Source organism: Kitasatospora sp. NPDC042419 (genome assembly GCF_056437345.1).
In genome coordinates this window covers 1-55,708 of sequence record NZ_JBWKAW010000011.1, presented here as the reverse complement: position 1 = coordinate 55,708, position 55,708 = coordinate 1, and the positions used below count along the sequence as shown (strand labels likewise).

Annotated in this window: 50 protein-coding genes, 1 pseudogene and 1 riboswitch (1 of these 52 cut by a window edge); of the genes and pseudogenes, 24 read left to right on the top strand and 27 right to left on the bottom strand. The window is 74.1% G+C overall.

Going from position 1 to position 55,708, the window contains the following annotated elements:
• Window positions 1-56, bottom strand: the 5' end (the start) of a protein-coding gene (thpR, locus tag AC067J_RS21565; RefSeq protein ID WP_478301501.1) for an RNA 2',3'-cyclic phosphodiesterase. It extends 532 nt beyond the left edge of the window; the window shows 56 of its 588 coding nt (coding positions 1-56); it begins with the start codon at window positions 54-56; the stop codon falls past the left edge of the window.
• Window positions 57-102: 46 nt separating this feature from the next.
• Here thpR and AC067J_RS21560 point away from each other — a divergent pair, with 46 nt between their 5' ends.
• Complete coding sequence (locus tag AC067J_RS21560; RefSeq protein WP_478301500.1) at window positions 103-651, top strand: GNAT family N-acetyltransferase; 549 nt, start codon at window positions 103-105, stop codon at window positions 649-651.
• Window positions 652-793: 142 nt separating this feature from the next.
• On the opposite strand, the gene AC067J_RS21555 is transcribed toward AC067J_RS21560, so the two are convergent.
• Window positions 794-2,464, bottom strand: a complete 1,671-nt coding sequence (locus AC067J_RS21555) for an MFS transporter (RefSeq protein ID WP_478301498.1) — start codon at window positions 2,462-2,464, stop codon at window positions 794-796.
• Between the two features lie 86 nt (window positions 2,465-2,550).
• The gene (locus AC067J_RS21550) at window positions 2,551-2,985 is read right to left on the bottom strand and encodes a MarR family winged helix-turn-helix transcriptional regulator (RefSeq protein WP_478301496.1); all 435 of its coding nucleotides are present in this window, start codon (window positions 2,983-2,985) and stop codon (window positions 2,551-2,553) included.
• Between the two features lie 190 nt (window positions 2,986-3,175).
• Between AC067J_RS21550 and AC067J_RS21545 the strand changes: the two genes are divergently transcribed.
• Window positions 3,176-3,574 carry a VOC family protein gene (locus AC067J_RS21545; RefSeq protein WP_327679900.1) on the top strand — a complete coding sequence of 133 codons (399 nt, stop codon included), beginning with the start codon at window positions 3,176-3,178 and terminating at the stop codon, window positions 3,572-3,574.
• An 81-nt stretch (window positions 3,575-3,655) separates the two neighbouring features.
• Here AC067J_RS21545 and AC067J_RS21540 read toward each other — a convergent pair whose 3' ends face one another.
• On the bottom strand, window positions 3,656-4,579 hold the full coding sequence (locus AC067J_RS21540; protein ID WP_478301494.1) for a DUF4231 domain-containing protein: 924 nt from the start codon (window positions 4,577-4,579) through the stop codon (window positions 3,656-3,658).
• A 132-nt stretch (window positions 4,580-4,711) separates the two neighbouring features.
• On the opposite strand from AC067J_RS21540, the gene AC067J_RS21535 reads away from it, so the two are divergent.
• On the top strand, window positions 4,712-5,161 hold the full coding sequence (locus tag AC067J_RS21535; protein WP_478301492.1) for a VOC family protein: 450 nt from the start codon (window positions 4,712-4,714) through the stop codon (window positions 5,159-5,161).
• A gap of 125 nt (window positions 5,162-5,286) precedes the next feature.
• On the opposite strand, the gene AC067J_RS21530 is transcribed toward AC067J_RS21535, so the two are convergent.
• Window positions 5,287-6,747, bottom strand: a complete 1,461-nt coding sequence (locus AC067J_RS21530) for an NCS2 family permease (protein WP_478301490.1) — start codon at window positions 6,745-6,747, stop codon at window positions 5,287-5,289.
• A gap of 245 nt (window positions 6,748-6,992) precedes the next feature.
• Here AC067J_RS21530 and AC067J_RS21525 point away from each other — a divergent pair, with 245 nt between their 5' ends.
• Genes AC067J_RS21525 through AC067J_RS21515 form a run of 3 tightly spaced genes read left to right on the top strand, consistent with a single transcriptional unit; the run spans window position 6,993 to window position 10,222 of the window.
• Entirely contained in the window at window positions 6,993-7,322 is a 330-nt protein-coding gene (locus AC067J_RS21525; protein ID WP_478301488.1) for a DUF2530 domain-containing protein, read from the top strand.
• A gap of 52 nt (window positions 7,323-7,374) precedes the next feature.
• Window positions 7,375-9,948, top strand: a complete 2,574-nt coding sequence (locus tag AC067J_RS21520; protein WP_478301486.1) for an HAD-IC family P-type ATPase — start codon at window positions 7,375-7,377, stop codon at window positions 9,946-9,948.
• A 37-nt stretch (window positions 9,949-9,985) separates the two neighbouring features.
• Entirely contained in the window at window positions 9,986-10,222 is a 237-nt protein-coding gene (locus tag AC067J_RS21515; RefSeq protein ID WP_478301484.1) for a hypothetical protein, read from the top strand.
• Between the two features lie 31 nt (window positions 10,223-10,253).
• Here the strand turns inward: AC067J_RS21515 and AC067J_RS21510 are convergent, their stop codons facing one another.
• Window positions 10,254-13,568 (bottom strand): sacsin N-terminal ATP-binding-like domain-containing protein, encoded by a 3,315-nt coding sequence (locus AC067J_RS21510; RefSeq protein WP_478301483.1) that lies wholly within the window; start codon window positions 13,566-13,568, stop codon window positions 10,254-10,256.
• Window positions 13,569-14,129: 561 nt separating this feature from the next.
• Window positions 14,130-15,011, bottom strand: coding sequence for a DUF3027 domain-containing protein (locus tag AC067J_RS21505; RefSeq protein WP_478301802.1), 882 nt, complete (start codon window positions 15,009-15,011; stop codon window positions 14,130-14,132).
• Window positions 15,012-15,782: 771 nt separating this feature from the next.
• Here AC067J_RS21505 and AC067J_RS21500 point away from each other — a divergent pair.
• The 4 genes from AC067J_RS21500 to AC067J_RS21485 all read left to right on the top strand — a co-directional run bounded on the left by AC067J_RS21500 (window position 15,783) and on the right by AC067J_RS21485 (window position 19,595).
• Entirely contained in the window at window positions 15,783-17,198 is a 1,416-nt protein-coding gene (locus tag AC067J_RS21500) for an MFS transporter (RefSeq protein WP_478301800.1), read from the top strand.
• Between the two features lie 130 nt (window positions 17,199-17,328).
• A complete protein-coding gene (locus tag AC067J_RS21495) occupies window positions 17,329-17,862 on the top strand; it encodes a hypothetical protein (RefSeq protein WP_478301481.1) in 534 nt (177 codons plus the stop codon).
• A 10-nt stretch (window positions 17,863-17,872) separates the two neighbouring features.
• Complete coding sequence (mqnB, locus tag AC067J_RS21490; protein WP_478301480.1) at window positions 17,873-18,757, top strand: futalosine hydrolase; 885 nt, start codon at window positions 17,873-17,875, stop codon at window positions 18,755-18,757.
• Entirely contained in the window at window positions 18,750-19,595 is an 846-nt protein-coding gene (locus AC067J_RS21485; RefSeq protein WP_478301478.1) for a 1,4-dihydroxy-6-naphthoate synthase, read from the top strand. Before mqnB ends, AC067J_RS21485 begins: the two co-directional genes overlap by 8 nt.
• Window positions 19,596-19,658: 63 nt before the next feature.
• Here the strand turns inward: AC067J_RS21485 and AC067J_RS21480 are convergent, their stop codons facing one another.
• Complete coding sequence (locus tag AC067J_RS21480; RefSeq protein ID WP_478301477.1) at window positions 19,659-20,042, bottom strand: cold-shock protein; 384 nt, start codon at window positions 20,040-20,042, stop codon at window positions 19,659-19,661.
• A 472-nt stretch (window positions 20,043-20,514) separates the two neighbouring features.
• On the opposite strand from AC067J_RS21480, the gene AC067J_RS21475 reads away from it, so the two are divergent.
• Entirely contained in the window at window positions 20,515-20,751 is a 237-nt protein-coding gene (locus AC067J_RS21475; RefSeq protein WP_478301475.1) for a hypothetical protein, read from the top strand.
• A gap of 85 nt (window positions 20,752-20,836) precedes the next feature.
• Here the strand turns inward: AC067J_RS21475 and AC067J_RS21470 are convergent, their stop codons facing one another.
• Complete coding sequence (locus AC067J_RS21470; protein ID WP_478301473.1) at window positions 20,837-21,466, bottom strand: HAD family hydrolase; 630 nt, start codon at window positions 21,464-21,466, stop codon at window positions 20,837-20,839.
• 101 nt (window positions 21,467-21,567) lie between these two features.
• On the opposite strand from AC067J_RS21470, the gene AC067J_RS21465 reads away from it, so the two are divergent.
• The 4 genes from AC067J_RS21465 (at window position 21,568) to AC067J_RS21450 (ending at window position 25,745) form a co-directional block, all read left to right on the top strand.
• Entirely contained in the window at window positions 21,568-22,596 is a 1,029-nt protein-coding gene (locus AC067J_RS21465; RefSeq protein WP_478301471.1) for a FecCD family ABC transporter permease, read from the top strand.
• A gap of 141 nt (window positions 22,597-22,737) precedes the next feature.
• The gene (locus AC067J_RS21460) at window positions 22,738-23,790 is read left to right on the top strand and encodes a FecCD family ABC transporter permease (RefSeq protein ID WP_478301469.1); all 1,053 of its coding nucleotides are present in this window, start codon (window positions 22,738-22,740) and stop codon (window positions 23,788-23,790) included.
• Complete coding sequence (locus AC067J_RS21455) at window positions 23,790-24,686, top strand: ABC transporter ATP-binding protein (RefSeq protein ID WP_478301467.1); 897 nt, start codon at window positions 23,790-23,792, stop codon at window positions 24,684-24,686. Before AC067J_RS21460 ends, AC067J_RS21455 begins: the two co-directional genes overlap by 1 nt.
• A gap of 72 nt (window positions 24,687-24,758) precedes the next feature.
• Window positions 24,759-25,745 (top strand): ABC transporter substrate-binding protein, encoded by a 987-nt coding sequence (locus tag AC067J_RS21450; RefSeq protein WP_478301465.1) that lies wholly within the window; start codon window positions 24,759-24,761, stop codon window positions 25,743-25,745.
• A 33-nt stretch (window positions 25,746-25,778) separates the two neighbouring features.
• On the opposite strand, the gene AC067J_RS21445 is transcribed toward AC067J_RS21450, so the two are convergent.
• Complete coding sequence (locus tag AC067J_RS21445) at window positions 25,779-26,561, bottom strand: hypothetical protein (protein WP_478301464.1); 783 nt, start codon at window positions 26,559-26,561, stop codon at window positions 25,779-25,781.
• A gap of 587 nt (window positions 26,562-27,148) precedes the next feature.
• Here AC067J_RS21445 and AC067J_RS21440 point away from each other — a divergent pair.
• A complete protein-coding gene (locus AC067J_RS21440) occupies window positions 27,149-29,659 on the top strand; it encodes a helicase-associated domain-containing protein (RefSeq protein WP_478301462.1) in 2,511 nt (836 codons plus the stop codon).
• A gap of 106 nt (window positions 29,660-29,765) precedes the next feature.
• Here the strand turns inward: AC067J_RS21440 and AC067J_RS21435 are convergent, their stop codons facing one another.
• Window positions 29,766-30,032, bottom strand: a complete 267-nt coding sequence (locus AC067J_RS21435) for a hypothetical protein (RefSeq protein WP_478301460.1) — start codon at window positions 30,030-30,032, stop codon at window positions 29,766-29,768.
• A gap of 168 nt (window positions 30,033-30,200) precedes the next feature.
• On the opposite strand from AC067J_RS21435, the gene AC067J_RS21430 reads away from it, so the two are divergent.
• Together AC067J_RS21430 and AC067J_RS21425 are read left to right on the top strand one after the other, a co-directional pair.
• On the top strand, window positions 30,201-30,605 hold the full coding sequence (locus AC067J_RS21430) for a hypothetical protein (RefSeq protein ID WP_478301458.1): 405 nt from the start codon (window positions 30,201-30,203) through the stop codon (window positions 30,603-30,605).
• 82 nt (window positions 30,606-30,687) lie between these two features.
• A complete protein-coding gene (locus AC067J_RS21425) occupies window positions 30,688-32,325 on the top strand; it encodes a DNA repair helicase XPB (protein ID WP_478301457.1) in 1,638 nt (545 codons plus the stop codon).
• 4 nt (window positions 32,326-32,329) lie between these two features.
• On the opposite strand, the gene AC067J_RS21420 is transcribed toward AC067J_RS21425, so the two are convergent.
• From AC067J_RS21420 to AC067J_RS21410, 3 genes are all read right to left on the bottom strand, one after another.
• On the bottom strand, window positions 32,330-32,956 hold the full coding sequence (locus AC067J_RS21420) for an RloB family protein (protein WP_478301455.1): 627 nt from the start codon (window positions 32,954-32,956) through the stop codon (window positions 32,330-32,332).
• Complete coding sequence (locus AC067J_RS21415) at window positions 32,904-34,268, bottom strand: AAA family ATPase (protein ID WP_478301453.1); 1,365 nt, start codon at window positions 34,266-34,268, stop codon at window positions 32,904-32,906. The genes AC067J_RS21420 and AC067J_RS21415 overlap by 53 nt, the downstream gene beginning before the upstream one ends.
• A 97-nt stretch (window positions 34,269-34,365) precedes the next feature.
• Window positions 34,366-34,557, bottom strand: a complete 192-nt coding sequence (locus AC067J_RS21410) for a hypothetical protein (RefSeq protein ID WP_478301451.1) — start codon at window positions 34,555-34,557, stop codon at window positions 34,366-34,368.
• Window positions 34,558-34,846: 289 nt separating this feature from the next.
• Here AC067J_RS21410 and AC067J_RS21405 point away from each other — a divergent pair, with 289 nt between their 5' ends.
• Window positions 34,847-36,898: a HelD family protein gene (locus tag AC067J_RS21405; RefSeq protein WP_478301449.1), complete on the top strand. Its 2,052-nt coding sequence runs from the start codon at window positions 34,847-34,849 to the stop codon at window positions 36,896-36,898.
• Window positions 36,899-37,065: 167 nt separating this feature from the next.
• Here AC067J_RS21405 and AC067J_RS21400 read toward each other — a convergent pair whose 3' ends face one another.
• From AC067J_RS21400 to AC067J_RS21390, 3 genes are all read right to left on the bottom strand, one after another.
• Entirely contained in the window at window positions 37,066-37,752 is a 687-nt protein-coding gene (locus tag AC067J_RS21400; protein ID WP_478301447.1) for a copper homeostasis protein CutC, read from the bottom strand.
• Between the two features lie 272 nt (window positions 37,753-38,024).
• Complete coding sequence (locus AC067J_RS21395) at window positions 38,025-38,993, bottom strand: hypothetical protein (RefSeq protein WP_478301446.1); 969 nt, start codon at window positions 38,991-38,993, stop codon at window positions 38,025-38,027.
• A complete protein-coding gene (locus AC067J_RS21390) occupies window positions 38,990-39,379 on the bottom strand; it encodes a PadR family transcriptional regulator (RefSeq protein ID WP_478301444.1) in 390 nt (129 codons plus the stop codon). Before AC067J_RS21390 ends, AC067J_RS21395 begins: the two co-directional genes overlap by 4 nt.
• Window positions 39,380-39,462: 83 nt before the next feature.
• Here AC067J_RS21390 and AC067J_RS21385 point away from each other — a divergent pair, with 83 nt between their 5' ends.
• Complete coding sequence (locus tag AC067J_RS21385; RefSeq protein ID WP_478301442.1) at window positions 39,463-40,101, top strand: HD domain-containing protein; 639 nt, start codon at window positions 39,463-39,465, stop codon at window positions 40,099-40,101.
• Window positions 40,102-40,251: 150 nt separating this feature from the next.
• Here the strand turns inward: AC067J_RS21385 and AC067J_RS21380 are convergent, their stop codons facing one another.
• The 7 genes from AC067J_RS21380 to thrC all read right to left on the bottom strand — a co-directional run bounded on the left by AC067J_RS21380 (window position 40,252) and on the right by thrC (window position 48,980).
• Window positions 40,252-42,990 (bottom strand): FtsX-like permease family protein, encoded by a 2,739-nt coding sequence (locus AC067J_RS21380; protein ID WP_478301441.1) that lies wholly within the window; start codon window positions 42,988-42,990, stop codon window positions 40,252-40,254.
• Complete coding sequence (locus AC067J_RS21375; protein WP_478301439.1) at window positions 42,987-43,739, bottom strand: ABC transporter ATP-binding protein; 753 nt, start codon at window positions 43,737-43,739, stop codon at window positions 42,987-42,989. Before AC067J_RS21375 ends, AC067J_RS21380 begins: the two co-directional genes overlap by 4 nt.
• 314 nt (window positions 43,740-44,053) lie before the next feature.
• Complete coding sequence (locus tag AC067J_RS21370) at window positions 44,054-44,413, bottom strand: hypothetical protein (protein ID WP_478301437.1); 360 nt, start codon at window positions 44,411-44,413, stop codon at window positions 44,054-44,056.
• A gap of 132 nt (window positions 44,414-44,545) precedes the next feature.
• Window positions 44,546-46,165, bottom strand: coding sequence for a chaperonin GroEL (groL, locus tag AC067J_RS21365; RefSeq protein ID WP_327679825.1), 1,620 nt, complete (start codon window positions 46,163-46,165; stop codon window positions 44,546-44,548).
• A gap of 359 nt (window positions 46,166-46,524) precedes the next feature.
• Window positions 46,525-46,728 (bottom strand): cold-shock protein, encoded by a 204-nt coding sequence (locus tag AC067J_RS21360; RefSeq protein ID WP_030289665.1) that lies wholly within the window; start codon window positions 46,726-46,728, stop codon window positions 46,525-46,527.
• Between the two features lie 564 nt (window positions 46,729-47,292).
• Window positions 47,293-47,571, bottom strand: a complete 279-nt coding sequence (locus tag AC067J_RS21355) for a ubiquitin-like small modifier protein 1 (RefSeq protein WP_478301435.1) — start codon at window positions 47,569-47,571, stop codon at window positions 47,293-47,295.
• A gap of 125 nt (window positions 47,572-47,696) precedes the next feature.
• Window positions 47,697-48,980, bottom strand: coding sequence for a threonine synthase (gene thrC / locus AC067J_RS21350; RefSeq protein ID WP_478301433.1), 1,284 nt, complete (start codon window positions 48,978-48,980; stop codon window positions 47,697-47,699).
• Window positions 48,981-48,997: 17 nt separating this feature from the next.
• Window positions 48,998-49,132, bottom strand: a riboswitch (SAM riboswitch).
• Between the two features lie 149 nt (window positions 49,133-49,281).
• On the opposite strand from thrC, the gene AC067J_RS21345 reads away from it, so the two are divergent.
• Together AC067J_RS21345 and AC067J_RS21340 are read left to right on the top strand one after the other, a co-directional pair.
• Entirely contained in the window at window positions 49,282-50,313 is a 1,032-nt protein-coding gene (locus AC067J_RS21345; RefSeq protein ID WP_478301431.1) for a glucosyl-3-phosphoglycerate synthase, read from the top strand.
• Window positions 50,314-50,351: 38 nt separating this feature from the next.
• Window positions 50,352-51,821, top strand: a complete 1,470-nt coding sequence (locus AC067J_RS21340) for an alpha,alpha-trehalose-phosphate synthase (UDP-forming) (protein ID WP_478301429.1) — start codon at window positions 50,352-50,354, stop codon at window positions 51,819-51,821.
• On the opposite strand, the gene otsB is transcribed toward AC067J_RS21340, so the two are convergent.
• From otsB to AC067J_RS21325, 3 genes are all read right to left on the bottom strand, one after another.
• On the bottom strand, window positions 51,805-52,647 hold the full coding sequence (otsB, locus tag AC067J_RS21335; RefSeq protein WP_478301427.1) for a trehalose-phosphatase: 843 nt from the start codon (window positions 52,645-52,647) through the stop codon (window positions 51,805-51,807). The genes AC067J_RS21340 and otsB overlap by 17 nt on opposite strands.
• Window positions 52,648-52,719: 72 nt before the next feature.
• Window positions 52,720-52,953: a DUF3263 domain-containing protein gene (locus tag AC067J_RS21330; RefSeq protein WP_327679814.1), complete on the bottom strand. Its 234-nt coding sequence runs from the start codon at window positions 52,951-52,953 to the stop codon at window positions 52,720-52,722.
• A gap of 10 nt (window positions 52,954-52,963) precedes the next feature.
• Entirely contained in the window at window positions 52,964-54,205 is a 1,242-nt protein-coding gene (locus AC067J_RS21325) for an extracellular solute-binding protein (RefSeq protein WP_478301425.1), read from the bottom strand.
• A 365-nt stretch (window positions 54,206-54,570) separates the two neighbouring features.
• Here AC067J_RS21325 and AC067J_RS21320 point away from each other — a divergent pair, with 365 nt between their 5' ends.
• Both AC067J_RS21320 and AC067J_RS21315 read left to right on the top strand, forming a co-directional pair.
• Window positions 54,571-55,518 carry an ROK family protein gene (locus tag AC067J_RS21320; RefSeq protein WP_478301423.1) on the top strand — a complete coding sequence of 316 codons (948 nt, stop codon included), beginning with the start codon at window positions 54,571-54,573 and terminating at the stop codon, window positions 55,516-55,518.
• Window positions 55,515-55,708, top strand: a pseudogene (locus AC067J_RS21315) (N-acetylglucosamine-6-phosphate deacetylase); the annotation flags it as partial. The gene AC067J_RS21320 and the pseudogene AC067J_RS21315, both read left to right, overlap by 4 nt.

Below are 55,708 nucleotides of genomic sequence, written 5' to 3'. Positions count from 1 at the left end.
TCGACCAGCCCCTGCAACGCCTCCACCGGCGGCAGCACCGCCACAAAGAGCCTCATGGGGCCATCTTCCCGCGCGCGACGGTTTGGGCTAGAACGGTTTTCCATGGAGATCCGCAACGGGGGCCCCGAGGACATCCCCGACATCCTCGCCCTGCTCGACGGCGCGGTGGCCTGGCTGGCCGCCCAGGGCCGGACCCGGCAGTGGGGCAGCCGGTCGTTCAGCGGCACCCCGGCCAGGGTCGAGCACATCACGAGGTACGGCGTCGAACCGTTCCTGATCCGGCTCGCGGTGGCCGACGACGGCCGGACGGTCGGCTCCTGCGTCCTCTCCGAGGAGCGGCCCGACTGCGCCACCGCGGTCGACGAGCCCGAGGTGTACATCCGCAACCTGGTGACCGACCGGTCCCGGAAGGGCTCGGGGATCGGCGCCGCGCTGATCGCCGACGCGGTCGAGGAGACCCGCCGCCGGGGCATCGGCCTGCTCCGGGTGGACTGCTTCGCCGGGGGCGACCGCAAGCTGGTCGGCCGGTACCGCGAGCTCGGCTTCACCGAGACGGAGTCCTTCGAGGTCGAGCAGCCGGACGGCGGCCGCTGGCAGGGGCAGGTCCTGGCGCTCCGGGTCCGACCGCGCCCGACCGGGCCCCCGGCCTGACCTGCCGTGCCCTGACCTGACCTGGTGCGACCCCGGCGTGATCCCGCGTGGTCCGACCCGGCCCGGCACCTGCCGGGCTCCACCGGACGGTCACCCGCCGGCGGCCCGAGCCCCCTCCGCGGGGACCCGGGCCGACCCGGCATCAGCAGGCCGCCGCCAGCTCGGACTTGGCCGGGGCCGCGGTGCGCGGCACGAAGGCCACCACCCGGCCGCCGTGCCCCGGGTGCAGGTCGAAGCGCAGCCGCAGATCGGCGCTGCGGGCCAGCACCAGACCGACCACGCCGGCCGCCAGTGCCGAGACCAGCCCGCAGGCCAGCAGCCCGAGCCGGGGCCCGTACGAGGCGGTGACCCAGCCCACGATCGGCGCGCCGATCGGCGTACCGCCGGTGAAGACCAGCACCAGCAGGCCCATCACCCGGCCCCGCATCGCCGGCTCGGTGGCCAGCTGCAGCGCGGCGTTGACCGAGGTGTTGAAGCTCAGCCCGAACACCCCGATCAGGGTGAGCAGCGCGGCGAAGGTCCAGTAGCCGGGCGCGAACGCGGCCACCACCTCCAGCAGGCCGAAGGCCAGCGCGGCGATCACGAGCCGGCGCAGCCGGGGCGCTCCCCGGCGGGCCGCGATCAGTGCGCCGGTCAGCGAGCCGACCGCCATCGCGGTGTTCAGCAGGCCGTACTGCCCGGCGCCGACGTGGAACGTGTCGGAGGCGAAACCGGAGAGCAGCGTCGGGAAGTTGAAGCCGAAGGTGCCGATGAACCCGGCCAGCACCATCGGCCAGAGCAGCTCCGGCCGCTCCTTCACGTACCGCAGGCCCTCGCGCAGCTGCCCCTTCTCGCGGGCGATCGGCGCGGTCGGGCGCAGTTCGCCCGACCGCATGGCGAGCAGTCCGCCGATCACGGCGGCGAAGGAGAGCGCGTTCACCGCGAACGCCCAGCCGCTGCCGACCGCGGCGATCAGCAGGCCCGCCACGGCGGGGCCGACCAGCCGGGCGGTCTGGAAGTTGGCGGCGTTCAGGCTGACCGCGTTGGCGAGGTCCTTCGGACCGACCATCTCGGAGACGAAGGCCTGCCGGGTCGGGTTGTCCACCACGGTGACCAGGCCGAGCAGCAGCGCGAAGGCGTACACGTAGTAGGGCGTCACGACGCCGCCGATGGTCAGCACGGCGAGGCCGGCGGCGAGCAGGCCCATCGCGCCCTGGGTGTAGATCAGCAGCCGGCGCTTGGGCATCCGGTCGGCGAGCACGCCGCCGAACAGGCCGAGCAGCAGCATCGGCAGGAACTGCATGGCGGTGGTGATGCCGACGGCGAGCGGGCTGCCGGTGAGGCTGAGCACCAGCCAGTCCTGGGCGATCCGCTGCATCCAGGTGCCGGTGTTGGACACCACCTGGCCCGCGAAGTAGTAGCGGTAGTTGCGCACGCGCAGGGAGGAGAACATCCCCCCGGGCCGGGTGAAGCGGGCGCCGGTCGGCGCGTCGGAACCCGCCGTCGGGGCCGCGGCCTTCGCGGGCGCGGCGTCCGGGGCCGGGGCGGTCGCGGCCTCCGGGAGGGGCCGCGCGGGGTGCGCCGCCGAAGGGGTGGCGGCGGGCGACGGACGGGCGTCGCCGGGAGCGGCGGGGTCGTCCGCCGCGGTGCGTTCGTCGGGGTCGTCGTCGCCGCTGCCCGGCAGGCCCGTCGGGGCGGGTGCGCGGGTGTCGGCGGCTGCGGCGCTCGCCGCGGCGGGGCCGGTGGTCGGGTCGTCGGTACGGATGGCGGCGGCGCTGGCTGCGGCCGGCGGTGTCACGGTGGTCTCCCCTCGCGGCGCGACGGCCCGTGGCATGGCCGTCGCGCTCCTGGTTACGGTGGTCGGTGCTGCGGTGATGCGGTTCTCCTTCGTCCTCCGGCGGCTGACCGGAACGGCTGTGCCTAGAGGTGTGCGAGCTTGTAGAGCACGGGCGCGGCCTCGCGGAGGACGGCCCACTCCTCCTCGTCGAGCCCCTGGGCGAGCTCGGCGAGCCAGGCGTTCCGGCGGCTTCGGCTCTCCGCGAGGATCGCCTCGGCCTCTTCGGTACTGCTGACGACCACCTGCCGGCGGTCCTCCGGGTGCGGCTCGCGCCGCACCAGGCCCTTCTCCTCCAGCATCGCGACGATCCTGGTCATCGAGGGCGGCTGTACGTGCTCCTTCCGGGCGAGCTCACCCGGCGTGGCCTTCCCGCACCGTGCGAGGGTGCCCAGCACTCCGATCTCGGTAGGGCTGAGCGACTCCTCGACCCGCTGGTGACGCAGGCGACGGGAGAGGCGCATGGCGGACGACCGCAGCTGACTGATGGCTGCGAGGTCCTGCTCGGACATCTCGGGCATGTTCTTTAGCCTACGTCATTACTCTCGCTAAAGAAAATTGGTTTCCCACCGGCCCCAGGGGCTCGCACCGCCCGCCGTGCACCGCCCGCCGACCGTCCGCCGTCCGCCCGCCGTGCCGCCTGCCGCGCCGAGCGGGATGCTGGAAGCACGGGTTACCCACCCACCCCACAGGAGAAGGGCCGACCAGACCATGTCCGACCTCGCCACCGAGCAGAACGACACCGGCTTCGCCCGCCTCGCCATGGTCACCATCGACTGCGCCGACCCGGTCGCGCTGGCCGCCTTCTACGGCGAGCTGCTCGGATGGGAGACCCGGCACGTGGACGAGCAGTTCGCGATCCTGGACAACCCGGAGGGCGGCAGCCCGCTCGGCTTCGGGCGCGTCAACGGCTACCGTCCGGAGCCCTGGACCGAACCGGACGGCGGCAAGCACTTCCACCTGGACTTCTACGTCGACGACCTGGAGGAGACCACCGCCCGCGCGCTGGCCCTCGGCGCGACCGAACCCACGTACCAGCACGGCCGCACCCTCAAGGTCCTGATCGACCCGGCCGGCCACCCGTTCGGTCTAGCGCCCCTGGAGTCCTGACCCCGCCGGCGGGTTCACCCTGCCCCTCGCGCCCTTCCCGCCCCCGCCCGCCCCTTTCCCGCCCTTCCCGCCCCGCACCGCTCAGCGCGGGAAGGCCCGGCGCGCCCGCCAGGTGGTGTGCTCGCGCGACACCGCGTCCTCCGCCTCGGCCGCCAGCCGGGCCCAGCGCTGCTCGGCGTCCGGGGCCCGCACGTCGAGGTCGGAGAGCTGGTTGCCGACGTTCTCCAGCTCGCGCGCCGCCAGCTGGTACGCGGCCGCCAGCGGCCGGAGCTGCTTCAGCTGGGTCCAGGCGATGATCGCCGCGGCCGCCGCCGAGCTGGCTCCGAAGACGTGCACCTCCAGCGCGCCGGTCGCCTGCGCGATCGCCGCCGCGGCACCGATGATGATCAGCGTCGCTATGCCCAGCCCCCAGGAGACCGCCTGCGACTCGCAGGACTCGGCCCGCGAGCGGTACCAGGTCCGCTGCCCCTCCACCCGGGTGCGCAGGTAGAGCGTCCGCCGGGCGGTCAGCGACTCCGCCCGCACCCGGCGCATCTCCGGCGTGATCTCGGGGATCGTCCCGGCCGGCACGATCTCCGGGTCCTCGAACGCCCGCAGCACGTCCTCCACCTGGAGCAGGTAGCCGTGGTCGACGTCGGCCGAATCCGCGTCACCCTCGAACGGCCTGGCGCGCACCGAGTACTTCCAGGCCAGCGTCTTCACCGACTCGGCCGCCGCCCGCGCCTCGTACCACCGGCCCTGCGGGTTGCTGCGGCGCAGCCGTGACCAGAAATAGCCGGCGATCAGGAACGCCGCCACCGAGAAGAGGGGGATGACGCTGCCCTCACCGGGATCGTCCGGGCCCGGCAGCGACCCGATCGCCGCCGCGATCACCAGCATCCCGATCAGGCCCCGGTACCAGCGCAGTGTCTGCTGCTGCCCCTCCAGGGACGCCCGGTCGGCCGTCCGGAACAGCTCCGGCAGCAACTGTGCCTCGACCCCCGCCGGCGGATCCTCTCGCACCATCAGTCGTTCCCCCTCGACGCTGTCCGTCCAGCGAGTATTCCCTCCATCAACTGCCCTACACGGGCACCTTTTTGACACCGCCCCGCGGTGGGTGATTGCCCGTCGGCCACGATTACCGGTATAACCGGTTACATGTCCCTGCACTGGAAGCTCGTCATCGACTGCGCCGAACCGCACCGCCAGGCCGCCTTCTGGGCCGCCGCACTCGACTACACCGTCGAGGACCACAGTGACCTGATCGACCGCCTGCTCGCCGCCGGGGCCGCGGGCCCCGACCTCGTGACCGAGGTCGACGGCCGCCACGCCTGGCGCACCCTGGCCGCCGTCCGCCACCCCGAGGACCAGCACGACCCGGCCACCGGCACCGGCCTCGGCCGCCGGATCCTCTTCCAGCAGGTCCCCGAAGCGAAGCAGGGCAAGAACCGCCTCCACCTCGACGTCCACAGCGACCCCGGCACCCGCGAGGCCACCGTCGAGCGCCTCCTGCCCCTCGGCGCCACCGTCCTCCACCGCGTGGACCAGCCCGCCGGCTCCTGGGTCGTCATGCAGGACCCCGAGGGCAACGAGTTCTGCGTCCACTGACGCGCCCGGGGACGGCGCCGGATCCGCGCCAGCCTGACGAAAATATCGGCGGCCCGTGCTCCACACCCCGACGACGACGGCCCCGCACCCGGGCGGGTGCGGGGCCGTCGAGGGCTCGGCAGCGGTCAGAGCAGGCCGAGGGCCGGCATCAGGTAGTAGAAGGCGAAGACGGCGGAGACCGCGTAAAGCGCCACCGGGACCTCGCGGCCGCGGCCGGCGGCGGCGCGGAGGATGCAGAAGGTGATGAAGCCGAAGCCGATGCCGTTGGTGATCGAGTAGGTGAACGGCATCATCACGATCGTCAGGAAGGCCGGGATCGCGATGGTGTAGTCGGCCCAGTCGATGTCCTTGATCGAGTTGGCCAGGATCAGGAAGCCGACGGCGACCAGGGCGGGGGTGGCGGCCTGGGCCGGGACCATGGTGGCGAGCGGGGTGAGGAAGAGGGCCACCACGAAGAGGCCGCCGGTGACGATCGAGGCGAAGCCGGTGCGGGCTCCCTCGCCGACGCCCGCGGTCGACTCGACGAAGCAGGTGTTGGCCGAGGACGAGGTGGCGCCGCCGGCGGCGGTGGCGATGCCGTCGATCATCAGGACCTTGTTGATGCCCGGCAGGTCGCCCTTCTCGTCCAGCAGGTGGGCCTCGTCGGCGACGCCGAGGATGGTGCCCATCGCGTCGAAGAAGCAGGACATCAGCACGGTGAAGACGAAGAGGACGCCGGTGAGGACGCCGACCTTCTCGAAGCCGCCGAACAGGCTGACCTCGCCGACGAGGCCGAAGTCGGGGGCGGCGACCGGGTTGCCGGGCCAGGCGGGGACGGTGAGGCCCCAGGCGAGGGCCGGGATGTCGGCGATCTTGTCGATGACGACGGCGAGGACGGTCATCACCGCGATGGAGACCAGGATCGCGCCGGGCACCTTGCGGACGATCAGCACCAGGGTCAGCAGCAGGCCCAGCACGAAGACCAGGACGGGCCAGCCGAGCAGGTGGCCGCCGGTGCCGAGCTGGAGCGGGACGGTGGTGTGGGCGGCGTCCGGGATGCGGCTGACGAAGCCGGAGTCGACCAGGCCGACGAGGCTGATGAAGAGGCCGATGCCGATCGCGATGGCCTTGCGCAGGCCGAGCGGGACGGCGTTCATCACGCGCTCGCGCAGACCGGTGGCGACCAGGAGCATGATCGCGAAGCCGGCCAGCACCACCATGCCCATGGCGTCGGGCCAGGTCATCTTGGGCGCGAGCTGGAGGGCGACGATGGTGTTGACGCCGAGGCCGGCGGCCAGGCCGATCGGTACGTTGCCGATGACGCCCATGAGCAGGGTGGTGAGGCCCGCGGTGAACGCCGTGGCGGTGACCAGCTGGGCGCTGTCCAGGTGGGCGCCGTTCATGTCCGTGGCGCTGGCCAGGATGATCGGGTTCAGCACCAGGATGTACGCCATGGTGAAGAAGGTGGCGATTCCGCCGCGGATCTCGCGCGGCAGGGTGGAGCCGCGCTCGCCGATCCGGAAGTAGCGGTCCAGTGCGCCGGACGGGGACTTCGGCGCGTCGGAGGTGGGCTCGGGCGACTCTGCGGTCGGCTGGGCCACGGGCATGCTGCGTCCTCTGGTGGGGGCTGAGGAGGGGGGACCCACCCGGAGCGACGGTGGCCGGGCGGCCCGGTGGGACGGGCACGAAGCAAGGTGTCCTGAGCATGCCGCGGCCGACCGGAGACATAAGTATGGATTCCTCGATCGCTCGTACGCTATCTTCGCGCGTAGAACGAAGGGGTTCCCGAAAAGAAGGAGACAGCGGCCGCACGGAATCGGACAAGCGCCCGCCGCACCGTACCCTAGGGCCCATGCCGAAGACGCCGCTGCACCCCTCGCCCCCGCCGCTGGAGGCCAACGATGTCGCCATCGTCGGCGGCGGCACGGTGCTGTGGTTCGTCGCCTTCCTGGCCATGCTCCCCTTCTGGGGAACCCTCTCCGACCACGGCCACGGCAACTGGCCGTGGATCTGCCTGGCCGGCAGCGGCCTCGGCCTGATCGGCCTCTGGTACTGCCGCGCCCGCCGGGACGCCATCGCCCGCAGCCGGGCCACCGGAACGGCCGACGCCGCCGGGGCCGCCGCGGCGCGGGAGCAGGCCCCGAACGGCAACGGCACCGACCCGGCCACCCGGTCGGACTGAATAGTCCTTTAGTAGCACGCATCGGACATAAGGCACCCGTAGAGTCGGTGCCATGACGCAGCCCGCCCAGCCTGCCGGGGACCAGCCCACCGAGGAGAAGTCCGAGGGCGCCCACCCGCTCGGGCTGCTGCCCGGCCGGCGCGGCGGGCTGACCGCCGCCGAGGTGGCCGAACGGGTCGCCCGCGGTGAGGTCAACGACGTCCCGGTCCGCTCCAGCCGCTCCGCGAAGGAGATCGTCCGGGCCAACGTCTTCACCCGCTTCAACGCGATCATCGGCGTGATGTTCGGGATCATCCTGGTCGTCGGCCCGCTCCAGGACGGACTCTTCGGCCTGGTCATCGTCGCCAACACGGCGATCGGCATCATCCAGGAGCTGCGTGCCAAGAAGACGCTGGACAGCCTCGCGCTGATCGGCGAGGCGAAGCCCCAGGTACGCCGGGACGGCGCCGTCCAGCAGGTCGCGGTCGGCGCGATCGTGCTGGACGACACCGTGCTGCTCGGCATCGGCGACAAGGTGATCGTCGACGGCGAGGTCACCGAGGCGGACGGCCTGGAGATCGACGAGTCGCTGCTCACCGGCGAGCCGGACCCGGTCCTCAAGCAGCCCGGCGACCAGGTGATGTCCGGCAGCTTCGTGGTGGCCGGCGCGGGCGCCTTCACCGCCACCAAGGTCGGCCGCGAGGCGTACGCGGCGCAGCTGGCCGAGGAGGCGAGCCGGTTCACCCTGGTGAAGTCGGAGCTGCGCAGCGGCATCGACAGCATCCTGCGGTTCATCACCTGGCTGCTGGTGCCCACCGCGATCGGTCTGATCATCAGCCAGCTGGCGGTGGAGGGCCGGGACTGGCAGGAGGCGGTCCGCCGGATGATCGCCGGGATCGTGCCGATGGTGCCCGAGGGGCTGGTGCTGCTGACCTCGGTCGCCTTCGCGATCGGGGTGGTCCGGCTGGGCCGCAAGCAGTGCCTGGTGCAGGAGCTGCCCGCGATCGAGGGGCTGGCCCGGGTGGACACGGTCTGCCTGGACAAGACCGGCACCCTGACCGAGGGCGGCATGGACGTCGTCGACCTTCGCCTGCTCGACACCGCCGAGGACCCGGACGGCGCCCTCCCGGACGGCCCCGCCCCCGACGGCCTCCTCCTCGACGGCCCCGCCCCGGCGGGCGGGCGGCGTCCCACCGGGCCCGGGGACTCCCCCGGCGGCCGGGTCGGGCTGGACGACCGCGGCACCTTCAAGGAGACCGTCAAGCAGGCGCTGGGCATGATGGCCGGCGCCGACGCCCGCCCCAACCCGTCCATGCAGGCCGTGATCGACGCCTACGGCGACGGCAGCGGCGAGCGGAACGGCGGCTGGCGGGTGATCGAGGCGATGCCCTTCTCCTCCGCCCGCAAGTGGAGCGGCGTGCAGCTGCTGGAGCCGCAGGGCGGCGAGGCCACCTGGCTGCTCGGCGCACCGGACGTGCTGCTGCCGGCCGGCCACCCGGCACTGGTCGAGGTGGACGAGCTGGGCGCCCAGGGCCTGCGGGTGCTGCTGCTGGGCCGCACGCCCGTCCCGCTGGACTCCCCGGATCCGGCCGCCGGCCTCCGGCCGCTCGCACTGGTCGTGCTCCAGCAGCGGCTGCGCGACGACGCCGCCGACACCCTGCGCTACTTCGAGAGCCAGCGCGTCCAGGCCAAGGTGATCTCGGGCGACGCCGCCGTCGCGGTCGGCGCGGTCGCCGCCCACCTCGGCCTGCCCGGCGCCGACCACCCGCTGGACGCGCGCACCCTGCCCGCCGATCCGCAGGCCTTCGCCGACACCGCCGAGCGGACCACCGTCTTCGGCCGGGTCACCCCGCAGCAGAAGCGCGAGCTGGTCGGCGCGCTGCAGTCGCGCGGCCACACCGTGGCGATGACCGGCGACGGCGTGAACGACGTGCTGGCGCTCAAGGACGCGGACATCGGCGTGGCGATGGGCACCGGCAGCGACGCCACCAAGGCGGTCGCGCAGATCGTGCTGCTCAACGACTCGTTCGCGACGATGCCCTCGGTGGTCGCCGAAGGCCGTCGGGTGATCGGCAACATCGAGCGGGTCGCCGGGCTCTTCCTGGTGAAGACGGTCTACTCGGTGCTGCTGGCGCTGCTGGTGATCTTCACCCACTCGCCGTACCCGTTCCTGCCCCGGCACTCGACCGTGCTCTCCACCCTCACCATCGGCGTGCCGGCCTTCTTCCTGGCGCTGGCCCCCAACAACGAACGGGCCCGGACGGGCTTCGTCCGGCGGGTGCTGCGGCTGGCGATCCCCGGCGGGATCATCGCCGGTACGGCCACCTTCACCGCGTACGCGCTGGCCCGCGCGGACCACGCGACCGACCTGGAGTCGGACACCAGCGTGGCCACCCTGACGCTCTTCCTGGTCGCCATCTGGGTGCTGGCGATCGTGGCCCGGCCGTACAACTGGTGGCGGCTGCTGCTGATCGGGACGATGTGCGGGGCGTTCACGCTGGTGCTGACCGTGCCGTGGCTCTCCGACTTCTTCCAGCTCTCGCTGTCCGGCACCCGGGACCCGTGGATCGGCGTCGGCATCGCGCTGATCGCCGGGATCCTGCTGGAAGTGACCTGGCGGATCATCCGGCGCAGGGCGGATGATTGACCGCACCGGACGGATCGAGCGCGAACAGGGGTGCCGGATGGCGCGCAGGGGTGGGGAGTTGGAGGCGTTCACCGCCTTCCTGGGCGGACTGCTGGCGACCGGGCTGCTGGCCCTGGCCCTGGTCGGGGTCGGCGTGCTGGGCGGCGTCGACGCCGGGCCTGGGCTGGTGAAGGTGGTCACGGCCGTCCTGGGCGCGGTCTGGGTGCTCGTGACCCTCGGGATCTACCTGCGGCTGATCGCACGCGGCCGGACCCGTTCCGGCACCCGCTCCTGAGACCGCGGGAGCGGGTGCCGGAACGCCCCGATCAGCCCTCGAAGTCCCGGGCGGCGGACAGCTCGTACGCCCGGTCCGGCTCACTGAGCGCGGCCAGCACCTCGAACCGCCGGTGCCACTGGCCGACCGACCAGGCCAGCCCCGCCGCCAGCCCCTCCGGGGTGGCCGCGTGCAGCAGCCCGGGCACCGGCGGCACCTCGAACTCGTCGTCCTCGTCCGCCTCTTCGGCCGCCTCCGGGTCGTAGGGCGCCTCCGGGGCCGGCGCCGCGGTGTCCCAGCGCCAGTCGACGGCGGCCTCGTCGCCGTCCGGGCCGACCACGAGCAGCTCCTCGTGCTCCTCGTAGGCGACCGGACAGCCGGGCAGCAACTCCCGTACCACGGCGGGGACTCGGTGCAGCACACCCTCGGAGAGCACCCGCCCGCCGGCCACCTCGCTGGCCAGCGAGACGTGCAGCCGCTCGGCGAGGTCGGCGGCGAGCGCCGGGGCGACCGGCAACAGCGCGTGGTCGTGCAGGAGTTGGACAAGGTCGGGGGCGTCCGCGACGACCGCGTCGGCGGCGTCCACGACCACCGTGTGCGCCGGACGGCGGCCGGTGGACCGGTCCAGCGGCGGCAACGCCCGCACCACATCCAGCGGTTCGATCCGCTCGACCGGTACGCGCGCCAACGCACTGTGGATACCGTGCAGTTGGCGGTGGCCGACCTCGGCCTCCGGGTCGGTGAGCCGGTCCAGCACCTCGTCCGGCCCGTGCGGCTCGGCGAGGAGCGCGGTCAGCGTGGTGCGCACGCCCAGCGCGTGCAGGAACTGCTCGTCGAGCGTGGTCCGCGCCTCGTCGTAGAGGCCGCGGAGCAGCGGGTCGGCGCCGGCTGCGCGCAGCCCGGCCGGCTCCCGGCCGTCCAGCACCGGGTGGTCGCGCAGCCACCAGGCGGTGTACGGCGGCAGGTCGGCGTACGAGCCGTCGGGCAGCAGGGTGCGGACGGGGTTGACCACGGCGTCCCGGTACGGCGGGCGGGCGAGGGCGGCCAGCGCCTGCGGCCAGGCGTCGTCCTCCACCAGGTCGAGGTCGCGGACGACCAGCAGTTCGGCGGCGACCGGCGGGACGCCGACCGGGTCGCCGGAGTCGGCGTTCAGCACCTCCAGCACCTCCTCGGCCCACTCGGCGAGGCCGTCCGGCGCCTCGTCGATCAGGCCGGTGGCGTGGCCGCCGGCGGCGCGGTCGGCGGGCGCGGTGGGGTCGAGCCGCTCCAGGTCGTCCGGGTCGAGCACCACGTCCTCGGCGCGGGCCAGCACGAAGTCGGCCAGCACACCGACGGCGGTGAGCACCTCGGGGCCCCAGCGCTCCAGCAGTTCGTCGTCCACCCAGCCCGCGTCGTCCTCGCGGACCAGCGCGGCGAACGGGCTGTCCGGCAGCACGAGTTCACCCGCGCGGGCCGGCTCGCCCTCGTCGTCGAGCAGTGCGAGACGGCCCAGCCAGGGGTGCTCGCCGGCGGCCGGGGCGGCGGCCTTGACCAGCGCCAGGACGGCGTCGGCGAGGTCGGCGGCGGCGTCCGGGTCGTCCTCGGCCACGTCGTAGGAACGGGCGACGGCGGCCCGCACCTCGGGGGTGTCCAGCACGCCGGCGGGGGTGGCGGCGCCGGCCCCCAGCTTGGCCAGCAGCGGATGGGCGGCCTCGGCGTGGGCCAGCCGCAGGTCGAGGACGGCCAGCGCACCGGCCAGCGACTCGGGGTAGCCGGGGAACGTCGCCCAGTCGGCGTCGTCCGAGGGCAGCAGGACGCGGCGCGGGCCGGTGACGGTCCGCCCGTCGGCGAGCGGGACGGGCAGCGCGCCGAGCGCCTCGGGGTCGGCCCCGCCGAGCGCCGCGTACAGGTTCCGCCACCAGGCCGGCTCGCGGTCCAGGCCGCCGAGCTGGTCGACCACCTCGGCGAGCGGCACGCGGCGCACGTTCAGCACCCGCAGCTCGGTCCGGCGCTCCAGGCCGGCCGGCAGCAGGCCGGGGAAGATCGGTGCCAGCGCCTCGACCACCGAACCGTCCGCGCCCTCCAGCAGCGTCGCGTCCCGGGGCCGCAGCGCGGGCGTGCCCTGCTCGACCGGAGCGGGGTGCGGCAGGAACGGCGTGCCGGGCAGCCGGGAGAGGATCGCGGCGCGCAGCGCGTTGTCCAGCGCGCCCTGGCCGAGCGGCCCGGGGACGAGACCGAGCGAGCCGAGGTCGCCGCCCCGGGCGCGCAGCAGGTCGGCGTAGCAGTCGGCGGCGCGCTCGGTCAGGAAGTCGGCGAGCGGGCCGGGGGCGACGTGCCGGCGGGTGGAGTCCAGCGGGTAGGAGGCGATCAGCAGCGCGGGCAGTCCGAGCGGCTCGTCGCTGGGCGTCGGCGCGTGCAGCACCGGGTCGATCCCGGGCGCCTGCGGGGCGCCCTGGGCGTCGATCGGGACGGCCCAGGTCACCGTCCAGTACGGGCGGGAGCGCTCCTCGGTGGGGCGGTCGGCCAGCAGTTCGGCGTCCAGGGTGCCGGAGGCGCCGGCGGTCTGCCAGACGGTCCGCCGCAGCCGGCCGCCCGCGTCGTCGGTGACGGTGACCTCGGTGACGCCGTCCGGCCGCGGCTCGGCGGCGCTGCGGGTGAGGATGCGGGTGCCGTCCGGGGTCTCCACCACGATCTCGGAGAGGCCGGCGAGGGTCAGCAGCAGGGCGTCGTCGACGGCGGCCAGCAGACGGCGGGTGAGGTCCTCGGCGGCCGCGTCGCGCAGCGGCAGGGCGACCACCGTGTCGTACCCCTCGGGCGCCGGCCCCTCGGCCGCGAACGGCAGCCGCAGCAGCGGCACATGGCCGTCCCGGCGGCGCAGCTCCTCGGCGAGCGCGGGCTGCGCCTCGGCCAGCGAGCGGGCCTCGCCGAGCGACCAGCGCACACCGCCGGCGGCGCCGAGCACGGCGGGCTCGTCGGTGACGGCGAGGACGGCGGCGAAGCCGACGCCGAAGCGGCCGACGGTGGGCCGGCCCTCGGCCGCGGAGTCGCGCTTGGAGGAGGCGCGCAGGGTGGACAGCGACTCGACGGCGGCGGCGTCCAGCGGCGCGCCGGTGTTGGCCGCGGCCAGCACGCCGTCCGCCAGGGTGAGCCGCAGCCGGCCGGGGGCGCCGCCCGCGCGGGCGGCGGCGTCGGCGGCGTTCTGCGCCAACTCGACCACCAGCCGGTCGCGGTAGCCGCCGAGGGCGAGTTCCTCCTCCGCGTTGGCGTCCTCCCGGAACCGGGCCGGGGAGGCGGCCCAGGCGTCCAGCACCCGGCGGCGCAGCCCGGCGCTGCCGAAGTGGTCCGCGAGGTGCTCGTCCGTTCCGCTGCCGATGATCCGAGGTTCCACTGGACCTGCCGCCTTCCGCCGCCCTGTACTTCGTACGGGGCATTCTCCCCCGCCCGGGGACCCCCGGCGGACCGGGGTGGGCGCGCGCCTGTGCCGTGGCGCCGTACAGGCCCGCTGAGGGGGGATCCGATGCGTCCGACGGTGCATCGGCGGCCGACGGCCGGAGGACGGCCGACGGTGCGGCGGCTCCCGGCCCGGCGGGCGGCTCGAACGGTGCGTGACACGATCGAACGGGACGAGCTGGTCGTCGGCCGCGGGCACTCCGACCACCGGTGCCGGCCGGCCGAGCCGTAGGAGGCCCCCGTTGGGCCGGGAGCAGGCCGTCGCACCGGCCGCGCGGGCGGCCCGTACGTACGTTCCGTCCGACGGCCCGTACCCGTACGGGAAGCCGGCCCGCCCGGCACCGGCGGCCTCGGTGCCGGTGCCTCCGGGCTCGCGAGGGCGGCGGTTCGACCGCCGCTGACGCCGCGACCCCCGGCCTTCCGGGGCGGGGGTCGCGGTGGGACACAGGACTCCGAGGCGGCCGGGCTCAGCAGTAGCCGGGCTCAGCAGTGATCGGGCTCAGGAGTGGCCGAGCTCCTCGGCCGGGGCATCGGGCTCGACGGAGCCGGAGGTGCGGTCGGGGTGCAGCTGCAGCGGCTCGACCACCAACTCGTCCAGGATCAGCTCGGACGGCGCCGGCGGGGCCGGGATGACCGCCGCCTCGGAGTGGCCGCCGCAGCCGTACGCGAAGGAGACGATCTGGCCGTCGGCCGGGCCGAACTCGTTGCCGCAGACACCGAAGGCCTGGCCGAGCGTGCCGCCGATCGGGATCAGGAAGCCGCAGCTGACGCAGGAGGCCGGGGCGGACTGCGCCATCGGGGTCTGCGAGCCGTGGGCCTTCTCCCAGCGGTCGGCGGCGAGGTGCAGGCCGAGCCGCGAGAGGACCCGGCTGCGGCCCAGGCCGAGCTCGTCCGCGACGGCGCTGATCTGGGCGCGGGCCGGGGCGGGCTGGACGTGCGGGTCGCTGACCACCACGTCCTCCTCGGCGACCTGGGCCACCGCGGAGTTCGGCGCGGGCTCGTCGTCGCCGCTCCAGCCGGGTTCGAGGCGCAGGTCGTCGGCGTCGGTGGGGAGCAGGTCGCCGGGGCCCATGTCCCCCGGGCGCAGCCGCTCGCTCCACGGCACCCACTGCGGGGCGAGGATCGCGTCGGAGCCCGGCAGCAGCACGACCTCGTCCAGCGTCACGTTCTTGGCGCGCGGGGCGCGGGCCACGGTGACCGCCCAGTGCCAGCCGCGGTACGCGGCGTCGAGGCACTCGAAGGTGTGGGTGACGACACGGTCGGCCTCCGCCTGGGCGCCGAGGTGCGCTCCCACGGTTTCCGCGCCGACGGCCTCTTCCGCAGCCTGGCGGGCGAGTTCGACGGCCTCGGCACAGAGCCGATCAGGGGTACGGCTTCGCATCGCAGCACTCACGGCGTCGATTCTCTCCCAGTTCTTCTGTCACCCACGGCGTGTTGCCTGTCCGTCGCGGCTCGGTGTCCCTCGTCCATTCTGCGCGACCGCGGCCCGCCTCGGATACCGGCCGCGCCGCTCGCCGGGTCCGGCGGGCGCCGGCCGATCGCTCGGGCGGACCCTGGGCAGGCTACCCGTCGGTCGGCCACCCGGCACAGTCCGGGGCCGTGCCCGGCCCGGGACGGCGGTGCGCGAAAGCGCCGGACGGACGGTACCCGCCGTGCTCACGGACGGTGCCCGGCCGCGCCGCGCGGAGCGGAATCCCGCGTTGCCGTCCCGATTCTGGGGCAGGATGGGCTTGTGGCGGACGAGAACCCGTCGCAGCACGCACTGCGCCCCTCGCAGGCCGGCAGCCCCGACGAGGCGAACGCCGTGCCGCGACAGCAACCTCCGGTCCACGGTGCGGGCGAACCGCAACCGGTGGACGCCTCCACGGCGCCCGCCGCCCCCTCCGGGCCCATCCCGGGGGAGCCCGCGGCCGAGGCGCCCCCGGCCGGCCGGACGACCGGCCCGGAGACCGCCGGCCCTGAAGAGCCCGCCCAGTCCGGGGAGCCCGCCCGGCCCGGGGAGCCCGCCCGGCCCGGGGAGCCCGCCCGGCCCGGGGAGCCCGTCCGGCTCGGGAAGCCCGACGCGCCCGCCCGTCCTTCGGAGGGCGACCCGCCGGAGGACGACCCCCCGGCGGAGGTCCTGCCGGAGAACGCGCGGCCGGAGCAGGACGGGGTGCCCGCGGAGGAGGATGAGGAGCCCCGCCGCCACTTCCTGGTCCGGACCGCCTCCGCCGCCGGCTCCCGCACCGGCAAGGTGGTGCACGGCACCGGCCGCCGGATCCGCCGGGCCACCTCCGCCGAGGGCGCCGGCGAGTCGGGCCTGGCCAAGCTGATCGAGCTGCACGCGCTGAACTCCTTCGGCGACATGCTGATCACCGTCGCGCTGGCCTCAACCATCTTCTTCTCCGTCCCGACCGGCGAGGCCCGCGGCCGGGTGGGGCTCTACCTGCTGATCACGATGGCGCCGTTCGCCCTGCTGGCCCCGGTGATCGGCCCGCTGCTGGACCGCCTGCCGCACGGCCGCCGGGCCGCCATGGCGATGTCGATGCTGGCCCGCGCCGTGCTCGCCTGGACCATGGCCGGCGTGGTGGCCGGCGGCGGGCTGGCGCTCTACCCGGAGGCCCTGGGCGTGCTGGTCGCGTCCAAGGCGTACGGGGTGGTGCGCAGCGTGGTGGTGCCCCGGCTGCTGCCGAGCCGGCTGTCGCTGGTGAAGGCGAACTCCCGGGTCACCCTGGCCGGGCTGCTGGCGACCATGGTGGCGGCGGGGGTGGGCGGGCTGCTGCACCTGATCGGGCCGGGCTGGCCGCTGCGCGGGGCGTTCCTGGTGTTCGTGGCCGGCACCCTGATGGCCTTCCACCTGCCGCACAAGGTGGACTCGGCCAAGGGCGAGCAGCGGGCCGTCCTGCACGCCGAGGAGCACGGGCCGGGGCACCACGGCATCCTGCACGGCAAGGCGTCCGTGCCGGCGCCCGCCGAGCAGCGGCCCAAGGCGTCGCTGCGCACCGTCGGCCCGTCGGTGATCCTGGCGCTGCGCGCGATGTCGGCGCTGCGCTGGCTGGTCGGCTTCCTGGTGATGTTCCTGGCGTTCCTGCTCCGCGAGGAGCCGATCGGCGATCTCGATCCGACCCTGGCGCTGGGTGTGGTGGCGCTGGCCGCCGGGACGGGCAACGCGCTGGGCTCGGTGCTCGGTGCGATGCTGCGCACCCGCGGCCCGGAGGTGACGGTCACCGCGATGCTGCTGCTGGCCGGGTGCGCCACCGCGGCGGCCGCGCTCTGGTACGGCGCGGCGACCGTGGTGCTGGTCGCCGGGACGTCCGGGGTGGCGGCCTCGCTGGGCAAGCTGTCGCTGGACGCGCTGATCCAGCGGGACGTCCCCGAGTCGGTGCGGACCTCCGCCTTCGCACGGTCGGAGACGCTGCTGCAGATGTCCTGGGTGGCCGGCGGAGCGGTCGGCATCCTCCTGCCGCTGAACGGGGCGCTGGGCCTCTCGGTGGCGGCCGCGGTGGTCGGCGCGGTGCTGCTCTGGACGGTCCGCTCGCTCTTCCGGGTGGGGTTGCGGCACCGCTCGGCCGCGCCCCGGGTGGCGTAGGCCCCCTCTCCGGGGCCCCGCCGGAGCGGCGCGCGCCGCGGCCCGCGGCCGGACCGGCCGGTCCGGGGCACAACACGCGGTTGCCGACCCCCGCGTAGCGTGATCGGGAAAGCCCGGTAGCCTCTGACGCATGAGCCTCAGCACCCGTGTCATCGCCGCCCTCGGCGCCGTCGTCGTGATCGGCGCCGGCACGGTCGGCGGGTCCATCGCGTTCGCGTCCAACCAGCACGAGATCAGCGACCACCGCGTGACCCTGACGGTCGGCAACTCCTCGTTCGCGGCGGACCCGTTCTGCTTCAACGACGGCAGCCCGCTGACCGAGCAGCAGCAGGAGGAGTGCCAGGACAAGGCCGGGAAGGCCCTGGAGGACGGCACGCTCCCCAAGTCCGACGTGACCGTCAGCGACCGGATCGGCGTCGGCGTGAGCCCCGAGGTGGCGGACCGCGGCTGGTGGGCCAACACCAACGGCGGCCAGCAGGGCTCCGGCGGGCGCTTCATCCTCGCCTCGGCGGCGAAGGACACCACCTACTCGGGCTCGGTCCCGGCCAGCAAGGCGCTCAACGCCTCCGGCAAGACCCTGATCACCGTGGTGGAGACCGACCCGCAGCAGCCCGACGCGATCTACGGTGTCTGGTACTTCCAGCTGAACACCCAGGACAACTGACGGCCGTCCGGTGACGGTACGACTTCCCGACGAGCAGTCGGGCCCCGCGCGGGCCCGGCTGCTCGTCGTCGTCGCGGTGCCCGCCGAGGCCGCTGCGGTGCTGCGCGGCCTGACCGCCGCGCCGGGCACCACCGCCGGGCCCGCCCCGGCGGCCGGCGACGGGACGTGGCCCGGCGGCGCACCGGACCGGGTCGAGCACCCGTCGGGGGTGACGGTCGACGTGCTGGCCGGCGGGGTCGGACCGGCCGCCGCTGCGGCCGGAGCGGCCACCGCCCTCGCCACCGCCCGCTACGACCTGGTGGTCTCCGCCGGCATCGCCGGCGGGTTCGCCCCGCACGCGCCGGTCGGCGCGACCGTGGTCGCCAAGCACATCGTCGCCGCCGACCTGGGCGCGGAGACCCCCGAGGGCTTCGCCGACGTCACCGAACTGGGCTTCGGGACCGTCCGGCACACTCCCGCACCGGCCGCCGTGGCACTCGTCGCCGAAGCCCTGAGCGTCGCCGGAGCCCTGAGCGCCGCCGTGGCCCTGGACGCAACCGGGGCCCTGAGCGCCTCCGGGACGCCGGGCCAGGGCGGCGGCCCCGTGCTCACCGGCACCGTGCTCACCGTCTCCACGGTGACCGGCAGCGCCGGACGCGCCGCCGCCCTGACCGCCCGCCACCCGGGGGTGGCGGCCGAGGCGATGGAGGGGTTCGGGGTCGCCGAGGCGGCCGCCCGGCACGGGGTGCCGGTGTTCGAGCTGCGCACCGTCTCCAACCCGGTGGGCCCGCGCGACCGGGCCGCCTGGCGGATCGGCGACGCGCTGGCCGCGCTGGAGCGCGCCTTCGCCGCCCTCCCCTACCCCGAGCTGCTGACATCCTGCCGGAACGCGTCGAAGGAGGCCGGCCGTGGCTGAACGGCTGAGCATCGCCTACTCGCCCTGCCCGAACGACACCTTCGTCTTCCACGCCTGGGCGCACGGGCTCGTCCCCGGCGCGGACGCCCCCGAGGTCACCTTCGCGGACATCGACGTCACCAACGGGCTGGCCGAGCGCGGCGAACTGGACGTCCTCAAGATCAGCTACGCGGCGCTGCCCTGGGTGCTGGACGAGTACACGCTGCTGCCGTGCGGCGGCGCGCTCGGGCGAGGCTGCGGCCCGCTGGTGCTGACCCGCCCCGACGGCGGCGACGACCTGAGCGGGAAGACGGTCGCCGTCCCGTCCGAGCGGTCCACCGCCTACCTGCTGTTCCGGCTCTGGGCGGCCACGGCGGTGCCGGGGGGCCTGGGGAAGGTCGTCGTCCTGCCGTTCCACGAGATCATGCCCGCCGTCCGGGACGGCCGGGTGGACGCCGGCCTGGTCATCCACGAGGCCCGGTTCACCTACCGGGACTACGGCCTGCGCTGCCTCGCCGACATGGGCGAGGCCTGGGAGCGGGAGACCGGCCTGCCGATCCCGCTCGGCGCGATCATCGCCAGGCGTTCCCTGGGCGCCGAGCGGCTGCGGGCGCTCACCGAGACGATCCGCACCTCCGTCCGGCAGGCCTGGGACGACCCGGCCGCCAGCCGGGAGTACGTGCTGGCGCACGCCCAGGAGATGGACCCGGCCGTCGCCGACCAGCACATCGCCCTGTACGTGAACGAGTTCACCGCGGAGCTCGGCGAGGAGGGCCACGGCGCCGTGCGCGCGCTGCTCACCCGGGCCGCCGCCGAGGGGCTGGTGCCCCCGCTCGCCCCGGGCGCGCTGGACTTCTAGAGCTCCCCCGGAAGCTCCCCCGGGTGTCCGGGCCCCGGATTCCCCGGGGCCCGGACACCGGCACTACACGTCGAACTGGTCCGCCACGCCGCGCAGCAGCACCGCCAGCTTCTGCCCGGCCGGCTTGGCCGGGTAGCGGCCGTGCTGGAGGCCCGGCAGCACCGCGTCCATCATCGTGATGAGGTCCTGGACGAGCGCCGCCATGTCGTCGGGGCTCTTCCGCTGGGCGGCGGCCACCGACGGCAGCGCGTCGAGCAGGGTGACCTGCATCGCCTGGTCGCCGCGGTGGCCGGCGACCACGCCGAACTCGACCCGCTGGCCCGGCTTCAGCGACGTGATACCGGCGGGCAGCGCCTTGGTGTGGACGAAGACATCGCCGCCGTCGTCGCGCGACAGGAAGCCGAAGCCCTTCGTCTCGTTGAACCACTTGACCTGGCCGGTGGGCATCTCGAACAGTCCTCGATATGGGTGTGAGGGACCCCCGGCCCTGGCCGGGGATCACTGGGTGGTGGGTGGGCGGACCGACCTTGGGGGGACGCGCCGACGAGGCGCGTACGGTCAGCACGCTGTAGAGAGCAGACTAACGGTCCGTCACTGTCTCATCCGCGTTCCGCGAAAGATCCGTACGGAGCTCCGGCGACCGCGGGCGACCCGGTACCGGCACGGCCGGGGCGCGGCTCGGCGCTTTCCACAGGCTCACACCCCCGGTCGAAGAGAGCGGGGCGCACCAGTGCGCCCCTCGGCACAGCCTGCATACCCCCGCCCAGCAGGGATCAAAACTCCCAGCGCCCGGGAAACTGCGCAACGTGACCGGACCGCTCGTCCGCGAAGCGGCGCCGGGCGCCGGTGCCGCGGTCGGCGGCCGGCGGGCCTCTGCGAGACTGGGACGGCAGCCGACCCCCGCAGAGGAGCAAGCCCAGTGAGCAGCCAGAGCGCCGACCACGGCGATTCCTACGTCAAGGCCGGAGCGATCGTCTTCGGGCTCGGCGCGCTCGCCACCCTGGTGACCTTCGTCCCGCTCTTCCTGCACCTGACGCCGCTGCCGACGGCCGCGTACTGGCTGAGCATGCTGATGCCGCTGGGCTTCCTGCTCGCCCTGACCGGGCTGCTGCTCTCGGCGCGTTCCCAGCGCCGCCGGGCGCGCGCCGAGGCCTGACGCCCCGGCCTGACGCCCCGGCCCACCCGCGTCGACGGTGCCCGGTGGCCGTGCACCGGTGGCCGGCCCCGTCGGCGGACTCCCGTCAGCGGCCGGCGAGGTGCCCGGCCAGCCAGGCCGGGAACTCGGTGAGGTCGGCCAGCACCACGTCCGCCCCCGCCGCCAGCAGCTCCTCCGCGCCGTACGGACCGGTGGCCACACCGACCGCGACGGCGTCCGCGTGCCGGGCGCCCCGGATGTCGCCGAGGTGGTCGCCGACGTACACGGTGGCGCCGTGCTCGCGCAGCGCGTCGCCCTTGGTCTCCGCCCAGAGGTCGCCGACCAGCGCGTCCGCGTGCAGGCCCGCGTGGTCGAGGTGGAGCCGGGCGTTCGGCTCGTACTTGCCGGTGATCACGGCGACCCGGCCGCCGTGCGAGCGGACCGCTTCGACGGCGGCGTGCGCGCCCGGCAGGGCGACGGTCGGGGCGAAGGCGTACTCCCGGTACAGCGTGCGGTACCGGTCGGCGACCGCGTCCAGGCCCTCCGCCGGGAACCAGTTGCGCAGCTCGTCGAGGAGCGGCGGGCCGAGCCGGGTGACCACCAGGTCGGCGTCGATGTAGGTGTCGGTCTCGGCGGAGAGCGCCAGGTAGGTGGCCCGGATGCCGGGCCGGGTGTCCAGCAGGGTCATGTCGAGGTCGAAACCGACGGTGAGCGGGGCATCCGAGGTCGCAGGCATACCGTCAGGCTATCCAACCCGTCGAACCCGTCGAACCGAACGATTTGCCCCGGCTTCTCCACGGAACTTAGGTTTGCCTGAGCTATCTGCGAGAGAGAGCCATGACCGACACCCCCGCGCCCGGCAAGCGGCGACTGCTGCGCCGCCGAATACTCTGGCTCGCCGCCGCCCTGACCGTCCTGGTCGCCGCGGCGCTGCTGAGCCTCGCGGTCGGCAGCCGCACCATCCCGTTCGACGAGACCGTCGACGCCCTGCTGCACGGCGGGGACACCGCCAACGCCGTCGTCGTCCGCGAGCTGCGGGTGCCGCGGACGGTGGTCGGCCTCGCGGTCGGCGCGGCGCTCGGCCTGGCCGGCGCCGTCATGCAGGGCATCACCCGCAACCCGATCGCCGACCCGGGCATCCTCGGCGTCAGCCAGGGCGCGGCGGCCGGCGTCGTGCTGGCGATCTCCGCGTTCGGGATCTCCACCCTCACCGGGTACGTCTGGTTCGGCTTCGCCGGCGCGGTGATCGCCACCGTCCTGGTGTACGGGCTGGCGGGGCGCGGCCGGGGCGGGGCGACACCGATCAAGCTGGCGCTGGCCGGCTCCGCGATGTCCGCGTTCATCGCCTCGCTCAACACGCTCGTCCTGACCACCGACGCGGCCGCCATGGACCAGTTCCGGTTCTGGCACGTCGGCTCGCTCTCCGGCCGCACCTCCGACGTGGCCTGGCAGCTGCTGCCGTTCCTGCTGGTCGGCACGGTGCTGGTGTTCTCGGTGGCGCGCGGACTGGACGCGCTGGCACTCGGCGACGACACCGCCAAGGGGCTCGGCGCGAAGACCGGGCTGGTCCGGGTGGTGGGCGCGCTCGGCGCGACCGTGCTGACCGGCTCGGCGGTCGCCGCGGCCGGCCCGATCGCCTTCGTCGGCCTGGCCGTGCCGCACGCCGCCCGCGCGGTCGCCGGGGCCGACCACCGCTGGGTGCTCGCCTTCTCCGCCGTGCTCGGCCCGGCGCTGCTGCTGCTCGCCGACGCGCTGGGCCGGGTGCTCTTCCCGCCGTCCGAGGTGCCGGCCGGGGTGATGACGGCGCTGGTCGGGGTGCCGGTGCTGGTCGCGCTGGTCCGGCGGCGAAAGGTGGTGGCGGCATGAGCGAGCGGGTCGTCCAGGGGCGCGCGTGGCGCGAAGCGCCTGCCGAGCTCTGCGAGGTGGGCGCATGAGCGAGCGCAGCGAGCGAGTCATCCAGGGGCGCGCGTGGCGCGAAGCGCCTGCCGAGCTCTGCGAGGTGGGCGCATGAGCGCGAACGCGGTCGCCCTGCGCGGCTACACCGTGCTGCGCGCCGGGCGGGCCTCCTTCCTCCTGCACCGCCGTTCGACCGCCGCCGCGCTCGGCCTGGTGCTGGCGCTGGCCTGCACCGTCGTCGCGTCGCTCTGCCTGGGCGAGTCCACCGTCTCGCCGGGCGAGGTGGTGAAGGTGGTGTTGGGGCAGCCGAGCCCGCACGAGCTGGTGGTCGGCGAGTTCCGGCTCCCCCGGGTGGTGGTGGGCCTGCTGGTCGGCACCGCGCTCGGCCTGGCCGGCGCGCTGGTCCAGACCGTCGCCCGCAACCCGCTGGCCAGCCCCGACGTGGTCGGCGTCTCCTGGGGCGCGACGGCGACGGTGGTCGGCCTGATGGCGTACGGCGTGGTCGGCTCCACCGGCGAGGTGCCGTACGCGGCCGTGGCCGGCGGACTGGCGGCCGGCCTGCTGGTGTACCTGCTGGCCTGGCGGCGCGGGCTGCACGCGCAGCGGTTCGTGCTGGTCGGCATCGGCATCTCGGTGGCGCTCTCCTCCCTCACCTCCCTCTTCCTCACCAAGGGCGACGGCTTCCAGGCGCAGGCCGCCAAGGTGTGGATGACCGGCAGCCTCAACGGCTCCGGCTACGACCAGGCGGCCTGGCTCGCCTGGGTGCTGCTGGCCGCCGTGCCGGTGGCGCTCTGGGCGGCGCGGGCGCAGCGCTCGATCTCCTTCGACGACGCCACCGCCGTCGGGCTGGGCCTGCGGCTGGACCGGATCCGGCTCGGCATGGCGCTGCTCGGCATCGTGCTCGCCTCCTGCGCGGCGGGTGCGGCCGGTCCGGTGGACTTCGTCGCGCTGATGGCCCCGCAGATCGCGCTGCGGCTGGCCCGCTCGGCGCAGATCCCGCTGTTCTGCTCGGCGCTGACCGGCGCGCTGGTCGTGGTGCTGGCCGACCTGCTGGCGCGGCGGCTGCTGGCTCCGACCGAGCTGCCGGTCGGCGTGGTGACCGGGCTGGTCGGCGCGCCGTACCTGATGTGGCTGCTGATCCGTTCCCGCCGTGGAGGTTCCTGATGTCCGCTGACGCGGTGTCCGCCAAGCCCGAGCCCACCCGGCCGGGGTCCACCCGGCCGGAGTCCGCCGGGCCGGAGTCCGCCGGTCCCGGGTCGGCCCACCGGCTCGAAGCGCGCGGCCTGACCCTCGCCTACGAGGCCCGCACCGTCGCCGAGGGGCTCGACCTGCGGATCCCGGACGGGAAGGTCACGGTGATCGTCGGACCGAACGCGTGCGGCAAGTCCACCCTGCTGCGGGCCCTCGGCCGGCTGCTGAAGCCGACCCGCGGCGCCGTGCTGCTGGACGGCGAGGAGCTGGCGCGCGTCCCCACCAAGCTGATCGCCCGGCGGATCGGGCTGCTCCCGCAGTCGCCGACCGCGCCCGAGGGCATCGCCGTCGCCGATCTGGTCTCGCGCGGCCGCCAGCCGCACCAGAGCTGGTGGCAGCAGTGGTCGGCGGAGGACGAGGCGGCCGTCGCCGAGGCGCTGGAGCGGACCTCCACCGCCGAGCTGTCGGAGCGCGGTGTGGACGAGCTGTCGGGCGGGCAGCGGCAGCGGGTCTGGATCGCGATGGCGCTCGCCCAGGGCACCGACATCCTGCTGCTGGACGAGCCGACCACCTTCCTGGACATCGCGCACCAGGTGGAGGTGCTGGACCTGGTCCGCCGGCTGAACGTGGAGCGCGGGCGGACGGTGGTCGCCGTCCTGCACGACCTCAACCAGGCGGCCCGGTACGCGGACCACCTGGTCGCCATGCGGGACGGGCGGATCGTCGCCCAGGGGCCGCCGGCGGAGGTGGTGACGGCGGAGCTGGTGCGCGAGGTGTTCGGGCTGGACTCGGTGGTGGTGCCGGATCCCGTGACGGGTACCCCGTTGGTGGTGCCGGGCGCGCCGTGGACGGTCAAGGCGAACGCATAGCGCCTTTTTCTCATCCAATTCGGACATAATCGACGGATTGCCATCCCGTCCCGATCCGTCCGAGGACCGCTGATGCCCCCGATCACCCGCCGCGCCCTGCTGACCGCGTTCGGCGGGCTCGGTGGCGCCGCCCTCGCCGGCTGCACCACGCGGCACGCGTCTCCCCCGCCCGTGGACGGCGTCGTCGCCGCCGAATCGGCCACCCCCGCGCCGCTGCCGGACGTCGTCGTGACCACCGCCACGGGACCGGTCGCGGTGCCGGGCGCGCCGATGCGGGTCGTCACCCTGGACACCGCCGAGCTGGACTCCGCGCTCACCCTCGGCATCACGCCGGTCGGCGCGGCCCGACCGGCGGCGGACCCGGCCTTCCCCGACTACTGGCCGGCCTCCCGGCTCGCCCCGATCGCGCCCGTCGGCGCCGTCGGCGACCCGGACCTCGGCGCGGTCCGCGCCCTGCGGCCGGACCTCATCCTCTCCAACCAGGCCCGGGACGGCGGCCGGTACGAGGCCCTGCGGGCGATCGCCCCGACCGTCCTCACCCAGACCACCGGCGCACCGTGGAAGGCCAACGTCCAGACGCACGCCCAGGCGCTGAGCCGGCAGGACGCGGCCGAGGCGTTCGCCGCCTCCTACCAGCGGCACGTCAACCAGGTGGTGACGGCGCTGGCGAACGCCAGGGCCGGCGGGCGGAAGGTCAGCCTGCTCCGGTTCGTCGAGGGCGGGGGCATCCGGCTGTACGGGAGGCAGAGCTTCCCCGGGTCGGTGCTGGCCGACGTCCAGCTGGGGCGGCCGGACTCGCAGAACGGCGACCAGGCCGAGGTGGAGATCCCCGCGGACCAGCTCGCCAGGGCCGACGGCGACCTGCTGCTGTACGCGACGTACGGCGACCCCGGGCGGGCCGGCACGACGGCCGCGCTGGCGAGCCCGGCGTGGCAGGGCCTCGGCGCGGTCAAGGCGCACCGCGCGTTCCCGGTCGACGACCAACTGTGGTTCCAGGGGATCGGCTACACGGGGGCCAACTACGTCCTGACGGAGCTGCAGCGCTTCCTGGGCGCCTGAGCGGCGGCGGGACGCCTACGCCTACTCCTACGCCTACTGTCCCGGATCGGCCGCCCGGCGCCGCCGGACCGACATCGCCAGCAGGAAGACGGCCGACAGCACCGCCGCCAGCCGCAGCACCTCGGGCGCGGAGCTCCACACGGCGTCGGTGGCCTGCTGCCCCTGTTCCAGCCCGGTGCCCCAACGCCCCTGGGCGCGCCCCCAGAACCAGAGGGAGCTGCCGCTGACCGTCATCAGCGGAATCCCGAACACGGCCAACTTGCGGGTGAAGTCGGTCAGGTGGCGGGACAGGTAGCCGAGCGCCCAGCCCACCAGCATCGCGATCAGCTGACCGGTGACGGCGCCGCCCACCAGGACGGCGGCGGCGAGCAGCAGCAGGGGCGCAGGTCGACGCCCCGCCGCCGCACCGGACTTCGCCGGCGCCGCAGGGGTCCCGGCGTCGGGAGCGGGAGCGGCCCCCCGGCCCCGGCCCTTCGACCTGCCCGGTCTGCCCTTGTCCTTGCCGCTGCCCTTGCCCGGCTTCGCCCCGCCCGGCTTCCCCTGCGCTCCCTGCCCCTTCCCCGCCCTGCCCTTCCCGGGCGCGGCGTCGGCACCCGGCTCGGCAGCCGACTCGGTGGCCTCGTTCCCGGCGGCGTCCGGACCGTCCTCGTCGGTGCCGTCCGGGGCGCTCCGCTGCTCGGGGATCGGCTTGTTGGACGCGACCGGCCCCTCCCCGAAGTCGATCGACACGTAGTCCCAGTCACCCGTGCTCATCGCCCGGTACGGCGCGGGCAGCGCATCCGGGTCGTCGGGCGCCCCCTCCACGCGCTTCGACACCCATGGCGAGTCCCCGCCGAACGAGGGCGAGGCCGGTGGCCGCGCGGCGGACGACGAGGGCGGGACGGGCGCGGCGGGAGACGCGGGAGGCGTGGACGGAGGCGCGGGAGGCGGTGCAGCGGGGCGCGGCGGTGCCGACGGGCGCGGAGGCGTAGCGGGCGCCGCCTCCTGGGCGTACACGCTGTCCCCGTCACCCGCTCCGGCCTGGCCCGCAGTACCCCCCGAGCCCGGTGGCTCGCTCCAGGGCCCCTGCTTGCGCCACCACTCGCCGTCCGACATCCCCACCACACCCCGCCTTGCCCGAACCCGTACCGGAACCCGTACCGAAACCCGTCCCCAGCCTCGCTGCCCGTGACGGTACCCACCCGCCGTCCCGCCACGCGAGCCGAACCGTGCTCCGGGCCGCCCGCGCCGGGTCGTACGAACCGCCCCGCCCGCCGACGCCCGTCCCGACCCGTGCCCGGGGCGGCACCGTCCCGACCCCGTCCCGACCCCGATCCGGCCCCGGCCCGCCGGCGGAACCGACCCGCACCACCCGGTCTCCGCCCCATCCCCCACCCCGCCCCGGCCCGACTAACCTAGGTCGAATGACCACACAGCAGGGCCCCCAACGCCAGGCCAAGTCCGCCGCCGGCCCCCGCACCCTCGCAGAGGAACTCCGCACCCGGCCCGACGACGACCTCGCCACCCTGCTCCGGTCCCGCCCCGACCTGCTCAACCCCGTTCCCGGCGACCTCACCCAGCTCGCCGCCCGGCTCTCCTCCCGCGCCTCCGCCCTGCGCGCACTGGAGCGGCTGGACCGGTTCACCCTCCAGGTCGCCGAGGCACTCGCCGCCCTCCCGGACGGCGCCTCCCCCACCGCCGTCCGCACCCTGCTCGCCGGGCCCGCCAAGGTGAAGCCGCACCCCGGCGCCACCCCGCTGACCGCCGCCGACCGCTCCGCCGTCGCCGCCGCGCTCCCCCGGGCGCTCGCCACCCTGCGCGACCGCGCCCTGCTCTGGGGTCCCGACAACGGCCTGCGGCTGGTCATCGCCGCCCGCGAGGCGCTCGCACCGACCGCCGCCAACCCCGGCCGCACCGGCCTCGGCCCGACCTTCGCCGAGGCGAGCACCGGCATGTCCCCGGCCCGCCTCCAGCAGCTGCTCGACTCCGCCGGGCAGCCGCCGACGCCCGACCCGGTCTCCGCCGTCGGCGCGTTCGCCGCGCTGCTCACCGACCGCACCCGCTGCGACCAGCTGCTCGCCACCGCCCCCGAACCGGCGCTACGGCTGCTCGAACGGCTGGTCTGGGGGCCGCCCACCGGCACCGTCCCGGACGCCACCCGCCCGGTCACCGCCGCGGACGCGCAGAGCCCGGTGGAGTGGCTGCTCGCCCGCGGCCTGCTGTTGCCCACCAGCCCGGGCAGCGTCGTCCTCCCCCGCGAACTCGCCCTCCACCTGCGCGGCGGCCGCTCGCACCGCACCGTCGAACCGGTCCAGCCCGAACCCTCGCCCGCCGCTCCACCGCGCGATCCACAGGCTGTGGACAACGCGGCCGCCGGACAGGCGCACACCGCCGTCCGGACCGTCGAGGAACTGCTCGACCTCTGGGGCCTCACCCCGCCGCCCACCCTGCGCGCCGGCGGCCTCGGCGTCCGCGACCTCAAGCGCACCGCGCAGGCCCTGGAGACCACCGAGCAGCTCGCCTCCTTCTGGATCGAACTCGCCTACACCTCGGGGCTGCTGGCCCCGGACGGCGAGGCCGACGAACGCTGGGCCCCCACCCCCGGGTACGACGACTGGCTCCACCTCGGCACCGCCGCACGCTGGACCGTCCTCGCCCAGGCCTGGCTCGCCGCCACCCGCGTCCCCGCCCTCGCCGGCAGCGCCGACAGCAAGGGCAAGCCACGCGCCGCCCTCGGCCCGGAGCTGGACCGCACCCTCGCCCCGTCCGTCCGCCGCGCCGCCCTCGCCCTGCTCGCCGAACTGCCGCCCGGCACCCCGGCCACCGCCGACGAACTGCTCCCCACCCTCCGCTGGCAGCGCCCGCTGCGCGGCGGCCCGGCCGCCCCCGACGGCCGCGACCTGCGCGACGACCTCGCCGGCTGGACCCTCGCCGAGGCCGAACTCCTCGGCATCACCGGCCGGGGCGCCCTCGCCGCCCCCGCCCGCGCGCTGCTCACCGCCGAGGCCGACCCCGCCGAGGTCCTGGCGCCGCTGCTGCCGCAGCCGCTGGACCACGTGATCCTCCAGCCCGACCTCACCGCGGTCGCCCCCGGCCCGCTGCTCACCCCGCTCGCCCACGCGCTCGCGCTCTGCGCCGACATCGAGTCCAAGGGCGGTGCCACCGTCTACCGGTTCACCCCCGAGTCGGTCCGCCGCGCCCTCGACGCCGGCCGGAGCGCCGCCGACCTGCGGGCCTTCCTGGAACAGCACTCCCGGACGCCGGTCCCCCAGCCGCTCGGCTACCTGATCGACGACGTAGCCCGCCGGCACGGCATCCTGCGGGTCGGCGCCGCCTCCTCGTACCTGCGCTGCGACGACCCTGCGCTGCTCAACGAGGTGCTCGCCGACCGCCGCTCCGTCGAACTGCGCCTGCGGCTGCTCGCCCCCACCGTGCTGGCCTCCCAGGCCCCGCCCGACGTCCTGCTCGCCACCCTGCGCACCATGGGGTACGCGCCCGCCGCCGAGTCCGCCGAGGGCGACGTGCTGATCACCCGCCCCGACAGCCACCGCACCCCGCCCCGGGCGGCCCCCGTGCCCGTCCCGGACGGGCCGCCCACGCCGGACGACACGCTGCTCGCCGCCGCGATCAAGGCGATCCGGGCCGGCGACCGCGCCGCCACCGCCGTCCGCCGCGAACCGGCCGCCACCGCCGCCACCGGGCGCCAACTCCCGCGCACGGCGGCGGCCGAGACGCTCGCCGCGCTCCAGACGGCCGTCCTGCTCGGCGAGCGGATGTGGATCGGCTACCTCAACGCCGAGGGCCTCGCCAGCCAGCGGATCATCGACCCGGTCAAGGTCGAGGGCGGCTTCGTCACCGCCTACGACCACCACGACGGCGAGCTGCGCACCTTCGCGCTGCACCGGATCACCGGCGTGGCCGAACTCGACGAGTAGCGGCGCGGCCGGACCCGCCGACCACGGGCCCACCCGCCACGGACCCGCCGACCACGGACCCGCCGGCGGAAGGTCGGCCCGGCCGGAGGGCCGGTGCGGCGGAAGGTCAGTGCCCCTGCTGCTGGGCCGCCTGCTCCGCCTGCTTCGCCTTCATCGCCTTGTCCGCCATGGCGGCGAGGTCGCCCTGCCCGACCGGCATCACGGAGTTGGCTCCGGCCAGGTCGGCGAGCAGGAACGCGGGCGCCGCGAGCGGACCGCCCGGCCCCTCGCCGATACCCGCCAGGGCGTGCGCGGAGGTGGCCGAGGAGGCGGTGGCGGCGAAGGCCGTACCGGCCAGGGCGAGAGCGGTGAGGACGCGCTTCGACTTGTTCATACCCGCATCAACGAGCCGCGCCGACCCTGGTCACCCCCTCCCGGCCGCCCCGGAACCCGCGCCCGCCCACCGCCCGCCCACCGCTCGCGCCCTGTGCTGCGGTTGACGCACACCGCCCGGCGGCGTAGTCCGGAGGAAGAGGGAAGGGGGGCGACGGAAGGAGCCATCATGCTCGGCGACCCGATCGGCGAAACCACGGGCCGGGACATCGGCCGACGCGTCCTCGCCGCGGAGGAAGGACACGTCGTCGTCGAGGTCTCGTTCGAGGGCAGCGGCGACTACTACGGCACCCCGGTCAAGGGGTTCGGCACCTACGAGTCCGAACTCCGCGCCGACGGCACCCTCCGCGGCGAGGGCCAGGGGGTCGACATGACCGCCGACGGCCAGTCGATCAGCTGGCACGGCATCGGCATCGGCCACTTCACCGAGGGCGGCGGCACCAGCTGGCGCGGATCGCTCTTCTTCTCCACCGCTTCGCCGCAGTTCGAGCGCCTCAACGGCATCGTGGGGCTCTTCGAGTACGAGGTCGACCCGGACGGCAAGTCCACCGGCAAGTACCACGAGTGGAAGTAGCCTCCCGACCACACCGCCGGATGCGCGACACTGGAGGGTCTGCGTCCCTGCAGACCTGTCAGCCAGTGGAGGGCTTCCCCGCGTGAACGACGGACCACTCATCGTCCAGAGCGACAAAACTCTCCTCCTGGAGATCGACCACCCCAAGGCCGCCGACTGCCGGCGCGTCATCGCGCCGTTCGCCGAACTGGAGCGCGCGCCCGAGCACGTGCACACCTACCGGGTCACCCCGCTCGGGCTGTGGAACGCGCGCGCCGCCGGCCACGACGCCGAGCAGGTGGTCGACGCCCTGGTCACGTACTCGCGCTACCCCGTGCCGCACGCACTGCTGGTCGACGTGGCCGACACCATGGCCCGCTACGGGCGGCTCCGGCTCAGCAAGCACCCCACCCACGGCCTGGTGCTCACCACCACCGACCGCCCGGTGCTGGAGGAGGTGCTGCGCTCCAAGAAGATCGCCCCGCTGGTCGGCGCCCGGGTCGACCCGGACACCGTCGTCGTGCACCCCTCCGAGCGCGGCCAGATCAAGCAGGTGCTGCTCAAGCTCGGCTGGCCCGCCGAGGACCTCGCCGGCTACGTCGACGGCGAGGCGCACCCGATCGAGCTGGACGAGAACGGCTGGCAGCTGCGCCCCTACCAGGCGCAGGCCGTCGAGGGCTTCTGGCACGGCGGCTCGGGCGTCGTCGTGCTGCCCTGCGGCGCCGGCAAGACGCTGGTCGGCGCGGCGGCGATGGCGCACGCCAAGTCGACCACGCTGATCCTGGTCACCAACACCGTCTCGGCCCGCCAGTGGAAGCACGAGCTGGTCAAGCGGACCTCGCTCACCGAGGACGAGATCGGCGAGTACAGCGGCACCAGGAAGGAGATCCGCCCGGTCACCATCGCGACGTACCAGGTGATGACCACCAAGCGGAAGGGCGTCTACGCCCACCTGGAACTCTTCGACGCCCGCAACTGGGGCCTGGTCGTCTACGACGAGGTGCACCTGCTGCCGGCGCCGGTCTTCAAGTTCACCGCCGACCTCCAGGCCCGCCGCCGGCTCGGCCTGACCGCCACCCTGGTCCGCGAGGACGGCCGCGAGGGCGACGTCTTCTCGCTCATCGGCCCCAAGCGCTTCGACGCGCCGTGGAAGGAGATCGAGGCCCAGGGCTACATCGCGCCCGCCGACTGCTGCGAGGTCCGGGTCACCCTGACCGACACCGAGCGGCTCGCCTACGCCACCGCCGAACCCGAGGAGCGCTACCGCTTCTGCGCGACCACCGCGACCAAGCGCCGCGTGGTGGAGGCCCTGGTCAAGAAGCACGAGAAGGACCAGACGCTGATCATCGGCCAGTACATCGACCAGCTCGACGAGCTCGGCGAGACCCTGGACGCACCCGTGATCAAGGGCGAGACCAGCAACGCCCAGCGCGAGAAGCTGTTCGACGCCTTCCGCAACAAGGAGATCAGCGTCCTCGTCGTCTCCAAGGTCGCCAACTTCTCCATCGACCTGCCCGAGGCGACCGTCGCAATCCAGGTCTCCGGCACCTTCGGCTCCCGCCAGGAGGAGGCCCAGCGGCTCGGCCGCGTGCTGCGCCCCAAGGCCGACGGGCACTCCGCGCACTTCTACTCCGTGGTCGCGCGCGACACCGTCGACCAGGACTTCGCCGCCCACCGCCAGCGCTTCCTCGCCGAACAGGGCTACGCCTACCGCATCATCGACGCGGACGACGTGCTGTAACAGGTCAGGGCCGGTAATCCAGGGCGTCCAACAGGCTGTCCACTGAGGTGCACGGGTTGCTGACGCACCAGCACTCGATCTGCCCGCCTGGCTGTTCATGCTGAGCGTGCAGATCGAGTGCCGCCGCCCGAGCCTTCCCGGTCAGGCCCCTGACATCGTCGAAGTCGAACGCCTTCCCCTTGGGGTCGTACCCCTTGAGGACCTTCGCCAGCTCCTTGGCGGCCTGATTGCTGTGCAGGTACGCCCGCCCCCGCCCGAAGTGGAGCAGCAGCCAGAGTTCGAAGCACGGCGAGGAGACCGCGCACTTCACGGCGTTCTCCCGGGCCAGCCTCAATGCGCGGCCGAGAGACGGTGCCTGTTGCGGGGCCTCGACGTCCAGCACGCACCACACCTCGTCGAACGACTCGTCCGCCCGTGCGGCATGTGCTATCGCGGAGTTCACAAGGGACCACGGCTCGCCGTGCGTGTTGCCGATCTTCAACGAGATCGGCTTCTGCCGAAGGTCCTTGATGAGGCCACGAAGGTAGATCTTCTCGGTGACCGCCCCCTCGCAGTAGACCAGGAAGCGCCGCTCCTGCTCACGCGTGTTCGCGTTCTGCTTCTTCGTCCCGAGCGGCTTGCCCCGCCTCATCGACCCCACGCTTCGCCCCGATCCCCACCAGAAGCTCTTCGTCGAAGAAAGGTAGCGCACCGTAACGTCCTGCGAGGTAGCGCTTCTCCAGATTCTCGACGCCGGCCCTGACCTTGAAGTCGACCAGCGCGGTCAGCTCCGTAGCGCCTGTGCGGGCGTCCTTGGTCGCTAGGTAGACCTGGTCCCTCTGCAGATTCGCCTCGCTGTGCGGAGCCAGCAGTGTCGCGTCATGTGTGTTGAAGAGGAGCTGGGCACCCTTGGTGTTCAGGTTCCGCTCCTGGAAGAGCGCCACCATTCGGGCAGCGAGATGCGGATGCAGCCGTGCGTCGAGCTCGTCGACGACGAGAAGCGAGCCGTCTTGCAAGGCGCCGACCACGGGACCGAGCAGTCCAGCCCAGGTGCGTGTGCCGTTCGACTCGTCATGGAGGTCGAGGGTGACCGGCCCACCTTCGGCCACGTGGACGAAACCGACCTGAGGCGCTGGCTTCACCTCGAATGTCTCGTCCTCCGGGATATCGGGGACCAGGACGCGCATGGCCGACCTCACCTGTCGCACGCGCTCATCGTCCCACTCCTCCTCAGTGATCGAAAGATCGGTGATACCCAGGTCAGCGAACTGGAGCAGGTTTCTGAGCCTGTCGCGATATTCATCCGATTTATCCCACAACCTGCGTGTCTCTTGGATCCTCGCGCCGAAGTTCGCGTCAAGTGCAACCCGGAGGCCCCGGTGGAACCAGCGGTGGATCCGCCGTAGGACATCGTGGTTGTTGCCCGCCCCCGCCGACAGATAGAGGCTGTTCGGCCGTACCACATCCTCAATCAGCCGCTTGCGCCCCCTGAAGCTCGGACCATACTCGTAGCGCGATGTCCCGTCGTCGGCCACCGAACGTTCGAAGAGACGGCGCGGCCGCCCCTCCGGGAAACTCCTGAGCCACTCCTCACGCACCTGCCGGTCGTCCACCTCGAAGCCGTACTCGAAATGAACGCCGTCCAGCACGATGTCCACGGCGAACGCGGACGGCACCGCCCTGCCCCTCGCTGTGAGCAGGAACGGGACGCGCGCCGTCCCGCCATCCGGCAGCCACCGGGCATGCGACTCAAGGACCGCGTGACGCATGTAGACGAGCGCCCGGAGCGCGTTGGACTTGCCCGACGCGTTGGCCCCAAGGATGGCGAGCGCGGGAAGCACTCGAACGCCTGCTGAAGGCACCTCGGCAACCGCGATGTCGTCGTGCTCGTCGGTGGCGACCAGGCTCAGCTCCTGCTCCTCCAGGAGCGACGCGTGGTTGGCCACCCGGAACCGCATAAGCATCGCTGGTCCTCCTCATCCACCTGATGGGGAGAGTACCCAAATCAAACCGCTGAAATCTGCGAAGTTCCGCAGAATCAGGCTTTCAGTTGCACTTTGCTCAGTACTTGACGCCGTCGCGCCCGAGGAGGACCACGCGCGCGGCGGTGTCGAGGGCGATGCCGACGTTGCGGACGGCGGTGGCGAGGGGGCTGCGACGGCGGCCGGGGGTGCCGGTCGCGGTGGCGCCGGCGGGGCGGGCGGTGGACTTCTGGGACGGCACTCGGGGCGCCGTGACGTGTACGGTGCTCATGCTTCAACGGTAGGTTCCGGACACCCCGGGCACATCACCCCAAAGGCCGTATCCGACAGGACGGAGGTCGTCCTCCAGGAGTACGGGAGCCCCGAGGGGCTGAGGGGCTGGAACCCGGGGGCCGAGCGGACTAGGATCGTCCGTCTGCCCCCTCCCGCACCGTGGTACCTGCTGTAGTCGCGCAGGCAGCCGGGGGAGGCGTCGACCGTTCGGCAACCGGTCGACCGTACCCACCGTGAGCTCCTACGATCCGCTGCGCCCGCGTCCGGGGCAGCCGGAAAGGTTCGCTGTGCCCGCCACCCCCACCACCGACCCCCTGCAGCGCGAGCGTGACCACCTGGCCGCATCCCGGGCCGCGCTGCGCGCGATGCGCGAGGACGTCGAGTCGCTGGACATCCGCGACGTCACCGGCACCTGGGTCACCGCCATCGTGCTCCAGAACCAGATCGAGGCCCGGATCGCCGCCCTGGCCGACCTCTCGCACACCCCGCTGTTCTTCGGCCGCCTCGACTACCTCCACGCGATCAGCGAGGAGCTGTCCGAGGGCTCCGGCGGCGAGAGCTTCTACATCGGCCGCCGGCACGTGCACGACGCCGACGGCGACCCGATGGTGATCGACTGGCGCGCGCCGGTCTCCCAGCCGTTCTACCGGGCCAGCCGGACCGATCCGCTGGACGTCGAACGGCGCCGCCGGTTCGGCTACACCGGCGGCGAGCTGACCGCGTACGAGGACGAGCACCTCACCGACCCGGCGGAGCACGACACCTCCTCCGCCCTGCTGGCCGCCGAGATCGAGAAGCCCCGCGTCGGCCCGATGCGCGACATCGTGGCCACCATCCAGCCGGAGCAGGACGAGATCGTCCGCGCCGACATCTCCGGCACCCTCTGCGTGCAGGGGGCGCCCGGCACCGGGAAGACCGCCGTCGGCCTGCACCGCGTGGCGTACCTGCTGTACGCGCACCGCGAGCGGCTCGCCCGGACCGGCACGCTGGTGATCGGCCCGAACAGCGCCTTCCTCTCCTACATCGAGCAGGTCCTGCCCGCGCTCGGCGAGCTGGACGTCGCGCAGGCGACCGTGCAGCAGCTGGTCGGGCACGTCGAGGTACGGGGCGAGGAGTCCGCCGGGGCGGCCCGACTGAAGGGCGACGCCCGGATGGCCGAGGTGCTGCGCCGGGCGGTCCGGGCCGGCATCGCCCTGCCCACCGAGCCCTGCGTGGTGGTCCGCGGCTCCCGCCGCTGGCGCGTCCCGGTGTACGAGCTGGTCGAGATCATCGAGGAGCTGAAGGGCCGCGACATCCGGTACGGCGCCGCCAGGGACGCCCTGCCGCAGCGGATCGCGCACGCCGTGCTGCTGAAGATGGAGCAGGGCGGCGAGGCCCCGGACGACCGGGTGCAGGACGCGGTGGCCCGCAACGCCGCGGTGAAGGCGGTGGTCAAGGAGTGCTGGCCGCTGGTCGACCCGGCGAAGCTGGTGCTGCGGCTGCTCTCCGAGCCGGAGTTCCTGGCCGCGTGCGCGGACGGCGTGCTGACCGCCGAGGAGCAGGCGGCCGTGCTCTGGCCGAAGCCGGGCCGCTCGGTGAAGACCGCCCGCTGGACGGCCGCCGACGCCGTCCTCGTCGACGAGGCGATGGACCTGGTGCAGCGCACGCCCTCGCTCGGCCACGTGGTGCTGGACGAGGCGCAGGACCTCTCGCCGATGCAGTACCGCGCGGTCGGCCGCCGCTGCACCACCGGCTCGGCGACCGTGCTCGGCGACCTCGCGCAGGGCACCACCCCCTGGGCGACGGCGAGTTGGCCGGAGGCCCTGCACCACCTGGGCAAGCCCGCCGCCCACATCGAGGAGCTGACCAAGGGCTTCCGGGTACCGGAGGAGGTCATCTCCTACGCCTCCCGGCTGCTGCCGGCGATCGCCCCCGGCCTGGCCCCGGCCGGCTCGGTCCGTGAGGCCCCGGGATCCCTGACCGTCCGTCACGTCGGCGGGGAGGGCAGGACGGAGGCCGTGGTCGAGGCCTGCCGCCGGGCGCTGGGGAACGAGGGGTCGACCGGCCTGATCGCGGCCGACGCGCACATCCCGCTGCTCGCGGAGGCGCTGGCGGCGGCGGGCCTGCCGCACCTCGCCCCGGGCACCGAGACCAGTGCGGACGCCCGGCTGACGCTCGTCCCGGCCTCGCTGGCCAAGGGCCTGGAGTACGACTACGTGGTGCTCGACGAGCCGGCCGCGGTGATCGCCGGCGAGCCGGACGAGCGGACCGGCCTGCGGCGGCTGTACGTGGCGCTGACCCGTGCCGTCTCGGGCCTGGAGGTGCTGCACTCGGAGCCGCTGCCCGACCAGCTGCGCTGACGCCCGGCGGACGGCGGACCGCATGACGTCAACGGCGGTCCGCGGACGACGAACGACGGACCGCATGACATCAACGGCGGACCGTGAAGCCACGGCTGCCACGGCTGCCACGGCTGCCACGGCGGGGGGCCGGCCCCGGGAAGGGCCGGCCCCGGCTCCGGCCGTGCTCAGCCGTCGATCAGCGCCCGCCACTCGGCGACCTTGGACGCGTCCACCGGCGACTGCCACCCGTCGACCCGCACCGCGCCGCCGACGTGGAAGGCGTCGAAGCCGGCCGCCCGCAGCCCGGGCAGGTGCTCGGCGCGCAGGCCGCCGCCGATCAGGATCCGCTGGGTGTGACCGGGCTCGCCGGCCCGGGCCAGCTCGGCCAGCAGGACGTCCCGCCCCGCGTCCACGCCACCGGCCGCGCCGGAGGTGAGGAAGGTGTCGAGCCCGGGCAGCGCGCCGACGGCCGCGCGGACCGCGGCCCGGTCGGCGCTGTGGTCGATCGCCCGGTGGAAGGTCCAGCGGCAGCCGGCCACCGCGTCGGCGACCGCCTCGGTGGCGGCGAGGTCGACGTTGCCGTCGGCGTCGAGGAAGCCGAAGACGAACTCCTCGGCGCCCTCGGCCCGGAGGGCGGCGGCCCGGGCGCGCAGCTCGTCCAGGTCGCCGGGCGCGAAGCCGTCCCGGATGCGCAGCATGACGCGCAGCGGCAGCTCCACGGCCTCGCGGATCTTGGCGAAGTCCTCGGCCGACGGGGTCAGCCCGTCGGCGGCCATGTCCGTGACCAGTTCGAGCCGGTCGGCGCCGCCCGACTCGGCGGCCTGGGCGTCCTGGGGCGTCAGCGCGATGACTTCGAAAATTGGTCTAGACATATCAGATAGCCTGCCACATCGGACAGCCCCCGGCGAGCCCCGTGCAGCCACCCGGAGGACCGGCCCGCCCGCCCCCGCGCCCGCCCCCGCGTCCGGCCCGGGCCCCGAGCCCGGACCCGAACCCCGCCCCGGACAGACCGAACGGCCGGCCGACCGGTCCCACAACCGGTCGTCCGGCCGTTCAGGGGCGGCGAAGCCCCGGCCGTCCCCGCACCGACGGGTTCACTCGGACCCCGTCGGGCCCGCACCGTCCCCGACGGTTCCGAGCGAACTCATGCGAGGCTCCGGCCACCTCCCGCCCCGGCTCCACCCCGGCCGAGCAGTCGGCCGAGCACCAGCAGCACCACCAGGGCGCCGCCCAGCAGCGGCAGCAGCCGCCACATCCCGCCGGACGTCTGCCAGAGCCGGAACAGGCTGAACTCCGCGCTCAGCGCCAGCACCGTCAGCCCCATCGCCGCCGGCACCAGCCACCCCCGCGCCACGCCGAGCAGCGCGAGCAGCGGGACGCCCAGCAGCAGCAGCGACGTCGGCCGGTCCATCAGCGCGAAGGAGCTGTAGAAGTCCTCGGCCAGCAGGACCAGTCCGCCCCCGACCATCGAGGCCAGCACCACGGCCCGGCTCCGCCAGGTCGGCCGCTCCAGCAGTTCCTGCGGTGCGAGCGCGAAGAGCGCACCGGACACCAGCTGCGGCGTCGCCGAGCTGGACTCCAGGAAGAGGCTCCACCCGTCGTTCGAGACCCCGGCCGCCTCCACCAGCCGCAGCACCCCGGCGAGGGCCACGACCAGCGCCGTCACCCGGGCCGCCTGCCAGCGGCCCGCCAGCACGAAGGCGACCAGCAGCAGCGGGACGAGCATCTCCCCGACGGAGGCGAGGAAGCCGGGGACGTGGGTGAGCCGGTCCGGCATCGTCAGCAGCCCGACCCGGTGGGAGCCGAACCGGCTGCCCAGGGCCTGCGCGACCCCGAGCCCGGCGATCGCCCCGGCGATCAGCGGCGCGGCCACCGCGAGCAGCCGCCCCGCGACAGAGGAGGCGGTCAGCCCGGCGCGCATGCGCAGGCCGTACGCCCCGAGGTCGACCGCCTCGCGGGCGGTGGCCAGCGTCCCCGACTCGGCCGTGCTGTCGGCGAAGACGGCGGACAGCTCGTCCCCGCGCTCCCGCCGGTAGCGGGCCGGGTAGAGCCGGAGCGCGGCGCGGAACGCCACCGGCTCCGCCAGGAATCCGGGAAAGGTCTGATGGGTCATGCGAAGGCCCCCCTGACCCTCAGGAACGCCGGGCGCGCGGTCCCGGACGGACGGACGGCGGCCGGCCGGACGGCCGCGAGTCGCCGCTGTGCCTCCTCGGCGACGGACCGCAGGCGTTCCGCCTCGGTGCCCAGCGCGCCCCGGCCGCCCTCGGTGAGCGCGTAGGTGCGGCGGGCGCGGCCGTCGACGATCTCCTCGGCAGCGACCTCGATCAGGCCCTGCTGGAGCAGCCGGTCGAGCGCGCCGTACAACGTGCCGGTGCGCATCTTGACCCGGCCGTCGGAAATCGCGGCGATCTCCTGGATGAGCGCGTAGCCGTGCCTGGGGGCATCGGCGAGCGCGGTGAGCAGAAGCAGCGTCGGCTCCTGCATGGCCCGTTCTGTCATGGAACTACATATACCGTCCACCGGCATATCCAGTCCAGAGGAATCGATCACCGATCCGGGTGAGTCCCGGACAGAATGACCCCATGCCCGACGCGCCCGACCCGGACCTCCTCGCCGCCTGGACCGCCCTGCTCCGCCGCTGCGGCACCGCCGACGACCCCGAACCGGCCGGCCGGGAGCTGCTGCGCCGCTGGGCCGAGCCGCAGCGCCGGTACCACTCCACCGGCCACCTACGCGCGGTCCTGGCGCACGTGGACGCGCTCGCCGGGCACGCCGCCGACCCGGACGCCGTCCGGCTGGCGGCCTGGTTCCACGACGCCGTCTACCGCCCGGACCGGTCCGAGAACGAGGAGCGCAGCGCCGCCCTCGCCGTCCGGGCGCTCGCCGGGGCCGGACTCCCCGCCGCACGGGTCGACGAGGTCGCCCGGCTGGTCCGGCTCACCGTCACCCACCGCCCCGAGCCCGGCGACCGCGACGGCGAGGTGCTCTGCGACGCCGACCTCGCCGTCCTCGGCGGCACGGCGGAGGCCTACGCGGCGTACGCGGCCGCCGTCCGGGAGGAGTACGCGTTCGTCCCCGAGCCGGACTTCCGCGCCGGGCGCGCGGCCGTGCTCCGCCGGCTGCTCGCGCTCCCCGCGCTCTACCGCACGCCCACCGCGCACGAGCGGTTCGACGCCCCCGCCCGTGCCAACCTGACCGCCGAGCTCGCCGACCTCACCTGAGCCTTCCCGGGCCCCGACGACCCCGACGGCCCCCGGGCCCGAAACCCGGAACGGGCCCGGCCGCCGAAGCAGCCGAGCCCGTCGCGGCGGAGCCGACGGAGCCGGTGGAGCCAGTGGAGCCACCGGCCCGGGGCGCCGGGGCGCCGCCCGTCACCCCGCCCGCCGCGCCAGCGGCAGGCTCCCCCGGGTGAACGCGGCCGCACCCAGCCCCGCCACCACCGGCAGCACCACCGTGACCAGCAGGATCACCCCCCACGGCGCGGCGAACGGCGCCGCCGAGTGCCCGGCGCCGTGCGCCCGGAGCAGCCCCATCGCGGGCACGAACCCGCTGACCGTGCCGAGCACCGCCCCGATCGCCGCGATCAGCGCGCACTGCAGCCCGGCCTGCACCCGCCGGATCCGCGGCGGTGCGCCGACCGCGGCCAGCGTGGCCTGGTCGTTGCGCGAGTCGGCCGCGGCGAGCCCGGTGGCCACGGCGGCGGCACCGAGCACCACGACGGCGGCGAACCCGGTGAGCGCCAGGGTGTTCAGGTCGCCCTTCGGCTGGTAGCCGCGCTCCACCCGGAGCTGGGCGAACGGGACGATCCGCGCCACGGTCGCCTCGGCCCGCTGCTGCTCCTTCGGGGTGGGTGCGGTCTCCGGCAGCCAGACCGACCCCGCGGGGCGGGCGTCGAGACCGGCCTTCCGCACCGCCTCGGCGCTCATCAGCACCGCCCCGAAGCGGGCGGCCTCCGGGTTGTCGACCAGGACGGCCTCGACGCCGACCTCCCGCTGCTCCTGCTGCGGCACCTGCCCGGGCTGGACCGGTCCCCCGGCACCGCCCTGCATCGTCAGCACGACCCGGCCGTCGCGCACGTAGGCGGGGTCGAAGACGACCGTCCGGCCGGCCGCCAGCGCCTCCTCGGCGGTCCGGTCGTGCAGTCCGAACAGGTTGTGCAGGACGGCCGCGTCGCCGGCCAGCGTCCGCGCCCTGGCCCTGCCCGGCTCGGACCGGCCCGGCCCCTTGGGCAGGACGCTGGAGGAGCACTCCGGGCAGAAGACGTAGACGACCTCGTTGACGTCGGCGCGGGCGCCGAGGCCCGGCAGGTCCTGCTCGACGGCGGTGCGCAGCCGGGGCAGCTGCGGGCTGTCCGGCTTGAGGGCGGCGTCGACCACGACGGCGCCGATCGGGGCCTCCGGCCGGTAGTCGGCGCGGTCCTGCGCGTCGGTGCCGGTGGTGTAGACGCCGACGGCGACGGCCCCGGCGACGGCGGCCAGCACGGCGGCCACGGCCGGCGCGGTCCGGCCGCGGTGGCGGGCCGAGTCGCGCAGGGCGAGCCGGGGCCCGAGCGGCAGCCGGCGGGCCAGCCTGCCGAACAGGGCGATCAGCATCGGGGTGAAGAGCAGCAGGCCCAGTTCGGCGGTGGCGGCGCCGGCGAGCACCGAGAGCGTGCGGGCGCTGAAGCTCCCGACCACCGGCATGCCGCCGCTCTCGTAGGTGCCGACGCCGTACAGCGCGACGGCCGCGCCGGTGCCGACCAGCACCAGACCCAGGACCGGGGCCCAGCGGCTGGGGGCGGTGGCGGTGTCCCGGCCGGTGAGGCCGGCCACCACGTCGCGGCGGGCGGCCTGGACGGCCGGCAGCACGGCGGCCAGCAGCGCGGTGAGGACACCCACGCCGGCGATCGCCAGCAGGTCGAGCGGGGCGAGCGCGAAGTGCCCGAAGCGGCTGCCGCCCGCCTCCTCGGCCCACGGCCGCACGGCGGCGACCAGCCCGGTGCCGAGTCCGATGCCGAGGGCGGCGCCGACGAGCCCGAGCACCAGCCCGGCGCCGAGGACGACGGCGCGGACGTGGCCGCGGTGCCCGCCGGCGGCGCCGATCAGGGCGAGCTGGCGGCGCGAGCGGCGGGCGCCCACGGCGAACGCGGGGCCGGCCAGCAGCGCGACCTCCAGCAGCGCCATCCCGACGACGGTGACGAGCACGACGGTCCGGTTGTCGGCGGCGGGTGCGGTGTCCGCCCAGCCGTTCTGCCGGTACGGGACCGCGGACGCGGCGGGCGGGTCGAGGGCGACGGCCCGGGAGGTGACGGTGAAGCCGTACCGGTTGAACTGCTGGACCTCGGCCCAGTCGAGCCGCTCGCCCGCGGGCAGCCGTACCAGCCACTGCTCGGGCGGGGCGCCCTCGTCGGTGACCGGGCCGGTCAGCCCGGGGGCCTTGGGCGCGAGCGCCGCCAGCGGGGCGATCACCTCGCCGGGCCGGCCGACCAGCTCCACCTTGCCGAGGTCCCCCGGGTGCTCGACCACGCCGGTCAGGGTGAACGGCGCGTCCAGGCCCTTGAGCGTGGTGGAGTCGCCGAGCCGCAGCCCCGCCTCGTCGAGGAAGGCCCGGGTGACGGCGGCCTCGTGCGGCGCGGCCGGTGCCCGGCCGTCGACCAGGTCGAGCCGGCCGGACCAGACCGGCGTGGTCAGGTCGGCCTCGGCGGTCGCGGTGGTGAACAGGCCCTCCCGGGTCGAGGCGCTCACCTCGGGCCCGGGGGTGGCCGGCAGGAGGACGGCGCCGTGCGGCAGCAGTTCGGCGACCAGGGTGGCCGGGGCGGTCCCGGCGGCCCGCTGCTGCTCGGCGGCGGCTCCCTCGGCGGCGACCAGCACCCGGACGCCGTCCTCGGCGAACGGGGCCTGTTCGACGGAGCGGCCCGGCCGGTGGGCGGTGATCAGCGCGTCGCTCCCGCCCATCACCCGCTCGACCCGCTCGGAGGGGGTGAGCTGGCCGCTGCGGTAGACCACGTCGGCGCCGGTGACGCCGAGGACGGGCAGCGCGATCATGGCGACGACGAGGGCGCTGCGGCCCTTGGCGCGCAGGGCGTCACGACGGGCGATGCGCAGCGCGACGCGGAGGGCGGAGAGCCTCATCGGCGGGCCCCGTTCCGGCCGGAGAGCAGCATCAGGGTCTCGGCGTCCCGGCCGATGCTCTCGTCGACGATCCGGCCGTCGTGCAGGAAGACCACGCGGTCGGCCCAGACGGCGTGCCGGGGTTCGTGGGTGACCATCATGGCGGCCGCACCGGCGTCGCAGCGGGCGCGCAGCACCGCGAGGACGGCGTCGCCGGTGGCGGAGTCGAGGGCGCCGGTGGGTTCGTCGGCGAGGACGAGGCGGCGGTCGCCGACGAGGGCGCGGGCGATGGCGACGCGCTGCTGCTGGCCGCCGGACATCTCCTCGGGGAAGCGGTCGGCCAGCTCGGCGATGCCCAGTTCGGTCAGCGCGGCCAGCGCCTCGCGGCGGGCGACCCGGCCGGAGGTGCCGTCCAGCTCCCGGGGCAGTGCGATGTTCTCCGCGGCGGTGAGGGCCGGTATCAGGTTGTAGTCCTGGAACACGTAGCCGATCGAGCGGCGGCGGAGGGCGGCGAGCCCGGTCCGGTTCAGACCGCCGAGTTCGACGCCCTCGACCAGCACCTGCCCGCCGGTGGGCCGGTCGAGCCCCCCGGCCAGGGTGAGCAGGGTGGACTTGCCCGAGCCCGAGGGCCCCATCACGGCGACGAACTCGCCCGGGTGGACGGCCAGCTCGACGCCGCGCAGCGCGTACACCTGGGCCGCTCCCTGCCCGTGCACCCGGATGACCTTCCGCAGGTGCAGGACGGGCCGGGTCGGATCTGACTGGGACATGCTTCTCCCCCTCGTTTCGCGGGGGCGGGCGGCCTCGCGGCCACCGACGCCCTACATACCGAGTATGTATACCTCCATCCGGGGGGATGACTCAAGTATCCGGCATAAGTCGATAGACTACATATGCAGATGCGCGACAGCGACCGGCGAAACGGGCCCCCACCAGCGAAAAGCCGCCGCCGCGCCCGGAGGCGCGACGGCGGCGAAGACGGAGACCGGAGACAGGAGGGAGCAGTGGGCAAGCAGCCGATGACAGGGAGCGACGGAATCCGGAGGTGAAGGGAGCCGAACGGAACCCCGGGGCGGGCGGAGCGTCAGGCGAGCTGCCCGACGGGCGCCACCACCGCGCCCTGCTTGCCGCAGACCCAGTGCGGCTCCGGCCCCAGCTCGGGCTCCACGCCGAGCGCGTGCGGATCGCCGTCGGCCGCGCACTCGGCGCAGAGCGGCCAGCGCCCGTAGTTCTCCAGCAGCGCGTCCTGGACGTCCTGGGCGACCAGCCCGAGCACGTACTCGGTGCCGTCCGGCCACTGCTCCAGCCACCAGCGCCGGTGCGTCACGGCCTGCTCGACCAGCGACACCACGGCGGCGTCCGCCACGTCCCGTGCGGTCAGGTCGGCCAGGATCAGCGCCCGTGCGGTGTGCAGCGCCGTCTCGATGTCGTCAGTCGAAGCCATCAGCCCATTCTCCCAAACGGCGGGCGCTCTCCCGCCCGCCCGCAACACCGCACAACGCCGCGACAACGCCGCACGGGCGGCCCCCCGAAGGGAACCGCCCGTGCGAACGAGGAACCGTCCGATCCGGATGGATCAGAAGTCCATGTCACCGCCCGGCATGCCGCCGCCGGCGGCCGCAGCCTTCTCCGGCTTGTCGGCGATGACGGCCTCGGTGGTGAGGAAGAGCGCCGCGATGGAGGCGGCGTTCTGCAGCGCGGACCGGGTGACCTTGGCCGGGTCGATGATGCCCTCGGCGATCAGGTCGACGTACTCGTTGGTCGCGGCGTTCAGGCCGTGGCCGGCGGGGAGGTTGCGCACCTTCTCCACCACGACGCCACCCTCGAGACCGGCGTTGGCCGCGATCTGCTTGATCGGGGCCTCCAGCGCGATCTTGACGATGTTGGCACCGGTGGCCTCGTCGCCCTCCAGCTCCAGCTTGTCGAACGCGACCGCGGCCTGCAGCAGGGCGACGCCACCACCGGCGACGATGCCCTCCTCGACGGCGGCCTTGGCGTTGCGCACCGCGTCCTCGATACGGTGCTTGCGCTCCTTGAGCTCGACCTCGGTCGCCGCGCCGGCCTTGATGACGGCCACGCCGCCGGCCAGCTTGGCGAGGCGCTCCTGGAGCTTCTCGCGGTCGTAGTCCGAGTCGCTGTTCTCGATCTCGACACGGATCTGGCTCACGCGGCCGGCGACCTGCTCGCCGTCGCCGCCACCGTCGACGATGGTCGTCTCGTCCTTGGTGATGACCACCTTGCGGGCGGTGCCCAGCAGGTCGAGGCCGGCGCTCTCCAGCTTCAGGCCCACCTCCTCGGCGATCACGGTGCCGCCGGTGAGGATGGCGATGTCCTGCAGCATGGCCTTGCGGCGGTCACCGAAGCCCGGGGCCTTGACGGCGACGGACTTGAAGGTGCCCTTGATCTTGTTCACGACCAGGGTCGACAGGGCCTCGGCCTCGACGTCCTCGGCGATGATGACCAGCGGCTTGCCGCTCTGCATGACCTTCTCCAGCAGCGGGAGCAGGTCCTTGACCGAGCCGATCTTGGAGTTGGCGATCAGGATGTACGGCTCGTCGAAGACGGCCTCCATGCGCTCCAGGTCGGTGGCGAAGTAGGCCGAGATGTAGCCCTTGTCGAAGCGCATGCCCTCGGTGAGCTCAAGCTCCAGACCGAAGGTGTTGCTCTCCTCGACGGTGATGACGCCTTCCTTGCCGACCTTGTCCATGGCCTCGGCGATGAGCTCGCCGATCTGGGTGTCGGCGGCCGAGATGGAGGCGGTGGAGGCGATCTGCTCCTTGGTCTCCACGTCCTTGGCCTGGGCCAGGAGCTGGTCGGAGACGGCGACGACGGCCTTCTCGATACCACGCTTCAGGGCCATCGGGTTGGCGCCGGCGGCGACGTTGCGCAGACCCTCGCGGACGAGCGCCTGGGCCAGCACGGTGGCGGTGGTGGTGCCGTCACCCGCGACGTCGTCGGTCTTCTTGGCGACCTCCTTGACGAGCTCCGCACCGATCTTCTCGTACGGGTCCTCGAGCTCGATCTCCTTGGCGATGGAGACACCGTCGTTGGTGATGGTGGGGGCGCCCCACTTCTTCTCCAGAACGACGTTGCGACCCTTGGGGCCGAGCGTGACCTTCACCGCGTCGGCGAGCTGGTTCATGCCACGCTCAAGGCCGCGGCGAGCTTCCTCATCAAAGGCGATGATCTTGGCCATCTGAAGTGGTCCTCCGGGACACGGTCGACTGCTCGGACCAAGGGGTGCCCGCGACGGACGGCCCTGGTGTGCGGGGGTCCCATTCCCCTACCGCTCCCTGGGGCCTCACCGACCCGGTCCGCTTATCACTCTCAAGCTGTGAGTGCTAACGCCAATGATTAGCACTCTGGGTGGGCGAGTGCAAGCCCAATCGGCGATCCGCGAGCCCTGCCGGGCCTCTCCGCGCGCCGCGCCGGACGGCCCCGCGACCGCGTCCGGACACGCCGACGGGCCCGTACGACACGTGCCGTACGGGCCCGCCGTGAAGCGAGAGGTGCACCAGCCGATGGGCCGAGCCGAACTCCTGGGTGTCGAAAAGGTCAGACCGCCGCGCGGACCATGTCCGCCTGCGGGCCCTTCTGCCCCTGAGAGATCTCGAACTCGACCCGCTGGCCCTCCTCAAGGGTGCGGTAGCCGTCCATCTGGATCGCGCTGTAGTGGACGAAGACGTCCGCACCACCGTCGACCGCGATGAAGCCGTAGCCCTTCTCCGCGTTGAACCACTTGACGGTGCCCTGAGCCATTCCGAACTCCCCTAGTGCTGTGCTGGCCCTTCACGCGCCCGCAGGTCTGCGGGCCCGGGTCTGGTTGGAGGCCGGCCCGGGGAACCCCCCCTGGGCGCAGCCGTGCACGCCACAATCCCCCCGACGCCGCCGGACGGTATCCGGCGAACGGGCGATTGCGTCGACCGCGGCTGAATGTATCCGGATCGACGCCCTCTGCAACAGGGTCAACGGTTGGGAATTCCCCGGTGTGATCAAGGGACAGTACGGGAGCAATCGGGAGGAAAGCCGCCTTTCCTCCCGGACATAGCGGACGGAATGCCCGAAATCCACTCCAGAATTCTGACACCGGCCTGACATGTTTCCCCGCCGCGGGCCGGTCGCCGGTCTCAACGACCGGACGGTCGGCGGCGGTACGGGTGCGGGCGGACCCGGTCACGGGGAGAGCGGGGAGGGGGCGGCTCTGTTCCCGGTCCAGCGACACTTTACTCCGACCGGGACAGAAAATATTCCCGCCAAAATACGACCGGCCGTCCGCGGCACGGAATTCCGTGCTGCGGACGGCCGGGAACGGCGAAAAGGCGCTCAGCAGCCGCCGGCCACCGCCGGAATGATCGAGACGCTCGCGCCGTCCTTGATCTCCGTCGCCAGGCCCTCGGCGAACCGCACGTCGTCGTCGTTCACGTAGACGTTCACGAAACGGCGCAGCTTGCCGGTGTCGTCCAGGATCCGCGCGGCGATCCCGGCGTGGTTCTTCTCCAGGTCGGCGATGACGTCACCCAGGGTGCCGCCCTCGGCGGAAACCTCGCTGGCGCCGCCGGTGTAGGTGCGCAGGATGGTCGGGATGCGGACGTTGGCGCTCATGGGGTCTTCTCCTCGATGCGGGGGCGGGGGCTGGCGGGGCTGGGGCTGGGGGCTGGCGGGGAGCCGTGACGGGGCGGGCCGGCGGTGCCGGCACCGGGGCCCGTCGGGGCGGACGGCCGGGCCGGTCAGGCGGACGCGAGGCCGGCGTCCCGGAACGACGCCAGCGTCGGCCGGATCACGGCGGTCATGCCGGCCTCCGAGACGGCGTCCAGCGTCTTGAGGCCGTCGCCGGTGTTGATCGCGACGGTCTCCTTCGACGGGTCCAGCTGCCCGGTCTCGACCAGCTTCTTGAGCACGCCGACGGTCACCCCGCCCGCGGTCTCGGCGAAGACGCCCTCGGTGCGGGCCAGCAGCCGGATCGCCGCCACGACCTCCTCGTCCGTCACGTCCTCCACCGCGCCGCCGGTGCGCCGGGCGATGTCGAGCACGTACGGGCCGTCGGCCGGGTTGCCGATCGCCAGCGACTTGGCGATGGTGTCGGGCTTGACCGGCCGGATCACGTCGTGGCCGGCCTTGAACGCCGCCGACACCGGCGAGCAGCCCGCCGCCTGGGCGCCGAAGATCCGGTACGGCCGGTCCTCGACCAGGCCCAGCTTGATCAGCTCCTGCAGCCCCTTGTCGATCTTGGTCAGCTGCGAGCCCGAGGCGATCGGGATCACGATCTGCTCCGGCAGCCGCCAGCCGAGCTGCTCGCAGATCTCGTACGCCAGCGTCTTGGAGCCCTCGCCGTAGTACGGCCGCAGGTTGACGTTGACGAAGCCCCAGCCCTCGCCGGCCGGGTCGCCGATCAGCTCCGAGCAGAAGCGGTTCACGTCGTCGTAGTTGCCCTCGATGCCGACCAGCTCGCCGCCGTACACCCCGGCCATGACGACCTTGCCCTGCTCCAGGTCGTGCGGGATGAACACGCAGGACTTGAAGCCGGCCCGGGCCGCGGCCGCGCCCACCGCGCCGGCCAGGTTGCCGGTCGACGAGCAGGACAGGGTGGTGTAGCCGAAGGCCCGCGCCGCCTCGATCGCGCAGGCCACCACGCGGTCCTTGAAGGAGTGCGTCGGGTTGCCCGAGTCGTCCTTGACGTGCAGCTGGGCGGTGAACCCGAGCTCGCGGCCCAGGTTGTCGGCCTTCACCAGCGGGGTCCACCCCGGGTTCAGGTTCGGCTTGGTGGCGACGTCGGCCGGCACCGGCAGCAGCGGCGCGTACCGCCAGATCGACGCCGGACCGGCCTCGATGCGCTTGCGCAGCTCCTCCGCGCCCTCGCTGCCGAACTCGTAGGCGATCTCCAGCGGGCCGAAACACTCCACACAGGCGAAGCTGGGGCCGAGCGGGAACCGGGTGCCGCACTCGCGACAGGACAGCGCGGCGGCGGGGCCGAGGTCAACGGTGACGGGTGCGGCGGCAGTGTCGATAGCCATGATGGCGGAGGCCTCTCTCCTCATCTTCCCCGTGACGCGGGCGCGCCACAGGCCGGAATTGGCACCTGTCCCGCCGGGGCCTGTGACGACAGCCGCGCGAGAAGGTTGCCGGGACGTCAACGGGCCGTTCCCTCAGTCCCTCTGGATGAGCTCTGTGAAGTTGTGGTCGTGCTCAGCGGAGACCCCGGCGTGCGAAGGTCCGACCGCTGTACGAAGACTGTATCCGAAGGCGTCAACCCTGAACGGGTCCGTCCGCCACGCGAGATGACCCGTCCCATCCGTCCCCGCCGAGGAGAGAACCGTGCCCGCCGAACCGATCCCCGAGCTCCTCCCCGAGACGGCGTCCTGGCTCCGCCGGCGCTCGTGGAGCGCGGCCGACCGTCCGGTGGACGTCCTGCTGGCGGCCAAGCGCGCCCTGGGCCCGGCCGGCACGGTCAGCGTCGTCCTCCCCGCCCTGGACGAGGAGGCCACCGTCGGCGACATCGTCCGCACCATCCGCCGCGAGCTGGTGGAACGGCTGCCGCTGGTCGACGAACTGGTCGTGGTCGACTCCGGGTCCTCCGACGCCACCGCCGCGGTGGCCGCCGACGCCGGGGCCACCGTGTTCCACCGCGACGCGATCCTCCCCCGGCTGCCCGCCGCCCCCGGCAAGGGCGAGGTGCTCTGGCGCTCGCTGCTGGTCACCCGCGGCGAGATCGTCTGCTTCGTCGACGCCGACCTGCGCGAGTTCGACCCCGCCCTGGTCTCCGGCATCGTCGGCCCGCTGCTCACCGACGCCCACATCCAGCTGGTCAAGGCCATGTACGACCGCCCGCTCGCCGTCGGACCGGGCGACTCCGCCACGGGCGACGTCGCCGTCATCCCGTCCGGCGGCGGCCGGGTCACCGAACTGGTCGCCCGTCCGCTGCTCAACCTGCACTGGCCGGAACTCGCCGGTTTCGTCCAGCCCCTCGGCGGCGAGTACGCGGCCCGCCGCTCACTGCTCGAACGCCTGCCCTTCCCCACCGGCTACGGCGTCGAACTCGGCCTGCTGGTCGACGCCCTGGAGACGGCCGGGCTCGACGCGCTCGCCCAGGTGGACGTCGGCGTCCGCCACCACCGCCACCAGGACGGCCAAGCCCTCGGCCGGATGGCCGCCACCATCTACCGCACCGCCCTCGAACGGCTCGACCGCACCCACCGGCTCAAGGCCTCCGCCGACCTGGTCCACCCGCTGCTCACCCAGTTCACCCGCGACCCGGAGACCCGCGCCTTCACCGCGCACACCCACCCGGTCACCGCCACCGAACGCCCCCCGATGCACACCGTCCCCGAATACGCCACCCGACGATGAAGGGTTTGCGGCCCGGACCCCCCGGCAACCAACCAACCATGGGCGATCTCACGACCGAACGTTCGAATCCGACCGGCACCGCCCCCGTCCTGGTGGCGTCCAACCGGGGACCGGTGTCGTTCGGCACCGCGGACGACGGCACGCTGACCCTCCGCAGAGGGGGCGGCGGCCTGGTCTCCGGCCTCTCCGCCATCGACGACCCGGACGCCGTCTGGGTCTGCGCCGCCCTCTCCGACGCCGACCGCCGGGCGGCCCGGGAGGCCCCCGACGGCCGCCTCGACCGGGTCGGCCACGACGTCGGCGGCCAGGCCGTCCGGATGCTGGACATAGACCCGGAGACCTTCGCCCGGGCCTACAACGGCGTCGCCAACTCGACCCTCTGGTTCATCCACCACCTGCTGTACGACACCCCGACCGCACCCGCCTTCGACGCCGGCTTCCGCACCGAGTGGCAGGCCTACACCGCGTACAACGCCGCCTTCGCCGGGGCCCTCGCCACCGAGGCCGCCCCCGGCGCCGCCGTCCTGGTCCAGGACTACCACCTCTCGCTGACCCCGGCGCTGCTCCGGGCCGCCCGCCCCGACCTGCGGATCGGCCACTTCTCGCACACCCCCTGGGCGCCGCCCGAGTACTTCCGGCTGCTGCCCGACGACATCGCCGAGACCGTCCTCTCCGGCATCCTCGGCGCCGACCGGGCCGGCTTCCTCACCCGCCGCTGGGCGCTCGCCTTCGCCGACTGCTGCGAGAGCGTCCTCGGCGCCGCCGTCGACCGCGACGCCCTCACCGTCACGCACGGGGGCCGCACCACCCGCCTCGGTGTCCACGGCCTCGGCGCCGACGCCGGCTTCCTGCGCGAGCGCGCCCACCGCCCGGACGTCGACGAGCGCCTCGCCACCCTGCGCGCCGCCGTCGGCGACCGCCGGACCGTCGTCCGGGTCGACCGCACCGAGCTGAGCAAGAACATCGTCCGCGGCTTCCAGGCCTACCGGCACCTGCTGCGCACCCGCCCCGAGTGGCGCGACCGGGTGGTCCACATCGCCTTCGCCTACCCGTCGCGCACCGACCTCGCCGAGTACCGCGCCTACACCGCCCGGGTGCGGGCGCTCGCCGAGGAGATCAACGAGGAGTTCGCCACCCCCGGCTGGCAGCCGCTGATCCTGCACGTCGACGACGACTTCCCGCGCTCGCTGGCCGCCTACCGGCTGGCCGACGTCGCCCTGGTCAACCCGATCCGGGACGGCATGAACCTGGTCGCCAAGGAGGTCCCGGTGGTCTCCGACGACGGCTGCGCCCTCGTCCTGTCCCGCGAGGCCGGCGCCCACGCCGAGCTCGGTGACGACGCGCTGACCGTCAACCCGTACGACGTGGTCGCCACCGCCGAGGCGCTGCACGCCGGGCTCACCATGCCGGCCGGCGAGCGCGCCGACCGCACCAAGCGGCTCGCCGACGCGGCGACCGCGCTCCCGCCCCAGCAGTGGTTCCTCGACCAGCTCAACGCGCTGAGCTGAGCTCCTCCCCCAGCGCCGCCAGCAGTTCCACCACGCCGGCCGGGCCCGGGACCACCAGGTCCGCCCGGTCGGCGAGCTCCCGCACCGGCGCGTCCCCCACCGCGCCGCTGCAGACCAGCAGCCCGGCCAGGCCCTGCCCGCGCAGCTCCTCCACCGCCGCGAAGGCGGCCACGTCGCCCAGGTCGTCGCCCGCGTACAGCACGGAGCGGGCGGACCGCTCCCGCAGGAACCCCTCCAGCGCCGCGCCCTTGTCGACCCCCGGCGGCCGCAGTTCCAGCACCAGCCGGCCCGGCTCCACCACCAGCCCGTGCCCGGCCGCGAGCGCGCCGACCGGCTCCCGCAGCAGCTCGAACGCGGCGGCCGGCTCGGCCGTCCGCCGGGTGTGCACGGCCACCGACCGGCCCTTGTCCTCCACCCACGTCCCGTCCGGGGCCCCGGCCGCCGCCAGGACGCCGGGCAGCGCCGCCCGCACCGCGGCCACCCCGGGGTGCACGGGCGGCGCGGTCAGCTCGCCGTCCTCCCAGCGCTCCGCCCCGTAGTGCCCGAGCACCACGACCCCGCCGACCTCGGCGAAGCCGCCGTACTCCACGGCCAGCCCGGCCGGGCGCCCGGTCACCACGACGACCGCCCCGACGTGCGGCACCACGCCGCGCAGCGCGTCCACCACGCCCGGGTGCGCCCGGGCGCGGCTCGGGTCGGCCACGATCGGTGCCAGCGTCCCGTCGAAGTCCAGGGCGACCACCGCCGCCCGCGGTTCGGCGAGCAGCGCCGCGAGGCCCGCTCGCCCGTCGTCCGTCAGCGGTCGCGCAATGTCAGCAAGGCCCATGCCAGGCACCGTACCCAGGCCGGGCGGGGGTCACCCGTCGGAGCGCGCGGCCGGCGCCCGGGCCGGTGCGGGCTACCGGGCCGCGCGCCGGGCGTCCCTGACCCGCCGGAGGCGGTTCACCAGCACCGGCGCGTGCGCCAGCGCCTCCGGCCGGTCGAGCAGTGCGTTCAGCAGCTGGTAGTACCGGGTGCTGGAGAGCCCGAGCTCCTCCCGGACGGCCCGCTCCTTGGCGCCGGCCGTCCGCCACGAGCGGCCCTCCAGCTCCAGCACCGCCCGGTCCCGCTCGTCCAGCTCACCCGCGCCCATGCCGGCCAGCCTACTTGCGGACCCGGGCCGCCTCCTTGACGGCCGTCTGCTGCAGCTCCTCCAGGACCGGCTTGGGGTCGGCGGTCGCGGCCGCCCCGATCCCGGCCTTGATCCGGTTGGAGACCTCGGCCCAGGCCGGGTCGCCGAACGGGTAGAAGCTCGCGTTGCCGAGCCCGGCCGCGAACTGCTTCAGGCCCTCGTGCTTGGGGTCCCTGCTGATCGCGTCGAAGGCGTCCTGGGTGACCGGCAGCAGGTTGTACGTCTCGTCGAACTTGAGCTGGTTGTCCTTGGTGTAGACGAAGGAGAGGAACTTCTTGATCTCGTTCCGGTGCCCGTTGGCCTTGAACGCCATCATCCAGTCGGCCACCCCGAGGCTGCCGGTCTTCGCCAGGCCGTCCTTCTTCGGGATCGCCGCCGTACCGAAGTCGATCTTGCCCTTGGCGGCCATCCGCAGCAGCGTCGGGTGCCCGTTGAGCATCGCGACCTTCCCGGCCGCGAAGTCGGTGAACACCGGGGTGCGGTTCATCTTGCCGGGTTCGGGGTAGGTCAGACCGGTGGCGACCAGGTTGGTCCTGAGCCAGTTGAAGGTCGCCTGGTTCTGGTTGCTGTCGATGGTGTAGTTGCCGACGTCGTCGGAGAGGCTGCCGCCGCCGCTGAGCGTCCACAGCATCGACTCGGCCGGCGCCTCCTCGGGTCCGAGCGGCAGCCCGTACGGCGTGACGCCCGGCACCTTGGCCTTGATCTTCTCGGCGGCCTGCTTGAGCTCGTTCCAGGTGGTCGGCGGCTTGTCGACGCCGGCCTTCTGGAAGATCGCCTTGTTGTAGAAGAGCACCCGGGAGGAGGAGACGAACGGGATGCCGTACTGCGTGCCGAGCACCTGCCCGGCGTGCGAGAACGACTCCATGATGTTGGCCTGGGTCTCCAGCGAGAGCACGTCCGAGGCGGTGTACAGCCGGTCGGCGGCGGCCTGGTCGGCGAAGCCGCCGGTCTGCAGCAGGTCGGGCGACTTGCCGCTCTTGACCAGGTCGTCGACCTTCTTGCCGATGTCGGTCCAGCTCTCCACCTGGACGTCCACCTTGATGCCGGGGTTGGCGCCCTCGAAGCGGCGGGCGACGTCGTCCCAGTAGAGCTTGGAGCCGGTCTCCGTGCTCTCGCCGTAGTCGGCCGCGATCAGCCGGAGGGTGACCGGACCGTCGTCCTGGCCGCCGCAGCCGGTGAGCACCATTGCTCCGGCCAGTGCGATGCCGGACAACCGGGTGGGGACCTGGGCGCGCCTGTCCAACGCGGGTACCGCCTTCGAGGGGGAGTCTTGGGGGAGCGACGGACCGGATCGGGGGGATCCGGCCGGGGGGAGGCGGCAAGGGTGCCAAACCCGCCACTCGGTGGTCCACACCTCCGGCCGGTCCGCGCCGGGTAGTTATCGAAGTGCGGAGGTCGTTGCACGATGCGCAACGAATCGGGCCTCCCGACCTGCCGAACCCGCCTCCGGGAGCCCCGCCGGGGCTCGTGCAAAGTGCCGCACACCGCACGCTTCTGCGACAAAGCTCACTCCGTTGGACCAGACCAATCCGACAACTGGACTAGACCTCTCCGACCCCCCAAGGGAAACTGTCCCCCGTGAAGCACGTCATCGCACTCGATGTAGGCGGCACCGGCATGAAAGCCGCGTTGCTCGCCCAGGACGGCTCCGTGCTGTTCGAAGCACGACGCCCGACCGGGCGGGAGCACGGCACGGACGCCGTGGTCGCCGCCATCCTCGACTTCGCCGCCGACCTGGCGGACGAGGGCCGCAGCCGCTTCGGCGTCGCCCCACTGGCGGCGGGAGTCGCCGTCCCCGGGACGATCGACGAGAAGAACGGCATCGCGGTCTTCTCCGCCAACCTCGGCTGGCGCGACCTCCCGCTGCGCAAGCTGCTGGGGGATCGCCTGGCCGGGTCGGACGGCGGCGCGATGCCGGTCGCCCTCGGCCACGACGTGCGGTCCGGGGGCCTCGCCGAGGGCCGGCTCGGTGCCGGGCGGGGCGTCGAGCGCTTCCTCTTCATCGCCCTCGGCACCGGCATCGCCGGCGCCATCGGCATCGGCGGCCGGATCGAGGCCGGAGCCCACGGCTACGGCGGCGAGATCGGCCACGTGGTGGTCCGCCCCGGCGGCCCCGCCTGCGGCTGCGGCGCCCGCGGCTGCCTGGAGACCCTCGCCTCCGCCTCCGCCGTCTCCCGGGCCTGGGCCGAGGCCGTGGGCGACCCCGACGCCGACGCGGCATCCTGCGCCGTCGCGGTGGACGCCGGGGACGCCCGCGCGGTCGCGGTCTGGCAGCGCGCCGTGGAGGCCCTGGCCGACGGCATCGTGCTCGCCCAGAGCCTGCTCGACCCGTCCACGGTGATCGTCGGCGGAGGGCTCGCCGAGGCCGGGGACACCCTGTTCACCCCGCTGCGCGCCGCGGTCACCGAGCGTCTGACCTTCCAGATGCCCCCCGAGGTCGTACCGGCCATGCTCAAAGACACCGCCGCGTCCCTGGGCGCGGGCCTGCTCGCCTGGGATCTGCTCTCCATGGAGGTGACCGCGTGACCGCGCGGAATCAATCTGCGGCCCTGCCGCGGCGTACCGCACTGGCCGGTGCCCGGCTGGTCCTGCCCGGCGGTGTCGTCGAGGGCGACCGCCTAGCCGTCGAGGGCTCCCGGATCGCCGGTGTCGGCGGCGCCACCACGGCCGGCGACCTCGACCTGACCGGGTACACCGTCGTCCCCGGCTTCGTCGA

Excerpts from the sequence above, each read along its gene's own strand:
- AC067J_RS21375 (WP_478301439.1), bottom strand. The coding sequence starts at position 43,739 with ATGTCCCAGTCAGATCCGACCCGGCCCGTCCTGCACCTGCGGAAGGTC.
- AC067J_RS21450 (WP_478301465.1), top strand. The coding sequence starts at position 24,759 with ATGCCCCCGATCACCCGCCGCGCCCTGCTGACCGCGTTCGGCGGGCTC.
- otsB (WP_478301427.1), bottom strand. The coding sequence starts at position 52,647 with ATGGGCCTTGCTGACATTGCGCGACCGCTGACGGACGACGGGCGAGCG.
- AC067J_RS21550 (WP_478301496.1), bottom strand. The coding sequence starts at position 2,985 with ATGCCCGAGATGTCCGAGCAGGACCTCGCAGCCATCAGTCAGCTGCGG.
- AC067J_RS21400 (WP_478301447.1), bottom strand. The coding sequence starts at position 37,752 with ATGTCTAGACCAATTTTCGAAGTCATCGCGCTGACGCCCCAGGACGCC.
- AC067J_RS21385 (WP_478301442.1), top strand. The coding sequence starts at position 39,463 with ATGCCCGACGCGCCCGACCCGGACCTCCTCGCCGCCTGGACCGCCCTG.
- AC067J_RS21430 (WP_478301458.1), top strand. The coding sequence starts at position 30,201 with ATGCTCGGCGACCCGATCGGCGAAACCACGGGCCGGGACATCGGCCGA.
- AC067J_RS21525 (WP_478301488.1), top strand. The coding sequence starts at position 6,993 with ATGCCGAAGACGCCGCTGCACCCCTCGCCCCCGCCGCTGGAGGCCAAC.
- AC067J_RS21465 (WP_478301471.1), top strand. The coding sequence starts at position 21,568 with ATGACCGACACCCCCGCGCCCGGCAAGCGGCGACTGCTGCGCCGCCGA.
- AC067J_RS21555 (WP_478301498.1), bottom strand. The coding sequence starts at position 2,464 with ATGCCACGGGCCGTCGCGCCGCGAGGGGAGACCACCGTGACACCGCCG.
- AC067J_RS21360 (WP_030289665.1), bottom strand. The coding sequence starts at position 46,728 with ATGGCTCAGGGCACCGTCAAGTGGTTCAACGCGGAGAAGGGCTACGGC.
- AC067J_RS21415 (WP_478301453.1), bottom strand. The coding sequence starts at position 34,268 with ATGCTTATGCGGTTCCGGGTGGCCAACCACGCGTCGCTCCTGGAGGAG.
- AC067J_RS21495 (WP_478301481.1), top strand. The coding sequence starts at position 17,329 with ATGAGCCTCAGCACCCGTGTCATCGCCGCCCTCGGCGCCGTCGTCGTG.
- AC067J_RS21535 (WP_478301492.1), top strand. The coding sequence starts at position 4,712 with ATGTCCCTGCACTGGAAGCTCGTCATCGACTGCGCCGAACCGCACCGC.
- AC067J_RS21560 (WP_478301500.1), top strand. The coding sequence starts at position 103 with ATGGAGATCCGCAACGGGGGCCCCGAGGACATCCCCGACATCCTCGCC.
- AC067J_RS21355 (WP_478301435.1), bottom strand. The coding sequence starts at position 47,571 with ATGAGCGCCAACGTCCGCATCCCGACCATCCTGCGCACCTACACCGGC.
- groL (WP_327679825.1), bottom strand. The coding sequence starts at position 46,165 with ATGGCCAAGATCATCGCCTTTGATGAGGAAGCTCGCCGCGGCCTTGAG.
- AC067J_RS21330 (WP_327679814.1), bottom strand. The coding sequence starts at position 52,953 with ATGGGCGCGGGTGAGCTGGACGAGCGGGACCGGGCGGTGCTGGAGCTG.
- AC067J_RS21470 (WP_478301473.1), bottom strand. The coding sequence starts at position 21,466 with ATGCCTGCGACCTCGGATGCCCCGCTCACCGTCGGTTTCGACCTCGAC.
- AC067J_RS21540 (WP_478301494.1), bottom strand. The coding sequence starts at position 4,579 with ATGGTGCGAGAGGATCCGCCGGCGGGGGTCGAGGCACAGTTGCTGCCG.
- AC067J_RS21410 (WP_478301451.1), bottom strand. The coding sequence starts at position 34,557 with ATGAGCACCGTACACGTCACGGCGCCCCGAGTGCCGTCCCAGAAGTCC.
- AC067J_RS21480 (WP_478301477.1), bottom strand. The coding sequence starts at position 20,042 with ATGCCCACCGGCCAGGTCAAGTGGTTCAACGAGACGAAGGGCTTCGGC.
- AC067J_RS21420 (WP_478301455.1), bottom strand. The coding sequence starts at position 32,956 with ATGAGGCGGGGCAAGCCGCTCGGGACGAAGAAGCAGAACGCGAACACG.
- AC067J_RS21435 (WP_478301460.1), bottom strand. The coding sequence starts at position 30,032 with ATGAACAAGTCGAAGCGCGTCCTCACCGCTCTCGCCCTGGCCGGTACG.
- AC067J_RS21380 (WP_478301441.1), bottom strand. The coding sequence starts at position 42,990 with ATGAGGCTCTCCGCCCTCCGCGTCGCGCTGCGCATCGCCCGTCGTGAC.
- AC067J_RS21455 (WP_478301467.1), top strand. The coding sequence starts at position 23,790 with ATGTCCGCTGACGCGGTGTCCGCCAAGCCCGAGCCCACCCGGCCGGGG.
- AC067J_RS21395 (WP_478301446.1), bottom strand. The coding sequence starts at position 38,993 with ATGACCCATCAGACCTTTCCCGGATTCCTGGCGGAGCCGGTGGCGTTC.
- AC067J_RS21390 (WP_478301444.1), bottom strand. The coding sequence starts at position 39,379 with ATGACAGAACGGGCCATGCAGGAGCCGACGCTGCTTCTGCTCACCGCG.
- AC067J_RS21370 (WP_478301437.1), bottom strand. The coding sequence starts at position 44,413 with ATGGCTTCGACTGACGACATCGAGACGGCGCTGCACACCGCACGGGCG.
- AC067J_RS21520 (WP_478301486.1), top strand. The coding sequence starts at position 7,375 with ATGACGCAGCCCGCCCAGCCTGCCGGGGACCAGCCCACCGAGGAGAAG.
- AC067J_RS21515 (WP_478301484.1), top strand. The coding sequence starts at position 9,986 with ATGGCGCGCAGGGGTGGGGAGTTGGAGGCGTTCACCGCCTTCCTGGGC.
- AC067J_RS21440 (WP_478301462.1), top strand. The coding sequence starts at position 27,149 with ATGACCACACAGCAGGGCCCCCAACGCCAGGCCAAGTCCGCCGCCGGC.
- AC067J_RS21530 (WP_478301490.1), bottom strand. The coding sequence starts at position 6,747 with ATGCCCGTGGCCCAGCCGACCGCAGAGTCGCCCGAGCCCACCTCCGAC.
- thrC (WP_478301433.1), bottom strand. The coding sequence starts at position 48,980 with ATGGCTATCGACACTGCCGCCGCACCCGTCACCGTTGACCTCGGCCCC.
- AC067J_RS21505 (WP_478301802.1), bottom strand. The coding sequence starts at position 15,011 with ATGCGAAGCCGTACCCCTGATCGGCTCTGTGCCGAGGCCGTCGAACTC.
- AC067J_RS21340 (WP_478301429.1), top strand. The coding sequence starts at position 50,352 with ATGGGCGATCTCACGACCGAACGTTCGAATCCGACCGGCACCGCCCCC.
- AC067J_RS21545 (WP_327679900.1), top strand. The coding sequence starts at position 3,176 with ATGTCCGACCTCGCCACCGAGCAGAACGACACCGGCTTCGCCCGCCTC.
- AC067J_RS21460 (WP_478301469.1), top strand. The coding sequence starts at position 22,738 with ATGAGCGCGAACGCGGTCGCCCTGCGCGGCTACACCGTGCTGCGCGCC.